General features: G+C 47.0%; 45 protein-coding genes and 2 tRNA genes (1 of these 47 running past the window's edge). 31 read left to right on the plus strand and 16 right to left on the minus strand.

Going from position 1 to position 57,671, the window contains the following annotated elements; all coding sequences use genetic code 11:
- Window positions 1-47: 47 nt before the first annotated feature.
- Together N836_RS53600 and N836_RS53605 are read right to left on the minus strand one after the other, a co-directional pair.
- A complete protein-coding gene (locus N836_RS53600) occupies window positions 48-1,697 on the minus strand; it encodes an IS1634 family transposase (protein WP_031292849.1) in 1,650 nt (549 codons plus the stop codon).
- 325 nt (window positions 1,698-2,022) lie between these two features.
- Window positions 2,023-2,484, minus strand: coding sequence for a DUF1643 domain-containing protein (locus tag N836_RS53605; RefSeq protein WP_031292850.1), 462 nt, complete (start codon window positions 2,482-2,484; stop codon window positions 2,023-2,025).
- Between the two features lie 215 nt (window positions 2,485-2,699).
- Between N836_RS53605 and N836_RS53610 the strand changes: the two genes are divergently transcribed.
- A complete protein-coding gene (locus N836_RS53610) occupies window positions 2,700-3,992 on the plus strand; it encodes an MFS transporter (protein ID WP_031292852.1) in 1,293 nt (430 codons plus the stop codon).
- Here N836_RS53610 and N836_RS53615 read toward each other — a convergent pair.
- A tRNA-Arg gene (locus tag N836_RS53615) sits at window positions 3,993-4,065 on the minus strand. It lies immediately after the preceding gene.
- Window positions 4,066-4,114: 49 nt separating this feature from the next.
- Between N836_RS53615 and moaC the strand changes: the two genes are divergently transcribed.
- From moaC to N836_RS53665, 11 genes are all read left to right on the plus strand, one after another.
- Window positions 4,115-4,642 (plus strand): cyclic pyranopterin monophosphate synthase MoaC, encoded by a 528-nt coding sequence (gene moaC, locus N836_RS53620; protein ID WP_023073091.1) that lies wholly within the window; start codon window positions 4,115-4,117, stop codon window positions 4,640-4,642.
- Between the two features lie 18 nt (window positions 4,643-4,660).
- Entirely contained in the window at window positions 4,661-4,930 is a 270-nt protein-coding gene (locus N836_RS53625) for a hypothetical protein (RefSeq protein ID WP_023073092.1), read from the plus strand.
- A 97-nt stretch (window positions 4,931-5,027) separates the two neighbouring features.
- Entirely contained in the window at window positions 5,028-5,336 is a 309-nt protein-coding gene (locus N836_RS53630) for a DUF3181 family protein (protein ID WP_023073093.1), read from the plus strand.
- Between the two features lie 468 nt (window positions 5,337-5,804).
- On the plus strand, window positions 5,805-7,238 hold the full coding sequence (locus tag N836_RS53635; protein WP_023073094.1) for a hypothetical protein: 1,434 nt from the start codon (window positions 5,805-5,807) through the stop codon (window positions 7,236-7,238).
- 229 nt (window positions 7,239-7,467) lie between these two features.
- Window positions 7,468-7,950 (plus strand): hypothetical protein, encoded by a 483-nt coding sequence (locus N836_RS73375; RefSeq protein ID WP_023073095.1) that lies wholly within the window; start codon window positions 7,468-7,470, stop codon window positions 7,948-7,950.
- 148 nt (window positions 7,951-8,098) lie between these two features.
- A complete protein-coding gene (locus N836_RS53645) occupies window positions 8,099-9,520 on the plus strand; it encodes an aminotransferase class I/II-fold pyridoxal phosphate-dependent enzyme (RefSeq protein ID WP_023073096.1) in 1,422 nt (473 codons plus the stop codon).
- A 91-nt stretch (window positions 9,521-9,611) separates the two neighbouring features.
- The gene (cbiT, locus tag N836_RS53650) at window positions 9,612-10,208 is read left to right on the plus strand and encodes a precorrin-6Y C5,15-methyltransferase subunit CbiT (protein WP_023073097.1); all 597 of its coding nucleotides are present in this window, start codon (window positions 9,612-9,614) and stop codon (window positions 10,206-10,208) included.
- Window positions 10,209-10,614: 406 nt separating this feature from the next.
- Window positions 10,615-12,432, plus strand: coding sequence for a hormogonium polysaccharide biosynthesis glycosyltransferase HpsE (hpsE, locus tag N836_RS76535; protein WP_161634972.1), 1,818 nt, complete (start codon window positions 10,615-10,617; stop codon window positions 12,430-12,432).
- Window positions 12,433-12,434: 2 nt separating this feature from the next.
- Complete coding sequence (gene hpsE, locus N836_RS53655; RefSeq protein ID WP_023073099.1) at window positions 12,435-13,406, plus strand: hormogonium polysaccharide biosynthesis glycosyltransferase HpsE; 972 nt, start codon at window positions 12,435-12,437, stop codon at window positions 13,404-13,406.
- 56 nt (window positions 13,407-13,462) lie between these two features.
- Window positions 13,463-14,410 carry a glycosyltransferase family 2 protein gene (locus tag N836_RS53660; protein WP_023073100.1) on the plus strand — a complete coding sequence of 316 codons (948 nt, stop codon included), beginning with the start codon at window positions 13,463-13,465 and terminating at the stop codon, window positions 14,408-14,410.
- A gap of 60 nt (window positions 14,411-14,470) precedes the next feature.
- Window positions 14,471-15,628 (plus strand): glycosyltransferase, encoded by a 1,158-nt coding sequence (locus tag N836_RS53665; protein ID WP_023073101.1) that lies wholly within the window; start codon window positions 14,471-14,473, stop codon window positions 15,626-15,628.
- A gap of 228 nt (window positions 15,629-15,856) precedes the next feature.
- Here N836_RS53665 and N836_RS53670 read toward each other — a convergent pair whose 3' ends face one another.
- Both N836_RS53670 and N836_RS53675 read right to left on the minus strand, forming a co-directional pair.
- Window positions 15,857-16,576, minus strand: coding sequence for an SDR family oxidoreductase (locus N836_RS53670; RefSeq protein ID WP_023073102.1), 720 nt, complete (start codon window positions 16,574-16,576; stop codon window positions 15,857-15,859).
- A 98-nt stretch (window positions 16,577-16,674) separates the two neighbouring features.
- Window positions 16,675-17,916 carry a class I SAM-dependent methyltransferase gene (locus tag N836_RS53675; RefSeq protein ID WP_023073103.1) on the minus strand — a complete coding sequence of 414 codons (1,242 nt, stop codon included), beginning with the start codon at window positions 17,914-17,916 and terminating at the stop codon, window positions 16,675-16,677.
- A 740-nt stretch (window positions 17,917-18,656) separates the two neighbouring features.
- On the opposite strand from N836_RS53675, the gene N836_RS53680 reads away from it, so the two are divergent.
- Together N836_RS53680 and N836_RS0138180 are read left to right on the plus strand one after the other, a co-directional pair.
- On the plus strand, window positions 18,657-19,238 hold the full coding sequence (locus N836_RS53680) for a hypothetical protein (RefSeq protein ID WP_023073104.1): 582 nt from the start codon (window positions 18,657-18,659) through the stop codon (window positions 19,236-19,238).
- A gap of 435 nt (window positions 19,239-19,673) precedes the next feature.
- The gene (locus N836_RS0138180) at window positions 19,674-24,887 is read left to right on the plus strand and encodes an AMP-binding protein (RefSeq protein ID WP_023073105.1); all 5,214 of its coding nucleotides are present in this window, start codon (window positions 19,674-19,676) and stop codon (window positions 24,885-24,887) included.
- Window positions 24,888-25,032: 145 nt separating this feature from the next.
- On the opposite strand, the gene N836_RS0138185 is transcribed toward N836_RS0138180, so the two are convergent.
- Both N836_RS0138185 and N836_RS53685 read right to left on the minus strand, forming a co-directional pair.
- Window positions 25,033-25,710, minus strand: a complete 678-nt coding sequence (locus N836_RS0138185) for a hypothetical protein (RefSeq protein WP_023073106.1) — start codon at window positions 25,708-25,710, stop codon at window positions 25,033-25,035.
- Between the two features lie 26 nt (window positions 25,711-25,736).
- Window positions 25,737-26,891, minus strand: coding sequence for a hypothetical protein (locus tag N836_RS53685; protein ID WP_023073107.1), 1,155 nt, complete (start codon window positions 26,889-26,891; stop codon window positions 25,737-25,739).
- 59 nt (window positions 26,892-26,950) lie between these two features.
- Here N836_RS53685 and N836_RS53690 point away from each other — a divergent pair, with 59 nt between their 5' ends.
- Entirely contained in the window at window positions 26,951-30,118 is a 3,168-nt protein-coding gene (locus N836_RS53690) for an alpha-mannosidase (protein WP_023073108.1), read from the plus strand.
- Between the two features lie 253 nt (window positions 30,119-30,371).
- Here the strand turns inward: N836_RS53690 and N836_RS53695 are convergent, their stop codons facing one another.
- Window positions 30,372-30,773: a single-stranded DNA-binding protein gene (locus tag N836_RS53695; protein WP_023073109.1), complete on the minus strand. Its 402-nt coding sequence runs from the start codon at window positions 30,771-30,773 to the stop codon at window positions 30,372-30,374.
- Between the two features lie 200 nt (window positions 30,774-30,973).
- Window positions 30,974-32,449 carry a glycogen synthase GlgA gene (gene glgA, locus N836_RS53700; protein WP_023073110.1) on the minus strand — a complete coding sequence of 492 codons (1,476 nt, stop codon included), beginning with the start codon at window positions 32,447-32,449 and terminating at the stop codon, window positions 30,974-30,976.
- A gap of 285 nt (window positions 32,450-32,734) precedes the next feature.
- On the opposite strand from glgA, the gene N836_RS53705 reads away from it, so the two are divergent.
- The 4 genes from N836_RS53705 (at window position 32,735) to N836_RS53715 (ending at window position 35,924) form a co-directional block, all read left to right on the plus strand.
- On the plus strand, window positions 32,735-32,932 hold the full coding sequence (locus N836_RS53705; RefSeq protein ID WP_023073111.1) for a ribbon-helix-helix domain-containing protein: 198 nt from the start codon (window positions 32,735-32,737) through the stop codon (window positions 32,930-32,932).
- A gap of 16 nt (window positions 32,933-32,948) precedes the next feature.
- On the plus strand, window positions 32,949-33,146 hold the full coding sequence (locus N836_RS0138195) for a hypothetical protein (RefSeq protein ID WP_031292863.1): 198 nt from the start codon (window positions 32,949-32,951) through the stop codon (window positions 33,144-33,146).
- Window positions 33,146-33,577: a hypothetical protein gene (locus N836_RS53710; protein ID WP_023073113.1), complete on the plus strand. Its 432-nt coding sequence runs from the start codon at window positions 33,146-33,148 to the stop codon at window positions 33,575-33,577. The genes N836_RS0138195 and N836_RS53710 overlap by 1 nt, the downstream gene beginning before the upstream one ends.
- A 79-nt stretch (window positions 33,578-33,656) precedes the next feature.
- Window positions 33,657-35,924 (plus strand): NACHT domain-containing protein, encoded by a 2,268-nt coding sequence (locus N836_RS53715; RefSeq protein WP_023073114.1) that lies wholly within the window; start codon window positions 33,657-33,659, stop codon window positions 35,922-35,924.
- Here the strand turns inward: N836_RS53715 and N836_RS53720 are convergent.
- Window positions 35,914-36,807, minus strand: a complete 894-nt coding sequence (locus N836_RS53720) for an alpha/beta fold hydrolase (protein WP_023073115.1) — start codon at window positions 36,805-36,807, stop codon at window positions 35,914-35,916. The genes N836_RS53715 and N836_RS53720 overlap by 11 nt on opposite strands.
- A 121-nt stretch (window positions 36,808-36,928) precedes the next feature.
- On the opposite strand from N836_RS53720, the gene N836_RS53725 reads away from it, so the two are divergent.
- From N836_RS53725 to N836_RS53735, 3 genes are all read left to right on the plus strand, one after another.
- On the plus strand, window positions 36,929-38,383 hold the full coding sequence (locus tag N836_RS53725) for a hypothetical protein (protein ID WP_023073116.1): 1,455 nt from the start codon (window positions 36,929-36,931) through the stop codon (window positions 38,381-38,383).
- A gap of 230 nt (window positions 38,384-38,613) precedes the next feature.
- Window positions 38,614-41,850, plus strand: coding sequence for a single-stranded-DNA-specific exonuclease RecJ (gene recJ / locus N836_RS53730; protein ID WP_023073117.1), 3,237 nt, complete (start codon window positions 38,614-38,616; stop codon window positions 41,848-41,850).
- Between the two features lie 652 nt (window positions 41,851-42,502).
- Complete coding sequence (locus tag N836_RS53735; protein WP_081716869.1) at window positions 42,503-43,657, plus strand: tetratricopeptide repeat protein; 1,155 nt, start codon at window positions 42,503-42,505, stop codon at window positions 43,655-43,657.
- Between the two features lie 60 nt (window positions 43,658-43,717).
- Here the strand turns inward: N836_RS53735 and N836_RS53740 are convergent.
- Window positions 43,718-43,790 (minus strand) — tRNA-Ala (locus N836_RS53740).
- Here N836_RS53740 and N836_RS75855 point away from each other — a divergent pair.
- Entirely contained in the window at window positions 43,758-44,045 is a 288-nt protein-coding gene (locus tag N836_RS75855; protein WP_152532142.1) for a hypothetical protein, read from the plus strand. The two genes, N836_RS53740 and N836_RS75855, sit on opposite strands and share 33 nt — an antisense overlap.
- 1,252 nt (window positions 44,046-45,297) lie before the next feature.
- On the opposite strand, the gene N836_RS53745 is transcribed toward N836_RS75855, so the two are convergent.
- Window positions 45,298-47,652, minus strand: coding sequence for an NACHT domain-containing protein (locus N836_RS53745; RefSeq protein WP_023073120.1), 2,355 nt, complete (start codon window positions 47,650-47,652; stop codon window positions 45,298-45,300).
- A gap of 437 nt (window positions 47,653-48,089) precedes the next feature.
- Here N836_RS53745 and N836_RS53750 point away from each other — a divergent pair, with 437 nt between their 5' ends.
- The 4 genes from N836_RS53750 to recR all read left to right on the plus strand — a co-directional run bounded on the left by N836_RS53750 (window position 48,090) and on the right by recR (window position 51,167).
- Window positions 48,090-48,425, plus strand: coding sequence for an NfeD family protein (locus N836_RS53750; RefSeq protein WP_023073121.1), 336 nt, complete (start codon window positions 48,090-48,092; stop codon window positions 48,423-48,425).
- A gap of 647 nt (window positions 48,426-49,072) precedes the next feature.
- Window positions 49,073-50,143 carry a RuBisCO accumulation factor 1 gene (locus N836_RS53755; RefSeq protein WP_023073122.1) on the plus strand — a complete coding sequence of 357 codons (1,071 nt, stop codon included), beginning with the start codon at window positions 49,073-49,075 and terminating at the stop codon, window positions 50,141-50,143.
- Between the two features lie 111 nt (window positions 50,144-50,254).
- A complete protein-coding gene (locus N836_RS0138200) occupies window positions 50,255-50,518 on the plus strand; it encodes a hypothetical protein (RefSeq protein WP_051394584.1) in 264 nt (87 codons plus the stop codon).
- Between the two features lie 55 nt (window positions 50,519-50,573).
- Complete coding sequence (recR, locus tag N836_RS53760) at window positions 50,574-51,167, plus strand: recombination mediator RecR (RefSeq protein ID WP_031292868.1); 594 nt, start codon at window positions 50,574-50,576, stop codon at window positions 51,165-51,167.
- Window positions 51,168-51,204: 37 nt separating this feature from the next.
- On the opposite strand, the gene N836_RS53765 is transcribed toward recR, so the two are convergent.
- Complete coding sequence (locus N836_RS53765; protein WP_023073125.1) at window positions 51,205-51,750, minus strand: response regulator; 546 nt, start codon at window positions 51,748-51,750, stop codon at window positions 51,205-51,207.
- 245 nt (window positions 51,751-51,995) lie between these two features.
- Between N836_RS53765 and lipA the strand changes: the two genes are divergently transcribed.
- On the plus strand, window positions 51,996-52,907 hold the full coding sequence (lipA, locus tag N836_RS53770; RefSeq protein ID WP_023073126.1) for a lipoyl synthase: 912 nt from the start codon (window positions 51,996-51,998) through the stop codon (window positions 52,905-52,907).
- 4 nt (window positions 52,908-52,911) lie between these two features.
- Here the strand turns inward: lipA and N836_RS53775 are convergent, their stop codons facing one another.
- Together N836_RS53775 and N836_RS0138205 are read right to left on the minus strand one after the other, a co-directional pair.
- A complete protein-coding gene (locus tag N836_RS53775) occupies window positions 52,912-53,412 on the minus strand; it encodes a DUF3122 domain-containing protein (protein WP_023073127.1) in 501 nt (166 codons plus the stop codon).
- A gap of 112 nt (window positions 53,413-53,524) precedes the next feature.
- Entirely contained in the window at window positions 53,525-55,069 is a 1,545-nt protein-coding gene (locus N836_RS0138205; RefSeq protein ID WP_051394585.1) for a tetratricopeptide repeat protein, read from the minus strand.
- Window positions 55,070-55,182: 113 nt separating this feature from the next.
- On the opposite strand from N836_RS0138205, the gene N836_RS53780 reads away from it, so the two are divergent.
- Window positions 55,183-56,490: an MATE family efflux transporter gene (locus N836_RS53780; protein WP_023073129.1), complete on the plus strand. Its 1,308-nt coding sequence runs from the start codon at window positions 55,183-55,185 to the stop codon at window positions 56,488-56,490.
- Between the two features lie 76 nt (window positions 56,491-56,566).
- Window positions 56,567-56,695, plus strand: a complete 129-nt coding sequence (locus N836_RS77890; protein WP_023073130.1) for a hypothetical protein — start codon at window positions 56,567-56,569, stop codon at window positions 56,693-56,695.
- A 4-nt stretch (window positions 56,696-56,699) separates the two neighbouring features.
- On the opposite strand, the gene N836_RS53785 is transcribed toward N836_RS77890, so the two are convergent.
- Window positions 56,700-57,161: a VOC family protein gene (locus N836_RS53785; RefSeq protein ID WP_023073131.1), complete on the minus strand. Its 462-nt coding sequence runs from the start codon at window positions 57,159-57,161 to the stop codon at window positions 56,700-56,702.
- Window positions 57,162-57,354: 193 nt separating this feature from the next.
- On the opposite strand from N836_RS53785, the gene metH reads away from it, so the two are divergent.
- On the plus strand, window positions 57,355-57,671 hold the 5' portion of the coding sequence (metH, locus tag N836_RS53790; RefSeq protein ID WP_023073132.1) for a methionine synthase. Its footprint extends 3,349 nt past the window's final position; 317 of the gene's 3,666 nt are visible here — the first part of the coding sequence; the start codon lies at window positions 57,355-57,357; its stop codon lies beyond the right edge, outside the window.

Here is a 57,671-nt window from a genome sequence, read left to right on the forward strand (position 1 = left end):
CCGACATTCCGCCCTCTTAAGTGGCACATTGACAATAATGCGTTTTCTCAACAGAGTAAGTAGTAGGCTTGTGAAGCAGAGCCAAGGAAACGCAGAATGTTTCGGTGATTTTCGGTCAGATTTACGATCTGCTGTTGGCCATTAATACTGACCATATGAATGGCCATGAAACATTGAAAGACCCATCGTAGCGTCGGCGTTTCAGTCAGTTTACCAAGTTGGTTAGGCAGGGTTTCATGGGCAACTTTCAAAGCATTTCGAAGTTGTCGCTGGCCTAGATTATAGACCAGTAAACACAGGCCCATAATCATCCCCAACGCCATGATGCGCTCAGGGGATTTAAGAAAGACACTGGAGGTGAAAAATAATGGGTCTTTTAGAAACCGAAACCCTCGCTCGGTGCCCTGTTGCGCCTTATATTCGGAGAGAATCTCATCGGTTGAAAGGTGGATTGAGTCAGTGTCTGCCTCCTCCAGAGGGATCTCAGGTGATGCCAAGACATTGGTGGCCAGGATAAATCGTCCTGCTCTGCGCCGTTGCAGGGCGTCGGCCTCAGGGTCGAGTGTCAAGGTGGCCTGAACGTGATAGCTCACGGAGGTCGGTGGGGCGGTTTTGGCCGGTCGTCCGGGGTGGCCATAGTGAGCCTGTTTAACGATGTTAGAGTCCGTGATGAGATGGTAGTTTAAGGTCTTCTCAAACCGCTCTACTGCCTTCTGGGCATCCGCTTCACACGCAAACGGTTGATGGCTAAGACGGTCTAACTCAGTTTGTTTGCGTTGGGTGGATTTGGCGCACCGCTTCTCCCATTGTTTCAAGTCCGAGGCTTGACGGTGGCTCGATTCAACCACAATCCACCGTTGCTGTACATCGCCATAGGTGCAACACACCTCAGCGATGCGATACCCGTCGCGCTGACTGGGACGAAAAGCACTGTCGTCGATGTCTTCAATCAGGGCATTGGCTTGGGCCAGGGTTAACGGTACCCGAGAGATCCACCGCAAGCTTCCCAATTGCTGCACATTATCGGCACTGTAGAGCGCCGAATCGGCAACATGGACCCCTTCAAACTCCCATTGTTGCTGGAACTCGCCGAGGAGTCCGGCAAAGCGAGCTTTATCCGATTGATTCCCATCGGCCAGTTCGAGGAAGGCTGGGATATCGCCATCTCCCCAGCACACCAGATTCATCACAAACTGTTTCAAGTCAGGGCGATGGTCACGCGAATAGCCATGGCAGACTTGAATCGGCACCGTTGCGGCTAGGGAACCCGTATCAGTCGATTGTACATAGTCCCCAGACACACTCATCGACGTGGCATCTAAGTGGGCTCGCTCACAGCTAACGTCAAAGCGCTTGACGGCTTCCAGGCAAATGGCCAAAAACACAGATGTGATGCCCGTTTGATAGAGACGATCTAACACACGCCCTAAGCGATCATCATTCAGATACTGAGGCAAGACATCGGAGCCTAGCAGATGCTCGGTGGCTTTGCTTTCGAAAAACTGCTCGAACAAATACAACGGGGCAGATACAAACCCCAACCCATTCAAGATCATCGCTTTTACTGCTATCCCGGCGCTGATCTGCTCATGCGGATCTTGGCCAAGACACTCATTGATGGTCTCAACCACACCCAGCTCATCGACAATACCCGCGACGATGCCTAGATGGTCTACGGTTTGGACGACGATATCGATAAGAGGCTACCCTTTGCGACGATGTTGACGTGTATCATCGCTCATTATTCCAAATGTGACAATCCAGAGGGTGGAATGTGGGCTGGATGATTATGTAGGAGAGAAAACCGTCTTCAAGCTTGCTTTTAGTCCCAATGACCAGTATCCGATGGAGTGACCTTGGCTTCTGCCAGTGAGGATGGCACGGTTAAGCTTTGGCAGCTAAGGCGGGATGTGGGCAAGGTGTGAATTCGGGGAATGTGTTGATGTTGTAGCCCGCTTTGTCGATTGTCATAGAAACTTCGAGACCAGTGGCGATTTCATCCTAGTCAGGCTGCTTCAAACATTAACGCCATGGTTTAGGTTGGGTCGTGCGTTTGATATAGAGGGGATGACGCGGGTGACCAGAGCGATTACGCACCAGGTAGTAGAGTTTGTGATGGTAAGGGGCTAACAAATCCACCACAGTCTGGGCTCGGTTGCTCAAGTTTCCCCAGTTCCCCCAAGCCAAAATAACTTGATCAGCGGTTTCAGTCGCTTTGAGCAAATAGCTGTCATTCCCTTGACCAATGGGGTTAGCTGCTTTGATCAGGTTGGATGGTTGGGATGTGCGATAGGCAAAAAGGTTGACAATAGTTAAGTGGTTATAGCCCCACCGTTTTGCAAACTGTGAGCAGGCCCGAATGGTGGGATCGTCTGTTGCGGCATCTGCTGTACTGGGGTTGAGCATGATAAACGTAACTTGCCGGATGGGCTGATCTAGGGTTTGCCAAGTGTGGGTGAGGCAATACCGATATTGGTATGACATGTCAAAAGTGGCCGATCCGTCTTGAGAGTTCGTTACAATTGTTAATAATGCCTTGTCAGGAGAATCAACACTCTCATCGTTCCTAGAGTCAAGGCCTTCAGTAGTCATTGAGCTCGGTGGGTTTATGGTTTTATGCAGGGTATTGACGCGTTTCCGCCTGTTTACTGTTGGGCCCGCGATAACTGATAGGTGCCTCATTCCTTAAGGAGCATATTTTGAACGTATTTGCCACAGTCGAGCTGTCCCTCAGACGAAACTTAGTTGCCATGTTCGTAGCTGGGCTATGTTTTTGGGCTGGGCTAGCCGGGTTGCTGCCTGTTTTACCTTTATATATTGAACAGTTTGGTGCGACGGGGCAGCAGATTGGTTTTGTCATGGCTAGTTTTGCCGTCGGTTTATTGACGATGCGTCCAGTGATGGCTCGAATCACCGATGAACGGGGTCGTAAGCCAGTGCTTGTCATCGGTCTGGTGGCGATTGCTGTGGCTCCCCTACTCTATTGGTCTGTGCCTTTCTTGCCTGCTGCTATCTGGCAGGTCTCATTTGGGAGTTATGTTGGGCGGATAGACTCAGCCATTGTGTTTTTGATGGTGTCTAGGGCGTTCCATGGCCTGAGCATTGCTGCATTTGTGACCGCCTACAGTGCGCTAGTGGCAGATTTCGCTCCCCCTGGTCAGCGCGGCGAACTGATTGGCTATATGAGCTTAGTGAATCCCATTGGGATGGCCATCGGCCCTGCCTTAGGGGGCTATTTGCAGGCTGGGTCAGGATTTTCGCAGGTATTTATCGTGATGACCATTCTGGGGGTGGTTGGATTGGGGTGTGCCATTACCATTGCAGAGCCCCAACGCGAGGTCATACCATGCCGACGTCGTACATCCTTTTGGGCCTCGTTGTGGATGCCAGCAGTACGGGTGCCAGCGATGATTTTATTGTTGGTTGGGCTAGCGTTTGGTGCTTTAGCAACTTTCGTGCCGCTATATGCCCGTGAGTCAAATTTGTCTCTCAATATTGGGTTGATCTATACGGCGTCTGCGTTTTCTAGTTTTGGTATTCGCCTGTTAGCTGGTAAAGCTTCGGATCGCTATGGTCGTGGTCCGTTTATTACCTTAGGACTACTGTTTTACTCAATATCTATGGTTGCCCTGTGGTTGGCCCAAAGTGAGGTGGCGGTGCTACTGGCGGCAGCTTTACAAGGTATGGGCGGTGGCATGTTGATTCCGATGATAGCGGCGCTGATGGCCGATCGTTCAACACCGGCTGAGCGGGGGGTAATGTTTGGACTATGTTTGACCGGTTTTGATGTGGGCATTGCGTTAGCCGGTCCGGTGATGGGGCAAATTGCAGATTTGACCAGTTATCGAGATATTTTTGGCATATCAAGTTTGATGACTATCCTAGGAATAGCCATTTTCATCACTACGTCTAGCAAAGACCTTAACCACTCAGTGCGGTTTGCTCTAAGAGGCGGTAAAGATCTATATGCTGTGCCACATTCGACACCTTAACGAGCCTGGAGGGATTCGAACCCCCGACACCCTGGTCCGTAGCCAGGTGCTCTGTCCACTGAGCTACAGGCTCTAACAGGATTAAACTGTAACACACTGTTGATACGCTATCCAAAATTTATATGGCAATTTTTCAGTGCAATGGGCAACCAGTGATTTTTCAAGCTCGACAGCCATCTCTTAGTCATCTGGATGGAGGGGGGGCGGCTCATATGGTGGATGTGGCTGACAAACCGATAACTCAGCGTGTGGCGGTGGCTGAGGGATATTTACGGATGACCCGTGAGACGATGGCAGCGATTCAGTCTGGTAATTTGCCTAAGGGAGATGTATTGGGTACTGCTCGGGTTGCGGGGATTATGGCAGCTAAACAGACGTCGAATTTAATTCCGTTGTGTCATCCCCTGCCACTAAAAAAAGTGCAAATTGATATTGCAGCAGATAATAGGCGGCCGGGATATCGAATTGAGGCCATGGTGAAAACGCTGGGTCAGACTGGTGTGGAAATGGAGGCCTTAACGGCGGTTTCTATAGCGGCGTTAACGCTGTATGACATGGCAAAGGCGTTGCAAAAGTCTATGCAGATTGAGGATATTCGTTTGCTTAGTAAAACTGGGGGTAAATCGGGAGATTATACTAGGGAGTTATGAGATATTTTTTGGTGTTTTATGCCTCCTAAATGGCCACGTAAACCTGATCGTGCTGACCCAGAGTATCGCAAGCTAGGGGATCGAATTAATTTTGCGGTGCATGTGGCGGCGTTTACAGCTGTCAATTCAACTCTGTGGTTTTTCCATGGATTTATGCCGGGTACTTTATTGTGGTTGCCTAAGTTGACGTTGCCTTGGTTAGGGATTTTGGGTGCCCACGGTGTGTGGCTGCTTGCGATCGCATCCTACTCTGCACCTGAGACAACCTCAGACAAGCCATCGTCATAAATTGAAAATTTTGTTAATGCATTTTACGAACGGTTCATTTCCGTAGCCAGACCTTTTACCCTAATGCAAGAGACTTTCCTCTAAAAAGAGAATTACCATGGCATACCCTGGTGCGGCAGCAGTCATTGAAGCCTTAGCGGCGGATATTGGCGACACGGTTTACATCGATGTTGCTAAGTGGCATTTGTATCTGCGAGATACCTCGTTGCATACTACCCTGGCTGAAAAATTTTATCCGATGGTGACCGACAGTGATTTGTCTGAAACTGGTGTGGTCGAAGTTTTGCAAGACATTACTGTCAAGTTAGGTGGTGGTCGTCGCTCTCTTCCTTTAAGTGATTTAGTGCCCATTCAATGTCAAGTAGATTTGCTTGACCTGTTAGAACGTCATCGTAGTGAGATATAGCTCTCAATTATTTGGGTTTTCGGCTGAAACTGCTATTCGGTTGAAGCAGTTCCGAGTGCTTGGTTCAAATAAAGGTCCCTTCACTCGAAATAGGTAGTTGATTGTTGCTGGTCTTTTGGAAGATTGAAGCTGAAAAATGCTGGTGCAGATCAATCTTGCTAATTCGATGTTTCTCTTCAATCAGCAATGGCAATAGCTGCTTAAGTATGGTGTTTTATGTCCATTTTCAATCTCTGTGCCCACACTTGGTAATTGATGAAAACTAGTTAGGATCTCGTATTAAACAATGGAATCCATAGGCTTCAATCTAGACCTGATATGCCATTAGATTAGGGTCGCTTAAATTGCTGTTGAATTTCGAGGTCTACCCTAGACTGTAAGGGGGGAAACGTTGAATGAAAAATCGCTTTAACGCGCCATATTTGGCGTGTGTCTATTTGAGTTGTTTACCAGGATAGGGAAGCATCTGTGGACGCTAACGTTTTATCACTTTTTAATCAGCCTTTAGCTATAGCTAACGATTCAAGCGCCGATCCTTTAGGCGCTTTTGTAGCATTACTACCAAATATCGATTTTGATAGCTTGATCGCAGATATTACAGATATTGTGAATGATGAGATCGCAGATGTTGATCAAGTCGTTGATTCAACTACTTCACTGGTGGTGGAGACTCTAACGAATCTTGGCGTTGATATTGAAACTGTCGATGTCAGCGATGTCGTTGAGGATATTGTGAACTTCATCGCAGAACTGCCCGAAGATGCGACGATTGCCGATGTTCTGAGTGATGTTGTGGACTTTTTTGAAGTGACACTGCCATCACTATCAGACGATGAACTGTTAGAGCTGTTGACTGATGTCAACGACCTCATTAGTGAGATCGCTCCCAATCTCAGTCAGCTATCCATTACGCCATTTCTAGAGCAAGGGGTGGATTTTGTAGAAGACCTGATCGATAGCACAGGCACCATCACAATTGATGGTCCTAATTTGTCAGGAGAATTAACCCAGGACGGGATAACGCGTTCGTTCACCATTGGGTTAGATGACGCCTTTGATGATCTGCTGGAAGATGCCAGCGATTTTCTAGCAGGGATTACGGGTAGCGCCAGTTTGAGTGACGGTCAATTCACAGGTGATGTCACCATTGATGGCAATGACTATGCTTTGAGTCTGGATATCACTGAGGCTTTGACGGACAACCTAACCAGTCTGTTTACCAGCGCAGATGTGACGTTACCCTTTGCCAACGGCATCCTCAATGTTGATATCGATACAGCCCTTGGCGACTTTGTCGGCACGATCGATTTCGCAGGAGGGGATCTTGACCTTGATTTAACAACGCCGTTTGGAGATCTAGATACCAGCATCGAATTTCCTGAGGATGCTCAGTTTGAGCTACCCGATGACATGCTTTCAGGGGTTGATGCTGAGCTAGATTTGAGTGCAGGTGTTGTGCGTGTACCCATTTCTAGTGTGCTTCTGGCTTTACCGCTTGAGGCCTTCTCAGGAGAACTGTCTCTATCGGAAGGCTTAGGGTCATTTACAGCCGGTTTTGATGGTCTGCCGATTGATGATTTCTCGACAACCTTTGAGGTGGGGCCTCTGGCTAGTCAACTAGCAAGTGCGTTGACTGAAGATCTAAGTGGTGAGCTGACAATTGATGCAGGTGAAATTGCTGGCAATATTGTTAGCGACTTTGGGGAATTTGAAGTGGCAGCCTCCTTTGATGACCTCATCCTACGGGCCAGCAGTGTAATCGATTCCACCACTGGAGCATTGACCCTACAGGATGGGATTGCATCTATCAATCTTGATACATCCCTTGGCCAGCTTTCAGGCGCAATTGCTTTGTCAACAGTGGAAGATGTTTTGACCAATGCATCTAATTTACTGGCCTAACAAAATAAATGTTGGCTCATAAACCAGTGGTTATTGGTTCTGGAAAATATTGTCCGGCTGTCTGCTTTGGTAGCCGGATTCCTTTTATCCATAGAACTTTCAGCATAATAAAGAGAAAAACTTAAGTGACATCTTTATGAAACTTAAAAAAATAAGTTTCTGAGAACGGCTAGTAAAAGTTAATATAAAAGAACCTAATGGCTACCATTCGTTACATTAAGAAGGAAATATGGCTGGATTTTTTGGACTTTTTGGCGGCAAAAAAAACCAAGGCCCTCAATCGAAGGAGGCTTTTTTCTTAAGTGAAGACGAGGCTAAAACCTTCGGTGATATTGACTTCATGCGCAAGGAAGTTGTGATTCGTCGCACCTTTGCCAAGAAGAAGGGTCAGGAAGAAGAGATGGAAAGTGTGAAGAGTATCTCTTCTGGCACAAGTAAAACGGTCGGTGAAGCTGTTAAGCCTGCTGCTGCCCCGAGCTTTGGTGTATCTAGCTTCAGCACGCCTGCACCTGCGGCTCAGCCTGCCTCCCCTGCTTATGAAAAACCGGCTCCTCAAGCTGACCCTGCGCCTGCAGCTCAGCCTGCTTCCCCTGCTTCTGAAAAACCGGCTCCTCAAGCTGACCCTGCACCTGCAGCTCAGCCTGTAGTTCGTCGAGATACTGACACTGGCATGGATATGTTCCGTGACATGGCTAAGAAGATGCGCCGATAGGTCACTGATTGTTCTGCGCACCCTTGTGGTGGGTAATTTACTGGTATTACATTAGTTTCTTGATTCTTGATCAGTTGTGAGCACTGGGGTTGAACTAACCTCGGTGCCTTTTTATGGTTGAGTTCTTCTGTCGTGTGTTCGATTGGTTATGTGGTCCCAAGCCTGTGCTCCACTGGTTGAGGCTTTGCGTGATTGTGCTCGATGTCAGCGGGCTGCGTTTTATACGCCTGGGCATAAAGGCGGACAAGGGATATCGCTGTTACATCAGACTGTCTTTGGCGACGATATCTTTGCATTGGATTTGCCCGAGCTGCCAGAACTGGATGATTTATTTGCGCCAGAGTCAGTCATTTTGGAGGCTCAGCAGCTAGCTGCTGAGGCTTTTGGGGCTGAGCGTACTTGGTTTTTGGTGAATGGTTCTACCTGCGGTGTTGAGGCGGCATTGCTGGCTACTTGTGGGCCAGGGGATAAAGTCATCGTGCCGCGCAATGCACATCAGTCGGTGGTATCTGGGCTGATTTTATCGGGGGCAATGCCGGTGTGGATAGCGCCTATGCATGACCCAGAATGGCAGCTTGCTCTGGGCTTGAATGTGAATATGATGGCGTCTACGCTCAGTCAAAACCCTGATGCTAAGGCGGTGGTGGTGGTGTCGCCAACCTATGAAGGTGTCTGTAGCGATATTGAGGCGCTAGCAGCTGTTGTTCATGAATATGGCATCCCACTGATTGTGGATGCTGCCCATGGTCCTCATTTTGGGTTTCATTCTGAGCTGCCGCCGTCGGCCCTGAGTAGTGGTGCCGATATTGTGATTCACTCGGCCCATAAAGTATTAGCCGCATTTACTCAGGCGGCGTTGCTCCATGTGCAGGGAGAACGATGCGATCGCAACCGCTTAAATCAGGCGCTGCGCATGACTCAATCCAGCAGTCCTAGCTATTTACTCCTGGGCTCCCTAGACGCTGCCCGGCATCAAATGGCAACCCAGGGCCTGGCACTGATGGAGCAGACCCTAAGCCTGGCGAATTCTGCTCGCTATCGGTTACAAGATAGTCCCCTACCTGTCTTGGATGTGTCTGCAGGGGGGATCTTTCAACAAGACCTGACTCGGCTGACGGTTGATGTATCGGCCATAGGAACAACCGGCTTTGCCGCCGATGCCTGGCTACATGAACGTGGTGTGACTGCTGAGCTACCGACGCTGCATCAGCTTACCTTTATCATCAGTCTGGGAAATTCAGAGCAAGACATCGACCAGTTGATCTATGGACTCAAACAACTGCCAACTAGGACAGCTGCCGTTAAATCTCAGTCATATTTTTCGATGCCAGTAGTTGGGATGTCCCCCCGTGAGGCCTTTTTTGCTCACACGAGTGACTGTGCGGCAGACGAGGCGGTTGGTCGCTTTAGTGCGGATACAGTGTGTATCTATCCACCGGGTATTCCTAATCTGATGCCGGGAGAGCTGATCACAGCAGACATATTAAATAACTTAAAGATGGCCCAAAGGGCTGGAGCCCATTTGAGCGGTTTGATGGACCCCACACTACAAACCCTCAGAGTTTTGTAGGCTCAAGTGCGCTTCTGCCATTAACCCCTAGCCAGCCTTCAAGAACAGCGTTATCCTCAGGCTATTCCAGCGTTTTAAGGCAGAGATCTCCATGGAGCCCCTTTGGCCCTATGCTACCCCCGGTATTCCTGACCGCCTGTTTGAACAATTACCCGGTATTCCCATGAGCCAACGGGAAGTGCGGTTGGTGCTGCTCAGTGCTCTCAAGCTGGGGCCTCAAGCGGTGCTTTGGGATATTGGTGCCGGTACTGGGACAATTGCGGTAGAGGCAGCGCTGCTGTGCCCTCAAGGTTCTATAGTTGCGGTGGAGCGAGATCAAGATGTGGCAGCACTGATCAAAAATAACTGTCAGCGGTTTGGAGTACCTAACGTTGATGTCGTCGTGGATAATGCACCTGAATGCTTTGACAGCTTACCCCACATCCCTAATGCAATTTTGGTAGAGGGGGGGCGAGACCTAAAACCTCTGCTATCCCACGCCTGGGACAAATTAGCACCCCATGGGCGGCTAGTGGCGACTGCAGGTAATTTTCAATCACTCTACGCGATCTCTGAAAGTTTTGCAGATCTCCAGGTGCGCAATATTGAAGTGGTACAAACTGGTGGCAGTCGCTTAGAAACTCGTGGCTCTAATCAAGTTTTGAAACCGATTGTGCCCATTTTTATCCTCAGTGGTGAAAAATTTTAGCTCTGTCAAACTGTGCCCTGTGAATGACTTGATTACATCGAGCAAGAGGTCTAATTAGATACTGGAGGTATACAGAGGTCAATTTTTGACCAAGCGTTTTGTGAAATGATGATGGCCTGTGCTTTCCTTGACAATATCTGGAGTGGTCGGTCAGTAACTTTCCTTACGCTGAGCTGTATGCTGTAATAAATTTGGGGATAATTGAATTGATATTTTTCGATTCATATATTTTAAGCCAATATTTATCTGAAGTATCTGTTTCCTTGTTAACGTTTTTCGATGCACGCTCCTGTAATGGTCTGGTTGCTTCATAGGAGTTTGTTAGGATGACTTGCTCTCTCCAAAGCGCCAGATAGATTCATGGGAGTTGTGTCTATGTCGCTACAAAAACCTTCGGTTTTTAGTCATGATGACTGTTGATTTTCAACCGAATAAGGTGGCTGGGTCTTCTATGGTGCCTCAGCGAGCCTGTTTGGATATTAGTGTTGTTATTCCTACCTACAATGGTGCTGAGCGTATTCCCCAGGTACTGGCTGTGCTCAAACAGCAAGAGAATCTAGATAGATTTACCTGGGAAGTGATTGTCTGTGATAACAATAGTTGCGATCGCACCGCTGACATTGTTGCAGACTACCAACGCCTATGGTCTCAAGAGGTGCCGCTGCGCTACTGTTTTGTGGCTGAGCAAGGAGCTGCGTTTGCCAGACAGCGAGGAGTTACAGAAGCCAGAGGGCACATGATTGCGTTTCTGGATGACGACAACATCCCGGCTCTTGATTGGTTAAGCAATGTTTATAGATTTGCTCAGGCCAACCCCAGCGCTGGCGCATTTGGTAGCCAAATCCATGGTGATTTTCAGGGAGTTTTGCCCCAAGGTTTTGAACAAATTGCCTGTTTTTTAGCCATTGTTGAGCGTGGTAGCCAGCCTCATCTCTATCAGCCAAAGTCTAAAATTCTACCACCTGCAGCAGGCTTAGCCGTGCGTCGGTCTGCTTGGCTGGATGCGGTACCAGAGCGTTTATTTTTAAATCACAAGGGCAAATCAGCGGGCTTAGCGAGTGAAGATCTAGAGGCGTTACTGCATATTCAAAAAGCAGGTTGGGAGATTTGGTACAACTCCGATATGGTGATTACTCATCAAATTCCTGAAAGTCGCCTGCAACGAGAGTATTTAGTCTCTCTCCTTCGCTGTGTGGGTCTCAGTCGGTCTTACATCCGGTTCTTAGGAGCGAAAAATTGGCAACGACTTTTTAAGATGCCAGCCTACGTGGTCAATGATTTACGAAAATTGGGACTCCATTGTATTAAACATGGGTTGCAACAGCATGATCTCAATCTTGTTGCAGCTTGTGAACGAGCCCTACTCCTCAGTACAGTGGCCAGTCCTGTTTTTCTGTTAAAAAAAGCGTCCCAGGACTGGTGGCAAAACTGGCGAGATAATATAGAGCTACCTGAGCGTCAGCTATGGTTGCGCCGGTTGACGGATACCTTTGAAAAGCGTCAGCTAGAGCTATATCAACAGTCTGTTATTATGCTTGACCCAGTGGCGTCATCAACTGTTAATGAGATAACAGGTTTGCCACACTTTGAGATCTTGTTGAGACTGCGGCAAGAATCTTCTGAACATCAACCTGTTTCTCCTAAGGTCTTCTTTCCTACGGCAGAACGTTATGGTTTGATACGTACCCTGGATCGACGAGTTGTTCAGCAGCTGTGTGAACTCTTAGGACCACGACCGCTAGAGGCGGTTTATTCTTTAAATCTCTCGGCAGTCAGTGTTGCTGATCCTAGCTTTCCTAACTTCTTAGAGGAGCAGTTGCAACGTAATCGAGTGATTCCCCAGAGTCTGTGCTTTGAATTGCCGGTATCTGCTGTAATCAATGCCTGGCCACAGTCTAAGAGTCTGATGGAGCGGATGAAACACCTGGGTCTACGGGTGGCTATTGATGATGTGAGTGATGGGGAAATCTTTAATCACTCAGGTGCGCCTCTGCTGATTGACTGTTTGAAGCTGAGTCAGACGGCGGTGGCTCCTGGCTCTCGACAGGATGATGATGTCTTGACTGATTTGATTCAGCTCAGTCGACAACATCATGTGCAGCTGGTGGCTAAAGGAGTGGAAACCCAGGCTGCCATAGATCGGTTACAAACGCTTGGTATTGCTTATTTTCAAGGTTACCAATTTTCAAAACCGGTTCCCTTTATTCAGGATGTTGCTGCCTAACTATGGTTGATTTTACAGTTGTTATTCCTACGTATAATGGTGCCCAGCGATTGCCAAGGGTATTGGATGCATTGCGATCGCAAATAATCACCGACCTGACGTGGGAAATCTTGGTGGTAGACAATAACAGCACTGATACAACAGCAGCCGTAGTGAAGCAGTACCAATCTAATTGGCTAGACGCTGTGCCGCTACGGTCTGTAACCGAGTCAAGACAAGGACTAGCCTATGCCCGTCAGTGTGGTGTCGAAACTGCTGACGGCCTGTGGGTTGGTTTTTTAGATGACGATACCGCTCCCGATCAAAATTGGGTGATGGCAGCCTATGGTTTTGGTGAGCAGCATCCCCGTGCGGGGGCCTATGGAGGTCAAATTCATGGTGAGTTTGAAGTGCCACCACCTGAGAATTTTGAGCGGATAAAGTCTTTTTTAGCCATTAAAGAACGTGGTCCTGAGCCTCACCTCTATCAGCCTGAGGTGTTGATATTACCCCCAGGAGCAGGGTTAGTCATTCGTAAGCAAGCCTGGCTCGAAGCAGTGCCAGCGCAGCTACAGCGTACTACCCGCGGTGGAAATGACTTTGAAATCTCAATTTGCATGCATCGTCAAGGATGGGAAATTTGGTATAACCCAGAGATGCATATTTATCACCACATTCCTAAAAAACGACTAGAGCGGGAAGCATTAATTTCTTTGTCTCGTACAGTGGGCAGCTGTATTTGTGAGCTGCGTTTGATCAACGTCAGCACGTTGCAAAAACCTGTGATTGTCAGTCGTATTTTAGTGGGCAATTTACGACGTGTAATTCAGCATGTGCTCACTTATCGCATGCAAATCAAGCACGATGTTGTATTAATGTGTGAACTAGTTTTCTTTATTGCAGGTTTTATGAGTCCATTCTATTTGTTGAAGAAAACCCTAGTAAACACTACTCTTTTCTCGACATTATCTCAGGCAACTGCTCAAGGACAGTGACTTAGAATTGCTCATAGAAAAAGCTCAGAACAACAACTATACGCCTGAACTGATGTATGATGCCTCTGATTTCCGTCGTTATTCCTGCTTATAATAGTGAAAATACTATTGGTGCAACTGTCAGATCTGTCCTGTCACAGACGATCGAGGACTTTGAAATCATTGTCATTAATGATGGTTCACAGGATGGTACTTTAGAGCAATTAAATGAGATTTCTGATGCTCGCTTAACTGTTTTATCCTATAAAAATTCTGGAGTGGCTGTTAGCCGTAATCGGGGGATTGCAGCTGCCAAGGGTGAGTATATTGCCTTTTTGGATGCTGATGATTTGTGGGTGCCGGAAAAATTGGCCTGTCAATATCAAGCTTTAGAAAATGTGTCTACAGCTGCAGTGGCCTATAGTTGGACAGACTATATTGATGATGAAGGCTCTTTTTTACGCTCTGGCATGCGCCCATCTTTTAGGGGAAACGTTTACCAAAAGTTGTTGACGTCTAATTTCTTAGAATGTGGCTCTAATCCACTAGTACGACGTTCGGCATTGCAGCATGTGGGAGGGTTTGATCAAGAGCTGCCACCATCGGAAGATTGGGATATGTGGTTGCGACTAGCAAAGTCCTATGAGTTTGTTCTAGTGCCGTTGCCTCAAGTTCTATATCGAATTTCAACCACTTCAGCCTCTTTTAATCTGGAAAAGCATGAGACCTCAAAAATAAAAGCCCTTGAGAAAGCTTTTAAGGAAGCACCTCCTGAAGCCTATCTTCTCAAACGTCAGTGTATGTCAAACTTCTACCGTTATCTCACATTTAAAGCTTTAGATACTTCAATTGATTCGATATCTAATCGGCATCGAGGATTTTTAGCAGCTCGTTACTTCTGGTTGTCCTTAAGTCATTATCCTAGGGTTATTCGTGAACCTAAAATTATGCTTTCAACCCTTTTAAAGATCTTTTCTTTAGTGATCATGCAGAAATCTCTGAATGCATCAAAGAGTCAAACTTAATTAGCTGGTTGATGCTAAGAACGTCCGTTTTTTATTCTTATGGGTTACTAAGAGGATTCAATGGCGATTTCTAAAAAACGATTAAAGCTGTGCTTATATGGCAATGTCTATGGTGCATATCGTTCTCAAAATCTTATTAAAATCCTTCTTGACGAAGGTTATCGAGTGGCCTGGGTACTGCCGGAATTCTATCAAGAACGTGGTTTAAAGAAAACCTTGGCAACCAAAATTGCCCATAAGATTTTCGGTTTTTATATCACTATAGATTTATTGATTAAGGCATTGCTATCAGATGTCTTATATGTTTTACCTGTCAATGCCCAACTGATTAAAACAGCTCTATGGATTTCACAACTCTGTAAGACTAAACTAGTTGTAGAAATGCATGTTTCACTGTACGACTCTCTGGTGAAAGATCAGCAGACAATTGCTCCTGGTAGTAAGGATGCAAAAGAGCTGATGGCTTTGGACATTCTTGCTTTAACAAAAGCTGATTACCTCATTTATCTAGCTCAATATGAAATGGATCATTGGGCTAACCTACTCAACGTTAAGGTTAATAATCCCAACAAGTTTATTTCGCCACTGTTTACTGAACCAACTGATGCCTGCAAACGAGACTATCAACGTCAAACACCATTACGTATTTGTTGGTGGGGGACTTTAATTGCTTTGCATGGTGTGGAAACCATGATTGAGGCGATGGCTTTGCTGAAGGCTCAATCGTTTCCATTTACTTTCCATATGTTTGCGATTCCACCAGCAGGACAAGGTTATCTGCTGGATCAGTATAAAAATCTGATTCAAGAGAAAGGACTCAGCGACCATGTTTTTATTCGTCCTGACCTAAGATTTGCAGATGAATCGCTACCTAATTATTTGGTTGAAAATTGTGACTTAGCCTTGGGAATCTTTGGCAAATCGGGTCGTGCTCTTGCTGGTATACCGACCAAACTAATTGATTCATTAACATTGGGTTTACCGACATTGACAATGGCTGCCCCAGCTTTAGACGAGTTCTTTGATGTTTCAAACGATCTATGGACTTGTGAGCCTAATGCCGAGTCGCTGACACAAAGCATATTGGCAATTGGCCATGATAAGGTTCAATCAGTCGATTGGCAGCAAACACGTAGTAAGGTGCTGAACACATTTAGCCTAGAAAGATACAAAAAAGTTGTTGACGAAGTTTTGCGTCAGATTGCAAGCCAGTTATAAAATGCCTCTTCTAATTTTCTGTTGGAAGACATTTATAGTGACGTCGAAATTAGAGATTTTGATTGTCGATGGCAGTGATAGTGAGTGGTAAGTCAAATATCCCTCAGCTTTAGGGTCTTGGTGTGTTGACATGTGGAGAGTATTACCTGCCAGGCCGAGTCGTTGAAAAAGTTGTCTAACCACTTGCTGAGCATGATGCTGATTGTGGATAAGGCTGATAGCGGTTGGTTATTTCTTTAGTGGGATTAACCTTAAATCGGTGACTGTGGCAGTTTTTGGCAGGCTCAGGGTGTGCAGAATGCTGGCGGCTACATCTTCTGGTTGCATCAGGTTTTCTGGGACGTAGGGTTTATCTTCTAAAGCATGTACCTGGGCTTGCATGGGGCTCGCTGTCCGTCCTGGATACACACTTAAGACGCGAATGCCCTGGGGATTGATCTCTTCTCGTAAGCTGTCAGCAATCGCTTTTAGTGCATGCTTAGAAGCGGCATACTGACCTACGCTACCTCTGGCTGTTAAGCCTACGGTCGAATTGATGAAGACAATCTGAGCTTCAAAGGTAGGCATTTTGGGCAGTAACGATTGGGTGATCCAGTAGGGGGCACGCACATTTACCTGATACTGATAGTCTAGCGATGTCAGGGAAGATGCTGCTAAAGTTCCCATGCTAAATGTGCCTGCACTGTGAATCAGCATATGGATTTGTTTGAGAGGTGCGATCGCATTCAGCATTGTCTGAACTGATGCATCATCTGCTAGATCTGCCACATAGCGAGATACCTGGGCACCATAACTGTTAGCCTGATCGGCAACAGCGTCAAGAGCAGTTTGATTTCTACCAATCAAACAGAGATTGGCACCCTGCTGTGCCAACGCCAGTGCTGTTGCTCGTCCAATGCCACTACTCGCACCTGTAATTACAGCAATCTGATTTTCAAAATACTTCATGAGTATGTCTCAGTTAGTTAGCATACCTGACATAAGCATGACCTTGTCATACCTGAGCAGGTCATGACAAGGTCTATGGCGCTAATTCTGTTGTGAGGTTAGGCATGCACCTCTACTTCGGGAATTGGTATGACAAACTTTCCTCCCCATTCACGAACTCCCTCCATCTGAGTCATAATCTCATCCTTTAAATTCCAAGGCAAAATCAAGACATAATCAGGTTTAGTCTCAAAAATGTGATCGGGTGCAAAAATGGGAATGTGGGTACCCGGCAAAAACAATGATTGTTTATGGGGATTACGATCTACGGTGTAGTCGATGAAGTCAGTGCCGATACCGCAGTAATTTAGTAGAGTATTCCCTTTGGCCGGAGCACCGTAGCCAGCGATTGTCTTTCCCTGCGCTTTGGCTTCAATCAAGAAATGTAATAGCTTGCGTTTAGTGGATTTGATATGGTCTTCAAAATTTAAATACGTCTGAATATCTGTTAACCCTGCCTCGATTTCAGTTTGTTTCAGGAGATCAACTCGCTCTGTGGTTATGTGAGTAGTATCTTCCATATGACAGCCATAAATGCGTAAGGAGCCACCATGGGTAGATAATTCTTCCACGTCAAATAGTCTTAAATCATGATGCGCAAAAATCTTCTCAACAGCCAAAAAAGAGAAATAGGAAAAGTGTTCGTGATAGATAGTATCAAACTGGTTGTTCTGGATCAGTTTGAGTAGATGAGGAAATTCGACAGTAATAATTCCCTGTGATGCCAGGGCGATCTTCATCCCTGCCACGAAGTCATTCAAATCAGGTACATGGGCTAGTACGTTGTTCCCTAATAATAAATCTGCTTTCTTGTATTCAGTTACTAAATCTTTCGCAGTTTCAACACCAAAGAACTTAACCAAACTAGGAATGCCTTTCTTCTGTGCTACTGCCGCCACGTTGGGTGCAGGCTCTATCCCGAGAACGGGAATGCCCTTTTCAACAAAGTACTGCAAGAGATATCCATCATTACTGGCGATTTCCACCGCCAAGCTGTTTTTATCAAGCTTAAATCGTTCGATCATTTGGTCAGTGTAAGTCTTGCAATGACGCAACCAGTTGTCAGAATAGGACGAAAAATAAGCATAATCACCATCTCCAAAAATATGGTCGGGAGACTCAAATTCTTCGAGCTGGACAAGCAAACATTTATGACAAACGTAAGCATGTAGAGGATAAAATTTCTCTGCCTGCTGCAGCTGATTTTGGGTCAGATAGTCATTTGAAATAGGGGAGCCACCAAGATTAGCAAAAGTATGCTGAAGGCTCGCGTTACAAAATCGACAAGATGAACGTTGCATCGAATACTCCCTTAATCTTTTACTTAATGCTCAAGCGCTTTTAATACTGAATATAAAGCCCATTAGTTGATTCTCTTGCCTTTACCGGGAGACTTTGACTGATAGTTGTCCTTGCCAAATCAGCAACTGCATGATTTGAGCATGCTACCTTAGCTAGTCTTGGATAGGTAAACCACGTCTGACCCGGTTTGTAGACTGTGAACCGCTCTGGTTCTGTTGGTTATTCAGCCCTCGAAACTAACAAACGCTTCATCTCAGAGATTTCTAAAACTGAGCTGAAGATATGAAACTTACCGGACTATGTTTCCCAAAAATCGGAATGGAGAGGATAGCGCTCTAAAGTAATGCTATCTGTAATTCGAGCCGTATAAAGCATAAATGGTTTTGTAGTAGATGTTAATTGCTTAGTGGAATCGTAGCCAATGCATACACCCTAATGGTGGATCTCAGCCTGTTTCAGCTATTCCTCTTGAGTGAGCCGCAAAATTACCCAATATTCCTCTAGCTGCATTCTTAATCTTCACCATAGCGACATGAAGCCAGTTTAAGCCCAGCGGTCAGCAATCAGAAAAATAAAGTTTCAGTAAACTATCCGGACAGAGCTTTATGTAATTTTTTTCAATTCCTCGAACTTTGGGCGATCTTTATCCGTGGATTTATTTATGATTTTAAAAATAAAAATAATCAATCTGTGCTTCCACTGAGGCGTTGATTACATTTTTAATAAGCGGGTGAGCATTATGACTATTTTCGGCAGAGCCATTCGTAAATTCAAACGTGTCTTTGGCCGTTTTCACCTTGATAAGAAGCTTTGGCTATTCGCTCTGGGCGTTCTGCCGCAGCGGGTTGCATTTGGTCTTTGGCATCGTTCTCTACCCAGAAAAATGTACTTTCACATGCGTAAGGCAGGTGCTCGTGTCATTCAGTTACAGGATGCTTACTTAATAGTCCATTGGTCAGATTTCCCGCCAGTAGGATCTGGGCCTTCGGCATCACTCTATGTGCTTGAGGAGGAAGTGATGCGAATTGACTGTTTTGGAGGCATAGATGGCCATATGCACTTTAACCCTGAGCAAGATTATCTAAATAATTGTTTGGATATTGCCAGAACGCCGAGAATCTATTTCCCAGAGGGCAGTCGACAAGAGCATGTCGATAGGGCTGTGTTTGAACTCAAGCGAAATGCACCTACGGCTTTGGCTATGAATGTGTTGCCTATGATTCAAAACTATTCATTGGCTACCGATGAACTCGACGCTGCCGCCGAGCAGATGCGTGGTTTGATGACTAAGATGTTAGTCAAGGATTTGGTGGCTGTATAAGCTGTTTAACACCTATAGATGTTTTACCCAAGGGAGCCTTGCTCGGGTGCCTATGGAGAAATATCTGCTCTGGGGGACGGAGGGCTATACCAGCTTGGCTTTCATGCTACTGCCTTGAGCCGCATATAGGTGGTAATAGTTGCTTCGTTCCAAGGCTGTTGCATCACTAGAGTGGCTCGACTGATGATAGATGATGTCTATTAGGATTAGAGCCTGGTGGGGTATTTTGAGTTCACTCATCCGAGCGAGGTTCGCTATAAATTGTATTTATTGTGTAATTTAGTAACTGAGACAACAGTTTTTACCCTTGGCTAATTGCGATCGCAGCTATGTTTGTGGTGGTTCTGGCTGAGGTAAAGCCAGTTTGATGCACTTGTGTAACTGAATTATTTTTCTTACTAGCCAATTTAATATCCAATATCTTGCTACCACGACATGTCTTCCCAATCATCTGTAATTGAGCATCAGTTAACGACTGTCTTACTGAAGCAGGATGCCATTCTCGACTGCGTAGTGCGATTGAGACAGCGTGAAGACTCATCACACCAATCTTTACTTATTTATGTCGTACTACTGGGAACGTTTAGTGAGAACCGGCTGAAATCGTATCTGGAATCTGAGTTTCAATATCCGCTGCCGGAGATTCAGATTATCCCTATTACCCATGTACCGCTATTAGATAATGGTGATGTGGATGATGTAGCCCTGGCTAATTTATCGTCATTGGATGCGGGGTTATCAGAACGTTGGCAACAGTACTGGCAATCCTGCTCTGATGTGCAGCAAGTTGTGGTTACTGTTGAACCCAAAGTAGAGCAACTCTCTCGCTTACATTTGACTGAGGTTTTACCAGATAACCACCTGACTAGAGAAGAGCCGACTACAGAGCTGTCGGTGACATTGACAACTTCATCTGGCTCGACATCTCTTGAGGCTGATGAAAAATCTCAGAGGCTATCTATTGCGATTGGAGAAGACTTAAGGCTAGATCGGCCACTACCTCTAAATTTGGCTCAAGCGCTGCAGCATACGGCTCAGAAGTTCCCAATGCGGGGGATTACCTATATTGGTACGGATGATACTGAGCAGGTGCAAACCTACCCTGAGTTGTTATTTCAGGCCAGACATATTCTGAGTGGGTTACAGCAATTAGGGATCAAATCCCAGGAAAAGATAATTTTTCAGTTTGATAATAATCAGGACTACATACCAGCCTTCTGGGCCTGCATGCTGGGGGGCTTTGTGCCCGTACCAATCTCGATTGCGCCAGTGTATGAGCCTGGTAATGCGGTGGTGCAAAAGCTGTGTAATGCCTGGCAACAGCTGGAAAAGCCTCTTATTTTTACCAATGAGCACGTAGGTCAACAGTTGGAAAAACTGAGTGCTGATTTAAGTCTGACGGCATTTCGGCTGCAGACGCTTGAGGCCTTAACTGTATCTGAAATGTTGCCGCAAGACAAAGGTCAGGTGCCTAGCTATGAGAGTCGGCCTGATGATTTAGCGGTTTTGTTATTTACATCGGGGAGCACAGGTAAGCCCAAAGGTGTGAGTTTGACCCATCAAAATATTTTGAGTAATGTTGCCGCCAGTGCTCAGGTGAATCAGTTTACGAGTCGAGATATTTCCCTAAACTGGTTACGTCTGGATCATGTCGGGAGTCTGGTACGGTGTTCTATCCGAGATATTTATGTGGGCTCTCATCAAGTGCATGCGCCAGCAGAGCTGGTGTTGGAGCAGCCCCTGAGGCTACTGGATTGGATTGAGCGATACCGAGTGACGTTTGCGTGGGCTCCGAATTTCGCTTTGGGTCTGATTAACGATCATGCTGATGAAATTCAGCGACGTAAGTGGGATCTGTCTTCTCTGCGTTCGATGCTGAGTGTTGCAGAGGCCATTGTTCCCAGGACAGCCCAGCGCTTTTCTGAACTGCTATCTGGTTTTGGTATAACTCCAGAGAAAATGCATTCTGCCTGGGGCATGTCTGAAACCTGTGCTGCTGTTACATTTTCTCACCGCTATCTGTTGTCATTGACACCGGAGGCAACTGCGGTGGAAGTAGGGGCTCCAACCGCAGGGTTTCAGATGCGTGTGGTAGATGTCCAAGATCAGCTCTTACCAGAGAATACGACGGGGCGGCTACAGATTAAAGGGCCGATGGTGCTATCTGGTTATTATGAAAATGATGCGCTCAATCAAACTGTATTTACTCAAGATGGATGGTTTAAAACCGGTGATTTGGGATATTTGCAAGCGGGACGTTTGACGGTTACTGGCCGTGAGAAAGATGTCATCATTATTAATGGCCTAAATCACTATAGCCATGAGATTGAGGCCGTTGTTGAGACAGTTGAAGGCGTTGAAGTTTCTTTCACTGTTGCCTGTGGTGTGCGTCGACCTGGTCAGGATACGGATCTGTTGCTGATTTTCTTTAATCCATCCAAGGCGCAGTCGGATTTAGCTTCGTTGCTACGTCAGATTCGTAGCCATGTGGTGCGATCGCTAGGCATTAGTCCAACATACTTAATTCCTGTCGCTCAAGATGAAGTACCTAAAACCTCCATTGGTAAGCTGCAACGCCTGAAGCTAAAACAGCAGTTTGAAACTGGCCACTTTGATCAGCGAGTTAAGCAAACTGATATCTTGCTGGCGAATGAAAATACGATTCCTGACTGGTTTTACGAGAAAGTTTGGGTCGCTAAATCTGCCCATGGCGAAAGTGCTCAGTCTGTTACAGGATTAACCCTGATTCTTGCTGATTCCTCAGGGTTGGGTCAGGCGCTGCAGGAGAAATTGGCGAGTTCTCAAGATGCTTGTTTGCTGGTGGAAGCAGGGGCTGAATTTAGTCAGCTGACGGCTGAGGGATATACCCTGAATCCCCATAATCCTCAACACTATGAACAGCTATGGGCAGCCCTATCAAAGCGAGATCAGCCTATTACGCAGATTGTTCACTGTTGGCAATATGGTGAGTTGTTGTCTGGTAACAGTCTAGAAGAGTTGGTGACTACTCAAGATCTAGGTCTATATAGTGTTTTATGGCTAGTTCAGACATTGGCGTCACAACCTGACCATGCTACTCAACCCATCCGTTTACAAATAGTCGCTAGCAACGCCCAGGCCACCCACGACCAAGAATCGGTAGCCTATGAAAAGAGCCCTCTACTAGGGCTGGTTAAGACCATCTCGAAAGAAATTCCCTGGTTAGACTGTCGTCACCTTGATCTAGCGATTGCGCCGATCCAAGAGAATGTTACCTATATTGTGGATGAGCTGCAGGTTCTGCAACAAGAACGAGAGGTGGCTGTTCGTGACGGTCTCAGACGAGTTCCTCGGCTGCAACCTGTGGGCTTTAATGATGAGCCAGCCCAGGATATTCCTATTCAGCCTGGTGGATTTTATATTATCAGCGGAGGATTAGGAGGCGTTGCGGTTGAAATTGCTCAATATCTGATGCGTCACTATCAGGCTCACTTATTGCTGTTGGGTCGCTCTCCGCTGCCGGAGCGTTCAGAATGGTCAACGCGATTAACTCAGGATGATAAAACGGCAGAACGGATTCGAAACTTGCTTTTGTTGGAGGCGATTGATTGCGATCGCATTCAATATAGCGCCATAGATATTTGTGAGTTTGATCAACTACTCAAAGTTGTTGAACAGCTTAAATCCCAGTGGCAAGTACCACTCAACGGCATCTTTCATTTAGCAGGTACTGCGCCAGAAAGACTGTTACTTCAAGAAAGCCAGGCCTCGCTAGCAGATACACTCAGACCAAAAATGCAGGGTACCTGGTCTTTACATCAACTGGCTATGGGGCAGGAGAGCTGTCTTTTTGTCAGCTTATCGTCTGTGATTAGCCTGTTTGGTGGCGCTACTGTGGGGGGCTATGCAGTTGCCAACAGTTTTCTAGAAAGCTTTAGTCAGTATCAGCGCTGTGAAGCGGGACTGCAGAGCTACTGTTTTGGGTCGAGTACCTGGTCACAGATTGGTGTGAATAAAGGATATCAAGGCACAGATGCCCGCCGCGCTCAAGGACAAATGGCCATGTCAGTACACCAGGGCCTTGATTCGCTTTTGATTGGCTTGACCCATCGCAAATACCAGCTGATTTTTGGTCTAGATGGTACTAAGCGACCTGTGCAATGTCTAAAAAATGTGCCCGTGGCGTTAACCCATCGTTTTCAAGCCTATGGCACCTTAGCGATTGGGCATCCAACTAACCATCTAGCTCCAACCACCATCGTTGACGAACGGTTTGATACACCGAGTCACTGCGAGTTTACAGTACTGCCTGAGTTACCCCTCACAGTGACGGGTGAGCTTGACCGTGAACAGCTATCGACCATAGTGGCGGCTAAAAATCCGGGTCAAACTGCACCCCGTAATCCAGTTGAGCAGGAATTAGTCCAGATTTGGCAGACTGTACTGGATGTGGATTCTATTGGCATCGATGACAACTTTTTTGAGCTAGGAGGGACATCGGTCCTGGCCGCTCGACTCTTCTTACAGATTGAGCAATCTTTTGGTCGAGTGCTACCGCTGGCGACGTTGTTCCAATCCCCTACGATTGAGCAGCTTGCCCAGGTACTAGCTCAGTCAGAAGCCTCAGATGATTGGGCTTCGCTGGTTGCGATTCGCACACAAGGTACCCGAGCACCGTTATTTTTTGTCCATGCTGGCTTTGGTGACATTGTTTGCTTTGAAAAGCTAGTGCGATATTTGGATATTGATCGGCCCTTCTATGCCTTGCGTCCCAGAGATTTAGATGGTGTGACTGAGCCATTAGAAACAATTGAGGCCATGGCAGCCCATTATGTGACTGAAGTGTTGAAACAGCAACCTCAGGGGCCTTATCTATTGGGAGGTCAATGTACAGGTGGCGTTGTTGCTTATGAAATGGCACGACAGCTGAAACAACAGGGGCATGAAGTGGGTCTTTTGGTGATGCTAGATACCACATTTCCAGCCTATAAAAATTATTGGCTGCCTCGCCGTCGATATTATTTCCACAAGCCTACTTTCAAACCCGGTGTATTAGATGTCTGGTACAACGTTTCCCTGCTGTTATACCTGTGGCGCAAGATTGGTTACGCTATTGAATTCCGTGTCCGTTCAATGCGTCGATCTGTTTGGTTAAAGCCGTTTTCCAGGCTGAAGCCCTATGCTGAAAAACTGTTAGACTTACTAAGATTTAGCTCCCATGCAACAACATCTGATCAAAATGAACTGGGTGATTCAGAAACAATAATAACTAGCTCATCGTTGACAGTGCTGAGTTCAGCAACGCTGGATTCCGAGCGCTCGCTGGAGGATGTTTCTCAGCGTAATGCCTATATTAAAGATCGGTTTTTTGAGACTTTTCTGCGAGCCCAGGCGACCTATAATCCTCCGCCCTATGATGGCGATATTGATTTCTTGGTATCCACTATGGATACTTATGTGCCAGTTTCCAAACCCTATTCACCGGCTTCCTTTAGAAAGGTGAATCCAGTCACTGATATGGACGAGCTGTTATGGGGCTGGGATAGGGTAGTTGAACGTGAATTTAGAATCCATCCATTTGAGAGTACTCATGAGATGATGCTGGATGAGCCCTATGTGAATCGTTTGGTGGAAAAGTTGCAGGCTGTGATTGATAGCTGCCAGGTTTAGGAGAGTGCTTACTAAACAGTAGGGGATTGTAAAAATAAAGTCTCAGGTTGGGCTGTAGATAGGTGGATGAGTGATGGGTGGATGGGGGAATCATTTAAGTGTGGGTGGCTGAAGGGTTTGGTAAAGATAGATTTTTGGCAACGCTTTATGGTGTAGAGGTATCAGGTAAGGATTGGACCACAGCGCTTTTGGCTGATTGCCAGCAATAGATGGTGAGGTTTACCAGACCCAGGAGTTTGGTGCCGTCTTCTAGCATGATGGGGGTGCCGATACCGCTGATGGGTAAGAAATCGGCGGCGGCTGAAAGAGTTAAGAGACTACCGGCAATGGCTAGGAGGCCATAGGGTGTGGTGAGGATTGTTCGCCAGAAATAGGTTGCGATCGCAACTCCAGCCGCACTATAGAGGCCATACATCAGCACCTTAGGAATATCCAGTAAAAAGTGGAGAATAAGTGTTATCCGAAATGCATCATCTATCAGTAACAGGGCTAAAAACGTACCGAAATACATCAAATAGCGCCGCAGCTGTCGGTGATGCAACAGACTAGCAGAAAAAAAACAAAGAGCGATAGGAAAGCACCAAACAATTTCAGAAATCTCTGTCAGAATACCTTCATAAGGAATTGAATAGGGCTCACTAAATAAGGTAATCAATAGGTCAATACCCGTTGAACGTCTGAGGGTGCGACCTCCGGAGTAGCCATTTAATACGGTTGAAAGCTTGATATAGGCGGTCAGTAAGGCGAAGGGCAAGATAACCGTAAGATTTAATAATAAGACTGTGTAATGATGACGACACAGACGATAGCAAGATTTAAGCATAACAAGTTGCAAGACAACAGTTCGGGCTATCCCATGTTAGCTCTATGCTCAAGCCACTGTTGCCATCGGTGCTCACACCAGGTGAGAACACGATCAATCCAGCGCAGAATCTTTTCTAGGGGATGCTCCAGGTAGCTAACATCGTTGACGTTGGCCTCAAAGGCATCCGGGGAATTACTGGATAGTCGCTGCTGTACCTGGTCCATGCCATTGACTGTATCCCCTTGCAGGTGTCGTGCCCGCATCTTGACTGTGCTGGGTGTCGATGACTGGGGGTAAAAAATCCGTGATTGTGGCTGTGGTGAAGAGGTTGGGGCAGGCAGGTCGGGTAGTTCTGGTCCTGGTGCTACTTGTAACCATGCTTTTTTTAGCTCCATCGGTAACGCGGCTATAAAGACTCCACCAATGGCAAGAATAGTTTTAACAGACAGTTGTTTAGGCTGACGCGGGACGATTGTTCTCGATTGCTGGTAAGCATGCATCACCCGAATAATGTAATGCTGCAAATCTTGCTGTTGCTCAGGGGTCAAAATATCAAAGACTTCATTTTTAAGATTCACCACTACCAGGTTGCGAGTTTTAAGTGATGATGCCAACGTTGTGCCATTTTGAGCAAGACCCCATTGCGCACCCTGATGAATGTCAGCCGAACCACTGGTGGTTAAATGTCCTCGTTTTTGTTGTGGTCTTTTGTTAGGGGTTAATTGTCCAGAGCTATAGCGAGATTTGGCAAGGGCAGCCGTCTCCCGAGCGGGTTGAAATCTTTTGGGAAATTGTTGTCGAATCCGATCAACTACGGTGACCAGCAGATGTTTAGCGGTGCGAGTAATACTACTTTTTGGAGCGATGGCTAGCTGACCTCTTTGTTCTGATGAGAGCAGCTGCTGTGTGTGGGTCAAAATCGCCGTTAGTGAGTGCTCAAGATCGGTGACGTTGCCCTGGGCTGGTGTCATGGGTTCAGTGGGCTGATCGGATTTGGTTGGGCTTTGACCCAAGACAAATCTGGCCCGTTCTAGCGATCGCATGATGGCATAGATCGGGAAGACGGCCACCTGGGCTCCCCAAACGGTAGTTGACTGCAGCTGTCGCCAGGCTCGATCTTGTCGCTCTAATCCCTGTTGCCACTGTTGCAGGACAAATCTGAGTAATTTGCTTTTGTAGGGGCGAGACGACGATGGCATAGTTGTATGGCAAGTATCCTCAGATGCTTGAGCAAGCTTAGTTCGATCTTAGCGGAAGTATGAACGCCCCCACCTCAATTGTGACCAACCTGATTCACGAGTTACGCTCCTATACTCAGCAGGATGTGCAGATGCGATGGCATGGTCTTTCTGAAGAGCTGGGGAGCAGCCTGTCAGCGGCCATGGAGTGTGGGGCGCAATGGGATGTGATGTCGTTAAATGAGCGTCAGCACATTGCTTGGCCTCAAGGGCAAGTCGTGTTCTTATATCAGCGATTTACGATCCCTCACACCCTGAATGGTTATCCCCTAGAGGGGTTAACCCTACGGTTGGACACTGCCTGGTGGGCTGAAGATGCACAGCTTTATCTTAATGGTGAGTTGGCCCAGGCTGGAGATTTGTTCGACTTTTTTACACGTCTTTGTTTAAGTGAGGCGGTCACGCCAGGGCAGTCATTTGATGTGGTGCTGCGCTTAGAAAGCCCGAAACATGATGCAGGGGCTTTGGTGCGATCCCAGCTAATTTACGAAGCCCCTAATCACCCCATTAGCCCTGAACCCGGTTTTGTGGCCGACGAATTACAGGTTCTACAGTACTATTTGCAAACCCTTGCCCCCGAAAAACTGGCTGCCGTTGAAACCCTAATGCTTGATGAGTGGCAAACTAGCCACGGTAATTTACATCAGCGGCTAGCTCACTTACGTCAACGTCTGCTGCCCTATGGCGACTGGGTCAAACAGCGACAGATCCACTGTGTGGGGCATGCCCATTTAGATTTAGCCTGGCTCTGGCCCGTAGCCGATACCTGGCAAGCCGCAGAGCGCACCTTTGAATCGGTACTAGCGCTACAGCAGGATTTTCCTGAACTGACCTACACCCACTCCAGCCCAGCATTATTTGCCTGGTTAGAAGCCCATCGCCCGCTGCTATTTCGTAAAATTCAGCAGCAGGTGAAAGCCGGAAACTGGTCGATCGATGCGGGGTTATGGGTGGAGCCTGAACTAAATATCGTGAGTGGAGAAGCGATCGCACGACAAATTCTCTATGGGCAGCGCTACTGCCAGGAAAAATTTGGTACCCGTAGTTCAATTGCCTGGTTGCCCGACACCTTTGGGTTTTGTGCGCAGCTGCCTCAGTTGCTGAAGCTAGGCGGTGTAGAAGTCTTTGCCACCCAGAAACTGCGCTGGAACGACACTACCCAGTTTCCCCATGAGCTGTTTCGATGGCAGGCCCCCGATGGCAGTGAGATTTTAGGCTGGACGCTGCCGCCGATTGGCACAGATTTTGATCCGGTGCAGATGGCGGCGTATGCCGCCAGATGGGAAAAGAAAACAGAGAGTCCCCACGCCTGCTGGCTACCCGGTGTCGGAGATCACGGCGGTGGCCCCACCCGCGATATGTTAATCAAAGCCCGCCGCTGGCGAGAATCTCCATTTTTCCCCCAGGTGCAATTTTCAACCCCGCAACAATTTCTAGAGACTGTCTCCAGTGCCTTATCTAGGTCTAATCCACCCGGTACCGAGACTGTCTCCCAGCAATTTCTAGGCCAATTACCCCTGTGGGATGACGAACTATACCTGGAGCTGCATCGAGGCTGCTATACCGCCCATGGCGATCAAAAACAACAGAATCGACGTGGAGAAGATTTACTATATCAAGCAGAAGTATGGGCAACCGTGGCGCAGTTAATCACTGGGCAGCCATACCCTAAAAACAGGTTAGAAACAGCTTGGAAAGGGCTGTTGTTTAATCAATTTCACGATATTTTGCCAGGCTCATCGATTCCTGAAGTCTTCCAAGATGCCAATCAAGAGTGGGCCCAGGTAGAGCGTTTGACACAAGACGTATTGACCAGTGCCTTAGAGACCCTAACTAACCAAGCTGGATCAGCACAGGGGCAGCCACTATTCGTCTTTAATGCCCATGGCTGGCCACGCACTGAGGTGGTAGATGTAGAGGTGCCCCTAGGGCGGTGGCAGATCATTAACTGTGAAACCGATCAGCCTGTTGATTATGCAGTCAGTCGAGTTAGTAATCCCCTGGTGGAAGAGGCTGAGAGTGAGAGGCAAGTCCTGAGTTTTGTCGCGAATGATGTGCCCGCTGTGGGATATCGTTTATATGCCCTGGTGGCTGATGCTACAGAGAATACAAAAGCATCCAGCACAGAAAAAAACAATACAGAAGAATATGTCTTAGACAATGGCTGTTTACGAGTTGTTGTATCTGCAGACACAGGAGAGATTATTTCCTGTGTCCATCTGGCAACAGAGCGAGAGATGTTTGCAACAGCCGCCAATCAGCTTCAGTGTTTTGAGGATAGCGGTCAATACTGGGATGCGTGGAATATTGCTCCTGATTATGCAAATAACCCTTGTGCCCCTGCAAAGCTGCTGGGACTCGAATGGCTGGCTAGAACCGCTATGCGTCAGCGTTTACGAGTTACTCGCCAGCTAAACCAGTCGATTATTGTTCAAGATTACTGTTTAGATGCCGAATCCCCCTGGTTAAAAGTAGAGACCTGGGTAGACTGGCAGGAAACTCAGGTGGTGCTTAAGGTTAATTTTCCCGTCACCATCAAGGCGGACCATGGCACCTATGAGGTACCTTTTGGTGCCATTGAGCGGTCGACTATCCCGACTACGGAACATGAAAAAGCCAAGTGGGAAGTGCCTGCTCTACGCTGGGCAGATTTAAGCGATGCCACCTTTGGTCTGAGTATTTTGACAGACTGTAAACATGGGTTTGATGCTCAGCCGAACCAGCTGCGGTTGACCTTGCTGAAGGCCCCGTTATGGCCAGATCCCGGTTGCGATCGCGGTCATCACCACTTTACCTACGCCATTTATCCCCATCCAGGTAACTGGCAAACAGCCCGCACCCCCCACCAGGCCCGTGCTCTCAACATTCCCCTGCAGTCCTACCTCCCTGCCGCTGTTCAACCCTCTGACGCATCGGCTGATTTCCCCGCCAGCCGCAGCTTCCTCAGCCTGGACTCGAACCACCTCATCCTCGCTGCCCTCAAACCAAGTGAAGCCGATCCCAGTCAGTTCATCGCTCGATACTACGATGCCTATGGAGTCGCCTCTGAGCAAGACCCCCTGTCTATGACCAACAGTCTAGGGTTGACTCTAGGAGAGCCACTGAATCTGCTAGAAGACCCACTAATCTGCTCCTCTGTGCGACCCTACCAAATTCAAACCCGCTGTCTTTATACCCAAAAGTCATAAGAAGTATAGAGGCCGAGTTGTCAGTGACGACAACTCGGCCCGTTTCTGTATATTGGTGTAGTAATAGGGGGTGGGTTAAATATAATTCGTTTGTCTACACACTCATTCAACCCAGATAATACCTATCCGCTAACACTTGAAAGAAAATTGCTTGAACTTTCTTTAAAGACATCAGGTCAGTTTGTTGAAGAGCATCAAAAGCTACCCCTTAATATCCAAAAAAGCTACGTAATTTTCCCACATGACTCCGTAGTTATACGGCCATAGGCACTTGGCCATCACTTCTCTTCTGATCATGGCTAACCTCTCCGTTGGCGTCCTTAACCACATCCAAGTCAATATCAAGGACAGCCATTGTCAATCCCGCTTTGGGGGCACCATCAACCTTTGATACATAGGGGGTCGGTTCTACACTGCCCGTACAAATAATGAGGGAACCTTTTTTGAGGAAACGTAGTTTACGCCAGGCAGCAGAGCCTTCCCAAATACTCAACCGCACAGTAAAAGACTCATTGCGATCCTTCACCCCACGGACATAGATAGTGGCGTCTGCTACCTTGGACTGACGACCGTTGCGTAACGCTACCGTCTTAACAGTGGCATCAGCAGCTAAATTACCACTGACGGTCCATTTATTCAGGCCAACACTAGACATGGCAAATAACCCCTTTTGAAGATCGCTAAATGTGCTTCCTCAAAGTGCCCACTCGGACGATTGGGGTTTGTATGGCGAAGGATGGAAAGATGAGGTCGAAGGAATGAAGACGAGCCCTGAACTTGTAAAAGCTGCAAGACTCTCAATTGTCCCAACCAAACTTTCGCCAGCTATTTGACCTGTGATCTGGATGTTATGGCTTACCGATGGCGAATTGAATCGTAGATCTTAATGTACTGTTCGCCGGGAATATTCCAGGAGTAATCGCATGCCATCCCCTGACGTTGCAGTTGTTGGAAACCTTGGCGATCGGTGTACCAAAGGTCTAACGCTCGGTCCATGGCTGACTCCAGAGCATAGTTATCAGACTGGTAGAACACAAAGCCATTACGCTTTTCAGGCGGCTTATTCTCGTCATAGTCAACATCAAAGACGGTATCCACCAGGCCACCAACGCCGCGTACGACGGGAACGGTACCGTATTTAAAGCTGATCAGCTGGGTCAGGCCGCAAGGCTCAAAGTTACTGGGCACCACAATAATATCCGCACCCGCATAGATCAGATGAGATAGCTCCTCATTAAAGCCCAACTCCAGGTGACAGTTAGGATTGTCATTTTGATGGGCTTTCTCGTATTGGAAGTGATCGTTAATGCTGGCGTTAGTCGCTGAGCCCAGCAAAACAAACTGCGCCCCCCGGTCAAGGGCGCGATACATAGCGTGGTGAACAAGATGTACCCCTTTCTGCTCATCCAGACGACCAATAAACGCCACCAGAGGCTTGTCATCGTGTCCTAACATCAGGCGTTCACGCAGCGCTTTCTTGTTATAAAGCTTATTTTCTAATGCTTCTGGCGAATAGGGCTCTGCGATGTAGGTATCCGTCATGGGATTCCACAAGTTGTAATCGATGCCGTTGAGGATGCCCTTAAACTTATGCTGGTTGATGTGGAGCGTATGGCCTAGACCATAGCCAAAATCGCCGTGGTGCGCTTCCCAGGCATGGTGGGGGGAAACAGTTGTGACCGCATTGGAGTAAACGATGCCACCCTTCATATAGTTCAGGGCGAAGGGATTGAAATTATCCTGCAGGCGCTCGTGGTCAAAGTAATAAGGTGCGCGATTGAGACCCGTAGCCCACAGCACATCTGTTCCGGCATTGCCCTGATGCTTAAAGTTATGGATGGTGTAGCACACCCGCTGGTGCTCCATCCCGTGGTACTTGTAAATTTCGAACAGCATCACTGGTATCAGACCCGTTTGCCAGTCGTGGCAGTGAATCACATCCGGATGCTTATTACTCTGTTGTAAAAACTCCAGGGCAGCCTTACTAAAGAAGGCAAAACGCATGGGATCATCATCGCAGCCATAGTATTTGCCACGACGGAACCAGTTGTCCTGATCGTGGGGCTCAATAAAAAAGCAGAGGCGTCCGTGAACCCAGCCACAGTGGACATCACATTTCACCTCGCCACCATACCAGGGCACCTTGAGGTCTTTGTACGCATCATGCAGACCCCAAATATGGTCGTAACGCATGCAGTCGTATTTGGGCAGAATCAGCTCTACCGTATGGCCACGCAGTTCTAGCTCACGACTGAGACCATAGACGACATCCCCTAAACCCCCGGCTTTGATTACCGGTGCGCATTCGGAGGCGATTTGTACGATATACATGCTGACCCCTCGCTGCTTATAAAACTGAATTATTTAACGTACAGACACCATCCAGTACGAACAAACGCACTAGATGATTAAGTATTAATTCCTATTAGAAAAATATTGTATAGAAACATGAAGGGATCTGCAGCTTCTATTCAACACAGATTGATACAGAAATCTAATCAAGTTTTAAGTCAAAGAATAGCCATCTTGACTCTGTTTACATTTTTTAGTGGCTTTAAAACACAAATTGATGTCTAATTGATGTAATAAGTGTGTCTGTAGATTGGAGGCGGTATCATGACCGCTATGACCAAACGTGTGCAAGTGACCCTTCCAGACCGCCTAGCGGAAGCTCTAGAGCAGTGGGCTGCTTATGATGGCCGACCGCTGAGTAATCTGTGTGCTTTTTTGCTAGAAAAGGCCGTGCTTGATGCTAAGCAAGCCGGTGTTGAATGGTCTGAGTCTGATCATGCCTCTGATAAGTCACGCAAGTGATTGTGAGGGGTGAACTATGTCTGAGTTGAACAAGTCTAAGCAGACTAGCCATGCGGCTACTGATCCACAAAAATGTAGGGAGATGGAAGCCCGCTATGGTTGGAAGCTTAAGGCAATTCAATCGACAGGAAATCCCATTCTGAAAGTGAATTGTATCTTTGATGGCGAGGCAGAATTTCCGAAGTCTCGATTAGATTATGGAGCTGATGATTAATGAGTCGATACATCATCTATCAAGCTGAAACTATGGATGCCCACGGTTGGGAGGCTCGTAAGCTTGTTAATGGTTCTAATGAGACGTTTACGGCTATTTTGGCAGAGCACTTTGACTCTGCAGACGGTCTGTTACCAGAAGTTGGGCATCGACTGACAGAGTATGTGACGGTATCTGAATCCGTTGATCCTCAGTTTCCAGGTGCGAGTACTCATTGCCGTGAGGGGGATTGGGAGATTACTCGGGTTGAGAGCTACACTCCTGAGCTGCCGATGGGACACTTTGAGTTGATTGTTGTTTGTGTATGTCGTTATGTGCCTGTGGAGAGTGAATTAGTGCCTCTAGGGAAAGTGACTGTATCTGCCGATTCGTTCGGTGGTGATCAAGCAGCCTATGAAGAATGGAAAGCTTCTGAGCTAGTTTCTCAGTAAATAAGAGTCCTTTTAGATCTCAAAGCGACATCTCTAGCAAAAGTAAGTACACTGTGGCTGATGCGGCTGAGGGATGCCAATGCTAGGTGATGCTCTTAATGGGGTGATTGGCCCTATTTTTGAGACGACTTGGAATGTGCTGAAGAATCAGTATGATGCTGGGTTGCAGCACGTTGATGATGAACAAAAGCGACTTTATGTGCAGCAGGCGACTGAACGTGCAGCGCAAGCATATCATCAGAAGTATTTGGAGCGGCATTGTAATGTGAAAGTGCTGCCGGGGCTTATGAAAGAAGCTATGCCCCTAGATACGATTTATACAGCGGTAAAGTTTTTAGGTGACTCGGACCTGAAATACTTCTCAACGCTGGATGACTTGGAGGAGATGTATCGTCAGTCTGGCAAGCGGAGGTTTCGAGTTGGTAGTGATGAGCGGAAAGATGGTTTAGATGCTGCCAACCAAGAACAGTATTTGATGGTGCTGGGTGGTCCTGGCGTGGGTAAAAGTACCTTTCTACGCAAGTTAGGACTGGAAGCGCTGAAGGGAAATCTGGCCCACGATCTGATGCCTGTTTTTATTGAGTTAAAGTCATTTAAGAGTGATGAACAAACGATTGCTCAGGCGATTACTAAAGAGTTAGAAATTGCCGGTTTTCCTGGGCCGGAGACTTTGGTGGAGTCACTCTTAGCAGAAGGCAAAATACTAGTTTTGCTGGATGGATTGGATGAGGTGCCTGCTAAGCAAGAGAATGATGTAATTGATCAGGTTCGTGATTTTTGCGATCGCTACAGTCAAAATCGCTTTGTCAGCTCCTGTCGTATTGCTGCCTACAAGGGAGGCTTTAATCGATTTATCGATGTAACAATGGCAGAGTTTGATGATGAACAGATTGAGCAGTTTATTAAACGTTGGTTTAGCTCAGATCTAGATATTCAAGCAGGAACAGCCCTGAGATTTTGGAATCTATTATGTCAACCTGAAAATGAAGCAGCAAAAGAACTAGCGCAAACACCACTATTGCTTACGTTTCTTTGTTTGACATACGATCGTTCCCAAAATTTACCCACAGTGCGCAGTACTCTATATGGAGATGCGTTGAACATTTTGCTTAAGGAATGGGCTGCTGAAAAAAGGCTAGAGCAAGATCCAATTTATCAAGGATTTCATGCTGATTTGGAAAAAGAATTGCTGGCTGAGATTGCATATGAAAGTTTTTCTGAGAATCAACTCTTTTTCTCAAAAGCTGAACTTGTTGAACGAGTTTCAAGTTTTTTAGAGGATACTTTGAATGCTCCAAAATATTTGGATGGAGTAGCGGTGCTTAAGGCGATTGAGAAACAGCAAGGAATATTAGTTGAGCGCGCACCAGATGCTTATTCCTTTTCGCATCTCACATTGCAAGAATATCTAGTGGCCCAATATATCAGCAATCAGTGGATAACAGGCAAGTTGGTGAGCCATCATTTAACTGATAGACGTTGGCGAGAGGTATTTTTGTTGGTTTCTGGCTTATTAGGTAAACGTAGTTATGAGATGTGGCTACTTATGCAGCGTCAGGCGAGTCACTGGATTGATTCTCCGCATCTTCAATCCTTATTGAATTGGGTTATTAAACCTTTTGGCAAAGACAATACTTTTGTAAGTGATGCCATATTAGTTAGGGCACGTTTTCTCCATTCATTCTTGAAGCTTATCAACGCACAACTTACCGTCAGTTTAGAATTCATTGATATTTCTTCCGAAAATGCTATCACTATGGTTAGCAAGGGAAGGATGATAAATCTTGCGAACACTTATCTTGACTATATTTCTAGGGTTTCCACTATTGTCAATGCAACGCTGAGTGCGAGTGCTACTACCATGGATATTATTGTTGCCACTCGTCAAGAAAATACGCTTGGAGTTGGTGATCTTGCTGATTTTCTGGCAACAGTTGTCTTGGGCTCTAGTTCCTATGTGCCGGTTCTTAAAACTAATAAAGATTTTAATAAGAGTGAATATATGGAGACTCTTGCTACAAGTCTTGCGATCGTTAATGCAATCGCTGATACGATAGAGAATAAGACTCTAGTCAAGAGATTTGGTGATTTGAGTGATCAATTACCTGGAATCGATTCAGAAGTATCGAAATGGATTGCCTTTGCTTTTGACTGTACAAAAGTGTATTTCGATATGTTTGATTTGGCTGATAAATCGTTTATGTTGACTCCAGAGGATGCGCATTCACTAGACAATTATCTCTACTCAGTTAAGCTCATCCTCGATTGTAAAAATGCTGCTGTGCGAGTTTCTCGTCAGCAATGGGAATCTATTGAATCCAGATTGCTTAGAGTATCTACAAATTGATTACTTTGTGAAGTGTCCAAGTCCGAATTAGCGGATTTACTAACTCAGGTCGATCATCATGAGGGCAATGCCCAGCATCTAGAAAATGTTCCTCAATATCATCGTAATACTTTCTAAAGAGCTGACTGCGCTGTTCGCAGTTCATCCAAGGGTCTTTGGTGCCCCACAACAACAGTAGAGGGCGCTCTAACTGCGACAACAATACATCTACTCGCTCACCTCTTGGAGCCTTGAACAAGGCGGCAAATGCAGCTGGCGCATCCCTTTCTGTTGCTGGACGATAGATGTTCTCGATCAGTTCTTCGGTGACTGCATCTTGATTCACGTAGACCTGTTTGAGGGTTTTGCGAATATAGGACTTGTTGCGGACAAATTGAAAGACAAACCAGCTGGGGATGGGGCTGAGGATAATGTTTTTAATCAGCTCACCAATGGTTTTCTTGAGAGGACTAGGCTCTTCGGTGGGCATCTGATCTTTAAATGAGCCCACACCGTTGAGCAGTACAGCACCTTTGACCCATTGGGGGCAAGTGGCGGCGGTAAACAAACAGCTGTAGCCGCCGATGGAATTTCCTGCAATCACGGCTGGTCGACCGATAATCTGCTCGATAAAGTTGCTGAGCTGGTCACGCCATAGATCAGAGCTATAGCCACCTGACGGCTTAGACGACCGGCCAAAGCCGATCAGATCGATAGCCCATACATCAAAGTCTTGCTGGAGTTCGTCGATGTTTTTGAGCCAGTGGTCGGTGGATGCGCCAAAGCCGTGGACCAGTAGCAGCGGTGGCCGATCGGTGCGGGGCTCACCAGCGCGTACGTAGTAGACGGTGAAGTTACGCCAGGTCCAGGTATTTCCGATGGCGGGGGCGGCTGCGATGGTCATGGGTAGATTGAAGGCGTTTATTAAGTAATATTTCGTTACTTGTTTAAGTCTATCGTGGGTTACACATCCTGGCAGCAGCGGGCGGCTAGGCTAGGACTATGTGTGCTGTGCTGCCCCCGCTATGACATCAATTCGTTCTCGATCTTCTCGTGTTCGTACGTTTCAGCTGTGGTTTGAGCGGTTGATGGTTGCGATCGCAACCGCAAACCTACTGCTGGTCTTTTTTGACCTCAGCTATATCCGGTTTCGTGATCAATACCTCAGGGTATTACCAGAGCTAACCACCTTGTATGGAGGGACCTTTAAGGGGATTGAACCCCATCGGGTGACGGAGGCTTACTTAGATGATGTTGATGAACTGAAGCAGATTTTAGAGGCTGAAGAGCTGGGGCTAGAATCGCCTGAGGCGCGTCGGCAGCTAGCAGTACTGCGGCAGAGCAGTGTCACCCTGGTGGATGAAGACCCGTTTGCAGTGGCGAATAAGTCGGGCACGCTGGAGCGGATTAAAAAGGAAATGCGCGATCACACAGGCCAGGAAAATTCCTCTAAAGATGCCTTTCGCATGTTCTGGAGTGAGGCATACCTGGAGCAAGGTTGGCGCGAGCAACTGGACTTTTTTGATACGGAGGTTCGACCGCGGATCAAGACCAATTACTGGCGGGGGATTGGGTTCAATGGCTTGCCCACCGACCGCTTCTGGATTATCGATCTTCCCTTTATTGCCCTATTTGCAGTTGAATTTCTGGGGCGCACCCTATATCTCAGCCGTCGCCATGCCAACACGACTTGGCTAGATGCCATGCTGTGGCGAATATACGATGCTCCATTATTTCTGCCATTCTGGCGCTGGCTGCGGGTGATTCCGGTGGTGGTGCGTTCCAATCAAGCCCAGTTGTCCCATCTTGATCCAATTCAGAGTCGCCTGAATCGTATTTTGATTAGTCAGTTTGCGGTCGAACTGACTGAGGTCGTTTTTCTACGCATGATTGACCAGGTGCAAAACCTGATTAAAGAGGGTCAGATCAGCCGCTGGCTGTTTGAGCTGACCAGCCAGCAAGGCTATATTGACCTAAATGATGTCAACGAAGTCCAAACGATTGCCCAGAAAATCAGCGACATCATCGTTAATAAAGTTTTACCGGAGATCAAACCGGAAATCGATGCAGTGCTAAGCCATAGCGTTACTGGAGCGCTTGCCCAGGCTCCAGCCTATCAAGGGTTGAAGTTGTTGCCAGGGTTTACCACCCTGTCTACTCAGATCACCCAGCAGATTTCCGCAGAAGTCTCCAAAAATCTCTACGGTGCTTTGCAGCAGGCATTGGCAGATGAGCAAGGGGCGGCCCTGTTTACCAAACTAGTCGAGAGCTTTGGTAAAAATCTGCGGGATGAAATGCGCCAGGGGAACACTCTAGAGGAGCTGCAGGAGTTGCTGGATGCTTTACTGGAAGAAGTGAAAGTGAACTACGTTGCCCGGATTGCTGAAAATGACATGGAGACCAGACGGGCAGATACCTATCGTCTCTATGGCACGACTCAAAAAGCGCGGCCTACACCGACAAAATTACTGGGCCGATAATCAGGATCTTTATTAGTTCGCATGAACTATATTGAAAGTGGGGTTTGAAGTTTGAGGGGCTGGTTCTGCAGACGTGCTTAAGCGTTAGCGACCCTCGACAAAATATAGCTTGTATTAATTGCCCATTATCGATACTCTGTAGCAGCTAAACCAGAGTCTGCTAACTCCAAACTACACTCCAGCCTCAACATTTCAACCGCCCATACCCAGCTCATCGCCCATCGATTGTCTTGACCGAACCCACTGCCACCTCCATCGCTACGCAAGCATCGGTCGCTGCTAAGATTCCCCAGCAGCGATGGCAGATTTTTCCACCCCAAGTACAGCAGGCGCAGCGGATGGCAACGGTGACTCAGCTCTCGCCGTTACTGGCCCAGGTGCTAATTAACCGGGGGATTCAAACCCCGGAGCAGGCCTGGCTGTATCTTGATCCGGAAACGCAGCAGCTACCATCCCCCCTGGATGAGTTTCCAGATTTACTGCGTAGCGTAGATCTGCTGGCGACGGCCATTGAGCAGGGGCACAAAATTGCCATCTGTGGTGACTATGATGCCGATGGCATGACCAGTACGGCCTTGCTGCTGAGGGCTTTGTGGCACCTAGGAGCCGATGCTCACTATGCCATTCCTAGCCGCATGCAAGAAGGCTACGGTATCAACCGGCGTATTGTGGAAGAGTTTTATCAGGAAGGGGTGAGATTAATTCTCACCGTAGATAATGGCATTGCGGCCTATGAACCGATTGCTCGGGCGGTGGAGCTGGGGCTAACGGTGATTATTACCGACCACCACGATCTGCCAGAACAACTGCCTCCGGCCCAGGCTATCCTCAATCCAAAACTGTTGCCGACGATTTCTCCTTACTATGGTGTGGCAGGTGTCGGTGTGGCGTATATTCTGGCGGTATGTCTGGCCCAGGCGCTCAATCGCACCCAGGATCTCACGGCGTCATCATTGGAGTTGTTTACCCTGGGAACCATTGCTGATTTAGCTCCCCTGGTAGGGGTTAACCGTCGTTGGGTGCGGCGAGGGCTACAGTTGTTGCCAAAGTCTCGGATTCCAGGGATTCAGGCGCTGATTGAGGTGGCTGGGCTAGATCAGGGTAAAAAGGCCCTCAAGCCTGAAGCGATTGGCTTTCGCCTGGGACCTCGCATCAATGCGGTGGGGCGAATCGCTGATCCGCAGATTGTTATTGATATGCTCACAACTGAAGATGTGGGAATTGCTCTGCAGCGGGCCATGCAGTGTGAAGAGACTAACACCCTGCGACAGCGCATGTGTGAGCTGATTGAAACCCAGGCAGTAGCTTGGTGTGAGCAACAACAGACCCAGGGTAAACTCGACCTGCAACAACAGCGGGTGCTGGTAGTGGTTCAACCCGACTGGCACCACGGCGTGATTGGAATTGTTGCCTCGCGTTTAGTTGAACGCTACGGCGTGCCTGTGTTTATTGGCACCTATGAAGATAAAGAACAAAAAGAAATTCGCGGCTCAGCCCGTGGCATTCCTGAATTTAATGTGTTTGAAGCGCTACAGGCCTGTGATGATTTGTTGGGTAAATACGGTGGGCACCGGGCTGCAGGAGGATTTACCTTTGCAGCGAAAAACCTGCGCCAGGTGACTGCGCGGCTAAGTCATTTTGCTTGTCAACATCTGCAGCCAGAATATCTCAAGCCTCTGGTCACCGTCGATGTTAAAGCGAATCTGGCGGATATTACGCTCAGTCTTTACGAACAAATCGATTGTCTGCATCCCTGTGGTATCCAAAATTCTGAGCCTATGTTTTGGACGCCTTTGGTAAATGTGATTGAGCAGCAGATTGTGGGCAAAGATCGCAGACATCTCAAGCTGACTCTGGCGCACACCCATCCAGAGACACGTCAAGTAACGTCCATTAAAGCCATTGCCTGGCGTTGGGCCGAGTATCATCCACTGCCCCATCAGATCGATATTGCTTACAAAATTCGTCTGAATGAGTGGCAAGGTAAACAATCTGTAGAGCTGGAACTGGTTGGCTTAAAGCTGGCTCAGCCAGACTTGACTGCTGGTTCAATTCCACCTTGGTCAGAAGCCGTGAGTAATGTAGTGGAGACTCCGGTGGCTGGCGATAGTGCACCTGTTAGTGGGAACCCGGTTGCGCAGCCGCTGCCACAGCCGACAGATTCGCTGACGGTTAGCCCTAAACACTCAACGGATCGATCCTTGGAACTCCCTCCGGTGAATGGCCAGAGTCCTAAAGTGGCTGAGCCTGCGCCGATCATCGAGTCCTTCGTATCGTCATCCCAGGCGAGTGCTGTGGATAGTTTGCCAGTGGCGGCTACCCATGCTGAATTTGTTTATAGCAAACGCCGCTACATCAGTACTATTGAACACGACAATTCCCAAGAATTGCAGATTCGTAATTGGGAGGGGCATTTGTTGGTGGTGCAGCTGGTCCAGCGCCGTGGTGTCCTGTATATGCCGAATGAGACGCCTGAAGTGGTGGATTTGTCCGACACTTACTATTTCAATTTGTTGCGGGCTGGGTTAAATGCGCTGGAGCTGAAACAAAAAACGAGCTTGTTAATCCACAAAGATGAGCTACTGGCAGAGCAAAATGCGCTTCTCCAAGAAAAGGATAGTCAAATCGCGACGCTCAACCAGCAAATTCAAATGCTAGAGGATAAGATTACTCAGCTGTCTGAGGAAAAGCAGACGGCATTTCAGCAGTTGCAAACGGAACTGCAACAGCAGCAGGCCGCGATCGCAAACCAGGAAGCCCATATTGTCCAATTACAAACCGATCAACCCCGGCGGACAGTGCCGCCCCCCGATCCCACCGTCATCAAGCAGGAGGTACGTAAGGCCCTGGGTGATAGCGTTTGGTTTTGCATGCAGCCAGATTCCCAAAAGGAGCTTTGCTCCGCCTATCGCACGTATCACATGCTGGAGTCCGAGGGGGCAGATCCTGATATTGCCGATTATTCAGAAGCCGGAATGCGTCTGAGCGCTGCTGTGGAACGTGAAGTAATGCAGCCGTTTTTTACAGACCTCTATGATTTTGTGCGATTGGAAGGTACTACGACTATTGGTGAAGTTAGCCTGGGTCCTAACCAGCAATACACCCTAGCCATGATGCCATCCTTGCTAGCAGAGCAGTGGCGCACGCTCAAACGCGATGCCCTAACGCAGCCACAAGCAATGCCAGAAAAGCAGCTCTATCAAACGTTTAAGCATTCAAATAGCTTAAATCGTCGTGATCGCGACCTGCTCACAGAATTTTTTGAGCAGTGGGAACATCCGATGGCGGTTTGCTTTGGTCAAAAAGGTAAACAATCGGCGGCCAGCTTAGACCAAATCAGCCGATTACAAACGATTGCGGCCCAGGGTGAAAGTTTTTTCTACGATTGGCATTACAAGTTACTGCGGCAGCTGGTCGTCGGTGGGGCTGATCGACGCGGTTTATTTCGGCAGATTTACGGAGGATAAACCACAATTTCAAGTACACATCTGTCAAGACCTGTGGATAACTTACTTGCGTCTTTGGGTGCAAGATATATGGATTTTTTTTGAAATATAAAGATAGCTAAAATTTTTGCATGCCAATGCCTTGAGGACTTCTAGCTGCTTAAATTCTTTAGTTTATGTCGGATTAAAGGTCAACGATAATAGCTGACTTCGTAGAATTTCCACAAGTTTTCCACAGAGTTTCCACAGGTTTTCCACAGAGTTTTCCACAGGGGTAATAATGTGCGGAAATTGTCCGTAATTTAGTCGACGCAAAATATATCTGTATGACCAACCATAATTAATTCATGGGGAGTGGTCATAAGCAGTGCAGGTCAACCTAACCGTTTCGAGAATGATCGATACCATGGTTGAAGATTTCAGCTAACTAAATATTGAGTAATGTAGTTATGTTTGATCAAAGTGGGGACCCTGGACCTGTGTGTCGATGTACACATATTTATGTGTTGTCATATACAGAGAGGCTATTCTCTGCCGGTCAATATAAGTCTGAATTTCTATTGGATGTGACGGCTATCAGTGCCAATCCGATGTCCGGTCTCTATCCTTAAAATTTGTATAACTAAGTGATACGACCCCTGCGTGCTTTTGCCGTATAAATACATAGATACTGATGATGAGTGGTCAAGTTATTGATGTTGCTGATACCAGCTACCTATCCCATGAGCAGGATAACCGCTACCGGCTGGAGATCAAGATTTGCGATCGCATCATTCAACGCTATCCCTACCACTACCAGGCTTGGAACTATCGTAGTTACTTATTAGCCAGTGTCGGTCGATATGAAGCAGCCGTCGAGAGCTATCGGCACACCTTATCGCTGAAGTCTACGGAACATCGCGTATGGTGTAACTACGGTGCTGTTCTTGAAAAGCTAGAGGCATTGGACGAAGCGGCAAAGTGCTACAACCACGCCCTCAAGCAGGCTCCGTTCTATTTCAAGGCCCAGTATCGCAAAAGCAAAAATCTGCATCGAAGGGCCTTGTATGGCGAAGCTATTGTGAGTTACGACCAAGCCATTCAGTTACGACCTGATTTTTATAAAGTTTGGTACTATCGCGGCAAAGCGATGCTGCAGCTCGATCGGACCGAGCAAGCCATTGCCAGCTTTAATAAAGCCGTTGAACTTTATGATGGCGATGGCAAAGTCTGGTTGGTCTTAGGGCGTACCCTGCTACAGGTGCACAAGTATCAAGATGCGCTCAGAGCTTTTAATTATGCGATTCAGCTTGAGCCCGACAATGCTGGCCTTTGGAGCTATCATGCGGCGACGATGAAGGCACAAGGTAATTTGGAAGATGCTTTAGCCAGCCTTGAGCATGCGGTGGCATTAGACCCCGATGAATCTCGATTTTGGCACCTGCGCGGATTGGTGCTGTTAGAACTCGATCAGCTGGAGGTGGCAGAATCCAGCTTTACTACTTCATTAAAGTTGCAAGCCTATAACTACCAGGGCTGGTTGGCTATGGGCTGGACGTTGCAAAAGATGGGGGATTTTAGTCGGGCCATCGAAGCATACGATAAATCCCTGGCAATTGAACCCGATCAGCCGTTTGCGTTTTACAACCAGGCTCGCTGTCATGCTCGGTTGGGGCAGGATACATGGGCCGTGGAGCATTTACGCCGGGCCATGTCATTAGATCCTAATATTTATACAGAGCGAGCCCATGCAGACCCATTACTGCAGGCTATTTTGCATGACATGGAGAATGACGATAGTAGCGAAGATTTAGAGGAAATCGAGCTGATTACGTTGGATTCCCATTGATTTGATTTGAAGAAAAGTTGTGTGGACGCTCCGTAAAACGCCTTCACAAACTTAGATATATGGAGCTAAGCGGGCTCGAACCGCTGACCCCCTGCATGCCATGCAGGTGCTCTACCAGCTGAGCTATAGCCCCTTGGGTCTAATTAATAATCTCTTGCTAAGAGCTTACCGTCAAGGGATTTTTCTGAGGCGTTTGCGATCGCTACGGCAAGCAAGGGTTAAACATGCTGCGATCGCGGATCAATCTGAGTTCTCAGCCGGTTCTAGAAATGCCTTGAGTTTCTATAAGCATTCAGATAGTGTAAAGCGGATTTATTCCCTGTGTCTTAGACTTTCTCCGCAACCTTGGCAAGTCCTCGCTCCAATTGGCATAGCTAATGAAAGGTGATTAGCACCATTGAGAACCCTGAAACGTTGCTACTTCAAACATTGTCCTTATTGCCCCGTCCTTATTCCTCCATCCTTTGCTATCGAATCTTGTTTGCGTGATCAAAAACACTCCTAAAACTAATAAAGATCACAAAAATTGCATCGGAATTAATAGGTAAAGTCCCGTTTCTATAAATAGAACATCCAATGCTCCCTCGCCAAAGCCCTCATGTTTGCCCTACTCGCTGTTAATCCATCAGGATTTTATTTATGTAACTCACTGCTCTCGGTACACATCAATCTTCTGTTGCACAAACTATCAGAATTAGGAGCAAGCTGGTCCTACGTACGCATGAGAGTTGTGGCTGCGTGGATCAGCCAGTGAATTTACAAGAGATTTTTGCATCATCAGTCCAGCCTTGCCGTCACAGTATCGGGTACCCAGTATGACGGGCTGTTTTTCAGTGTTGAATCCAGTAGAGTAGACGTCATGTAGCCTCTGACAAAACTGTCAGAGGCTTTTTCTTTTGTTGTCAAACTGTTGGGCATTGCGGCTCCACACTATGATGTCATCTGCAAGATACTGATATGTAGCGTTGCTAATAGAGCGGTTCCTTTTTTCAACAGCAATGGCAACCTTTGCAGTCATCGTGCCTACCCCAGCCGCATCCTGCTACCAATCGTTAGCGATTGCTTGTGCGTTGGACAAGCCACGGAATCGTACGCTGATTGCTTAAATCCGACCACTGTAAAATAATGGCTATAACTGTCAGAACCGTTTAATCTAGAGGCTTACAGAGATCAACTACAATCGCAACAGCCTCGAAATTGATGGAAAATGTCAAGAAAAATACATGTGTTTACATTTATTCATATACTATTGTATTTAACAAGAATTGCTGATATCTATTGCATTCTAGGCTCCTTTCAGCGAGTCCAGTCTAGATGGATCTGGGGCGCTTATCGAATCATCATTTTTTTAGTAAGACAGTCAGTTGGTCTTGTTACTGTGCCTTTGTTAAATCTCTTTGTTATGCAGAATTGTACCCAAGATCATGTAGCCGTCTGTTGTGCAGAGCTTCCTGTGGCATCACCTCTACAAAATGTTGTGCCAGCTGCATGTATGACCATTGGGGTAGTGCTATGTGTGTGGCTGGGGTTTCCCTGCAGCGGGTTTCGTCAGTCCGGAACTTGCTATCCCCTGTTAAATAATAACTCTCACTCAAGAGTGCATTAGTAGTTGTAACATCACTGTCTGTGTGCAATTGCTGTCATACCTTGTCGATAGGTAGGAGTATACTGAGATTGATCTCCTCACGCACTTTACGGCTGACATAGCAGTCTTCCTTGAGGCATTGTGCTAGTAGCTTATTGACATCATAGTACTCTTTTAGCGTTCGTATTTCAGAGTCTGTAAAATTCCAACAGTGGCCTATATTTCTATGCTCTAGAATAATGGTTCTGAAGTTATCAATCCATTGATTAAAGTCCTTAAGCCACCACTGTTCAGATACTTCTATTTGATTGGGAAAAGACTTTCTCAAATCTACTAGTTTTTCTTGTAGCTCAATTTCAAATGCTTTTGAAGCGCACCGATCCATACATGAGATAACACTCTTATGGCTTTTTCTGAGGTTAGAGCTTGTTATCCTTTTCCTTGTATTTGAATTGAGAACATTATACTTAATGATGCTTGCCTGAATTTCAAGACATCGATTCAATACTTTTATAAGCTCTGAATCTAGTGAGAGATCTTGGCTTACACTTCGCTTTTTAGGCATAACGCTATTTTTGACTATTAAATTAAAATAAAAAACTTTGCCAATAGCCTGCAGACTTGATATATCTTTTTTACTTTTGATTGATACCGACTTATCATTGAGCCAGGCAAGAAATGAGCTGATTTTTTCATTTTCTTCAACGATTTTGTCGATCTCATTTTTTATTAGTTTAATTAGATAGTCTGCTTGAGGCAGCATACATGCAACTAGTAGAAAAACTTCCTGCCATCGGTAGTCATTGATATGAACAGCTAATGAATTTAGCAGTTTGTTTTGTTCTTGAGGATCTAGAGTTTTGACAATTTTTAGGCTGACAAAATACTCATGGAAAGTGCGATGAGAGAAGGAATAAATTCCTTTTGCTACCTCAACGATTAATCCATGTTGAGCGATCATTGATTGTAATACTGAGTTACAGTCAAGCTCAACTTCTTCTGGTGAGTCGATAGATCTTGGCAGGTTGGAAATATAATCCCTGATTTCGTTTTCAATAGTTTCCTTTTTAAATAAGCCTTCATTTTTTTCAAAAGTTGCATAAGCTATTTTTCCAAGTAAATCTTCTTTTTTATGTTTAGAGAGCTTTCTATAGGTTTCAGGTCTTTCTACAGCTCTACTGACATCCCACTTACGTAGTAAAACATCTAGACCTTCTTGATATAACTCAGCTTGATTTTTAGGGAATTCCTCTGACTCTTCAAAAACTATGCATAGTAATGTCAGCAATAAGGGATTGGTGGCGAGTTCGCTAATTTCTTGATCATCTTTAAGTCTATTAATAAATTTTTTGGTTTTTTGAGGTGATTTTTTGGTCGCAAACCAGTTACTGACAAATATAGAAATTTGCTCCTCAGTAAAATCACAGACTTCGACCTCTAAAAAATTCTCAAATTTATACTCACTAGCCGCTAATCGGCATGTGAGTATAAATCTATTTTGACTAAATAGCTGTGATAATTCTTTTATTTGTCTGATGACACGATTGAAATTTTCTTTTCTAACCTCATCCAATCCATCAAAAAGAAATATGACTCTTGATTCTTGTAGAAGTTTGCTAAAAATCCCTTTGTTGATATTGTGGTGATTTAACTCATTTTCGATGTGTGTTTTAAGATCGGTATCATTATCTTGGTCTTGAAAATCCTTGAGAGAAACAAAAATAGGCACATGTCCAGATAAAATTTCCGATCTATTTGTAAAGGTGGCAATATATTTTAGGAACGTTGTTTTTCCGGCTCCCGGCCTACCAAGAATCATGAGCTTTGAACAATTTTGAAGGAGTTCAATTCCTGATATTTTTTCTTCTTCAAATAACCTCGATATATTAAATTTAGGATTGTTTTTCTGAGCGCGTTTTTTGATTTTTTCCACCAAGTCTGATAGTTCTATTCGCCTTTGAGATGGGATCTGATTTGTGATCTTAACTTCTGTAAAAATATCTTTGACCTCAATAGGTCTACTCATATCAAGAATTTGTATTTGCCCACATCTAGCATTGATCAGATTTTGAGTGTTCTGTTGTGCTTCTTGTACTAGGTCATCTATTGCTGCGTTGAGAAGTTGAGATGCATTTTTGATTTTTGGATGTGCTTTTTGGTACATTTCCAGCACTTCAACAAAGAGGAGTTTGGCCTTCCCAGGAAAATTTCCAGAAGGAACATTGAACTTTCTATAGACCTGTGTCATTCGAGAACTATATCTGTCTCTTGAAATATTTAGTTCTTTAGCAACGACTAAATCTGTTAGCTGAATATTGGTAAGACGTGCTACGAATGCCTCCTTTTCAAATGAGTTTAAGCCTTTTTTATCGGCTACTGTCTCAAGGTAGGCGCGAGGGATAGAAAGCATGTTCAGGAACTTGGACAACTCACATCTGTTATAACACCGTATTTAGTTGATGTAACATTGTCTCATTGTCTAGAACTAGGTTTCTTTGCCCTCTCAGTAAAGAGAGCAGAAGATATGAGAATGAGGATTAATTCTTACAACTGAAAAATTCTGATATGCATTTTGGTCTGATAATCATCATTCAATTTAGATGTGTGTAAAAGATATTTAAGGTGTATGTAAGCCGAGATAGTCGTAAGTCAACAGGTATGTCAGCGATAAATATGCGAGTCTTGGTATTAATGAGTTCCTGATAAATCGTTGCAATATTTTGGAGTGATGAAAAAGCATGTATCTGTGTAAAGTGCTTTTTGAAATTGCTCAGATCCTGTAGAGATTTTTTTGCTAGCTAGAAGAGTTATTCCGCTACGTTTATTAACCTGCACTGGCTCAGATATATGACTCATTTAATAGAACAGTATTGGTGTGATCGGTCTATCTGCCCACATCGAGAGTTTATAGCACTAACCATTCGTGGCAATTTCAATGTGAAGGGCAACTTTGATGAGGAGCAAAGGCCTTGTTTATCCACTGCTGATGTTTGTTTGAGAGACATTGGTGTGGTTTACACAGAAATTACTGCCTTTAAAAAAGGTGTGGTGAGGCTAGATGACCATTGGTGGTGGTTTGCATGGTCTAACAGTGATATGACCATCGCACCAGGGCAACAAGTTCGTGTTACCGGCCTTGTTGGTTATACGCTGCTGGTTGAAGAGATTCCGTGCACGCAATAAGTCTCGTCGTGATTGAACCTTATTTCACATCAGGTGCCAGATAATGAAAGAAAATACCTCGAACGATTCTTATACTTTATATACCTGCCCAAAATGTTTGAATCCATCTTTGCTCAATGTGAGTTCGAACCTTTATCAGTGTCTTGTGTGTAGTAATTCGAAGAGTTCTTCTGAATAGCAACAGAATAGCGATGGATTTCCTGTTTTATTGCTTTTATTTATTACGTTATTCTTTTCGTTGCACTTGTTGTGATGATGAGATGTCTGTTTGATTCCACAATGCTGCTTGGAGAGAATCAAGGTGATTGCATGGTCTAATCTGCTGGCCGCTTAAATGGATCGATAGCCTCGACCTTAGTTACCTGTTTTGTAATTAGGTTTGGGGCCTACGATTGACCAAACTGGAATCTCTGTTGCCTTAGGTGTCAGGAAATCGATACTGTTTCGATGCGTGATTTCATGATCTGAACCTCAGACAATAAGCCTTGTTATCTGGGGATTGATTGGTGGCTAGAGCTAGGATGTGTGCGATCGCATCTCTACCTATCCATCCCCTGCCCTCTGGCGTAAAAAAAAGTAGTGACTCTTGTGTCGTCGTTAGCTATCCGCGATAAAGTCGAAACACACTTTTCGTCTGACGATATACGATGACCACCCCTGCTCACAATTCATCCCCAGCAGATACGGAGGCTTTACTCCTGCAATTGCGGCGTAAGCAAGGCACCTGGGTTGACTGGGCAACGGCCTGTCAAGCCTTACAAAAGGCTGGCATGTCCCCTCAACAAATTTTTGAAGGAACCGGGTTTGAGCCGATTCAGCAGAATCAGATAGTTGTAGCGGGGCAGGTGTATCAATCTATTACTGGTGGCGCTGTATCAGATTCCGTATTAAAGCACTTTACAACTCGGGGGAGTGATTCGCTCTACGAGCTGCGAATTTTGTCCAAGGACGATCGGGCTAAGGCTGTTCAGTTTATCTATGATCAAGGACTTGATTCTGAGCAGGTGCGTGATGTAGCTAAAGCGCTGAAGGAATATGGGTATCGTAGCGATCTGCCGCCTGGGTTTACGAATCATCCAGGGGATGCGGTTGCTTTCTCCTACTGGAGTTTGGCACGGCAAACATCTGACTTACAGGCCCGGTCGCGGCTGATTGCCCAAGGTTTGCGCTTTGCCCATAGTATTGGAGCTCGTGAAGCGATTGAAAAACTGCTGACCGATTTTGCGGTTGTCAAGGCTAAGCCCATACCTCGGTTACCCCTATTTCGGATAGAAACGGATACTGATGTACCCTGTGTGGTGCCGATGATCGGGCAGTGGCCAATATCGGCTGCGGATTTTCAGTCAGTGCCTAAAATGGAGCCAGAGGGCGCGTTTGGTGTGGTGCAATCCTCTGGTGAACAGGCCTGGGTGCCTGTACCGGGATGGCAAGTAGTGCTGACGGCGCAGGATGCGATCGCATTTCTTATGCCGTTCAATGCATTGCCAAATCAATCCGGCAGCACAGTTTCTGAGGCAGTTTTGGTAATTGTCGATCGACAGCAGCAAACCTGGGATGACAGTAGCTATTTTGTCGTTGATGAGGGTAGCCAGCTGACGATGTCTTGGTTTGACACTGAGCCCAGTGTGTCCCTGTTAGGTCGCCTGATCGTAATTGTTCGACCTAAAAAAGTGCTGGATGAATCCTATACCCAAGAACTTTGGCAAATTGACGAGTAGCTACGGCTGATTTGCAAATTCAACAGTCAATTAGCGGTTGCCAAAACCAGTATGGTTCAGGGAAAAAGTCATGCCAACGATCGCAGTGCCAACCTATAAGGAGTAAGAACGATGGCTTTAGAACGTCGACTATCGCGGGCAATGTTTGAGGCAACTGAGCTGGTAGAACTACGACAGATCTGTTTTACCCCAGGCCGTGTGTTTGAACCCGGTAAGTACATTACTGGAGATTTACCAGATGTGGCATTTACGATGGGGCTGGTGGAAAAACTGCCCCCAGTGCGCGGTAAGAGTGAAGAAGTCGCTGATTTAGAGGACGTTACTGACACAACTCACGATATCAGTGAAAACGTTGCTGATACAACTCACGAATAGCGCTTGTATGGCACCAAAAACATGACAGAGGATAGAAGAAAGAGGAGTTAGTTTTATCTATACACGTCCGTTAGCAAAATTAATTGAGGAACTTCAGCGCCTGCCGGGTGTGGGTCCGAAAACGGCTCAGCGGCTGGCATTGCACATTCTCAAACGTCCTGAAACTGAAGTGAGAGCTCTGGCTCAGGCGCTTGTAGATGCTAAGCAGCAGGTGGGGCAGTGTTCCATCTGCTTTCATCTATCGGCAGATCCGGTGTGTGATATCTGTCGCTCTATGCGTCGGGATAATCAAACTATCTGTGTGGTGGCTGATTCCCGTGATGTGATTGCCATTGAGCGTACTCGAGAGTTTAAGGGCAAGTATCATGTGCTGGGGGGCCTGATTTCACCGATGGATGGCATTGGGCCAGAGCAACTAAATATTGGTCAGCTGGTCCATCGAGTCAACAAAGATGACATCGCAGAAGTGATTTTGGCCATTAGCCCCAGTATTGAGGGAGATACGACGACACTCTATGTGGGGCAGCTGATTAAACCATTTACCAAAGTGACTCGTATTGCCTTTGGTCTGCCCATGGGAGGTGATTTGGAATATGCAGATGAAGTAACCCTGGCCCGAGCGTTGGAAGGACGTCAGGCTTTGGGTTAGGGGGTGTCTATTGCCCACACTGCAAACAAGACTCTATCTACCGCAGCTTTTGTTTGATAAAGGCTAGAATCTTGGCGGTCTGGTTTTTGAGCATGGCTACTTCTTTTTGGAGGGTGGCCACTTGCTGCTTTAAGGCTGCGATCTCAGCGGCACTGTCGCCTCCTGCTGCAGGAGCAGCCGTGGCAGTAGTGGTGGGGCGTACTTTACGTGCCTTCACCATAGATGTCTTAATGGCTTCAATTAGTTCTTTTTGCTCAAAGGGTTTTTGAATGAACTCAAAATATTCAAACGGACCTTGAATTTTTTCAGTTACCTCCTCTCGCCGACCAGACATGAGCACAAGGGGGATTTTCTGCAGCTCTGGAGAGGCTTGAATTTCTTGAAAGACTTCCCACCCACTCATGCGCGGCAGCAAAAAATCAAGCATGATCAGGTTGGGCTTCTGGCTGCGAATAGCATCTAATCCTTCAACCCCATCGGTGGCTTCAATCACCTCGAAGTTACCCTGGGGCAACATATCCCGGACGCGCATGCGGATGACCCGACTATCGTCGATAACTAAAATCTTATGACTTGCTGCCACGACTAACTCCTAATAATAGATAGCTACAGTGTAGGTAAAAGGGGCGTTACGAATAGTTCTCTAATCTAGTAACCATATAAAGCCATGTTGCCCAGGTCGGCAACGATGATAAGTCTGACCCTGACTAGTTTCTAAGAATCATATAGGATCAAAAAGGCGATGGGAGGCTTCTATGGGTTCACCATTGTTTCTATGCTCGTGTAATGCCGAGGATACCCAGCCTAGTTTAGAAAGCTGATTGCGTCATGGAAAGTTTATCTCAAATGCGTTCCGGCAGTGCTGCTAGACCTGAGATTGTTCAGCTGCCTGATTGGCTGAGGCGACCGATTGGTCGAGCCAGTGAGCTGTCGACGGTACAAAAAATCATTAAACAACGGCAGATCCATACGATTTGTGAGGAGGGCCGATGTCCCAATCGAAGTGAGTGCTACGCCAATAAGACGGCTTCATTCTTATTGATGGGACCTACCTGCACCCGTGCCTGTGCTTTTTGCCAGGTGGATAAGGGCCATGCGCCCATGCCTGTAGACCCGGAAGAACCGCAAAAAGTGGCCGAGTCGGTTAAATTGCTGGGGTTGAAGTATGTGGTGCTGACATCGGTGGCGCGGGACGATTTGCCGGATCATGGCGCTGGCTGGTTTGTGGCGACGATGACGGCTCTTCGTTCTGTCAGTCCAGATACTCAAATCGAGCTGCTCACCCCCGATTTTTGGGGGGGGCCTAATCCTGTAGAAAAGCAGCGTCAGCGGCTCAGGGTGATCGTGGTGGCAAAGCCTACTTGCTTTAATCACAATGTGGAAACGGTTGAGCGTTTACAGGACCCGGTGCGGCGTGGGGCTAAGTATCGCCGTTCCCTAGAAGTATTGCGCTATGTGAAAGAGCTGGATGCGACGATTCCTACTAAGTCGGGTCTGATGCTAGGCCATGGTGAGACTGAGGATGAACTGGTGCAGGCGATGAAAGATTTACGGGCTGTGGGGTGCGATCGCATTACCCTGGGCCAATACATGCGGCCATCCCTGGCCCATCTGCCAGTGCAGCGCTATTGGACTCCTGAAGAATTTGACCAGCTGGGGGAAATTGCCCGTGGTTTGGGATTTTCTCAAGTTCGTTCAGGGCCGTTAGTGCGTAGTTCCTACCACGCGGGTGAGGAATAAACGCCTATTCAATTGTTTGCGCTACCAGTTCTCGCCATTCTTTCACTGCGTAGGGCGGCACAATAATTTCGCTAGCGGCTTTACCCTGCAACGGAACTGCCAAGGTCAATGGGATCGCTTTCTGCAAATCGGTCATGACATCCGTAACGTCATACTGATTGGTGTTGCTGGGTAAAGCGGGGGTAGGAGGATCAAGTTTGGGATTGGCCTGCCACCTGAAGGCTGTGCCGGTGTCGATGGTTAATGGCTTTTGGGGGGCGATATCCACAACACCGGGGAAGCCCACCAAGCGTAGATACATGCCTTCTAGTCCGTCGGGACGGTAGCGTTTGAATAAAATGGCCTGCCAGGAAAGGTCATTACGATCGCGCAGGCTTTGTTGAGATCGCACCGTTGTTTGCCCTGGACGCTCATGATACACATGTACCGAGGCTAATGCCGGAGGTGTGGCCAGAAACAAGTGCACACACAGACAAACAACAACGCCAACCAGCCGCAAAACCATGGAATCTACTCAGTTCATAAGGTCTCTTTTAGGATAAATCCAGAGTCCGGTGGATGCAGCCTGATCCAACGTGAAGACATTCCCCCATAAAACCTCGCCACGTTGCATGGACCTAGAGTTTGCTCAACGCATCCAATACGAGACGATAGCGAGTAGCCTCATTATTGGTCAGGTAGAGACTGCCTGCTTGTTCCAGGTCAGTGATGGCAGCCCCTCGATTGCCCATACGTGCATTGGTAATGCCACGATAGTAAAACACATCTGGATCTAAGACATTGGCGGTAATGACAGTAGAAAAGTCTGTGTAAGCGCTCTGGTAATTGCCTGTTTCATAGTGGAGGCGACCACGGTTGGCATATGCTTCCCACTGGGTATTGTCCAGATCGATGGCGGTGCTGTAGTCGCCCAGGGCGCTAAACCGATCGCCAAGTTCGGCAAAAGCATCTCCCCGCGCTGTGTATAAGGGGGCGTATGCGGGGTTTAGGGCGAGGGCGGCGGTAAAGTCTGCGATCGCAGCTCGCTGTTCGCCTATTTGCAAACGGACCTCGCCTCTCTGGTAATAGGCCCCAGCCGAATCTGGCGATAGGGCTAGCACCTGACTAAAGTCGCGAATGGCGGCAGTCGTATTGCCCAATGATGCATAGACCTGTCCACGAAATAAATAGGCATTGGCATTACTGGGTGCTAACGCCAGCACCTGATTCAGATCGGCTATAGCGGCCTGGGGCCGATCTTGGGAAATCAGTACAAAACTGCGGTTATAGTAGGCTTCTGCATTGGTGTCATCCAACTCAATTGCCCGGTTAAAATCCCTGAGCGCTGCACTGGTTTCGCCCATAGTGTAATAAGCTGCTCCCCGGTTGAGAAAGGCTTCTGGGTAGTTTTCTTGCAGAGTGATAGCTTGAGTAAAATCGGTAATGGCTCTGTCAGAATTGTTGAGTGCTTTGAAAACCAGTCCGCGATGAAAGTAAGCGGAGGCACTATCGGGATCACGTTGGAGCGCATCATCCAGATATTCCAACGCGATTTGTTGATTACCCTGTTCAGAGGCGATCAGCCCGCGATAAATGTAAGCGGTCGCTATGTCCGGGTCTGTCGCGATCGTGCGGTCAAAGTCTTCGATGGCACGGTCAGTGTTGCCAAGGTCATAGTAAAGAATGCCTCGATTGAGATAGGCGGCACTATAGTTAGAATCAATCTCGATAGCCCGGTTGTAGCTATTTAGGGCGGCGGATGTGTTTTCTAGCCGTGCCAAGGCGGCCCCACGAAATAGATAGCTAGGGGCATAATCCGCGTTTAGGCCAATGGCGGCATTAAATTCTGCGATCGCGGCTTCATCGTTGCCATTGCGATATTCCTCCAGACCGGCATTAAAGCGATCAAGATAATTGTCTGCTGTTTCGTCTTCTTCGGGCACGTCAGCCTCATCTGCAGGGATGTCCTCAGCAGGAGTTTCATCTAGCTCCTCGGGTAAAACAGGTTCTATAAACGCTGGCTGGGCTGCTGGCGGCGCTTCCGCTTCAGGTTCTTGAAAAATGACGCCTTCTTCATCCAATGCTTCGACTTCAGTCGTGCTAATGATTTGAGCCATGCTAGAGGCCGGAATATTGCCCAAGAAAGCTAATGTGCTCAGACATATGAGAGCAAATCGGTTCATAATCATTCCTCTTAACCCCGTATCTGCGTGCGTTTACTAAAACTTACCCAGAGTCAGGACGAGAGTTTCTAGTTGACCAATTAATGTTGATGTAAACAGGGATCTACGTTTTTATGAAGCCGTCTTGGTTAGCGGATTTTGGACGACTGGCGATCGCAAATATCGCTTCAAATTTAATGGTCCCCTTGGCAGGGTTGATCGATACTGCATTTCTCGGGCACCTGGCCGATATTCGTCATCTTGCCGGAGTGGCTTTGGCGACGGTGCTCTTTAACTTTATCTACTGGAGCTTTGGCTTTTTACGCATGGGCACCACCGGGCTGATCGCCCAAGCTGTGGGTAGAGGTGATGGGGCTGAGCAATGGCGTGTAGGATTACGGGCATTGATGGTGGCCCTAACGTTGGGACTGCTGATTTTAATCGTGCAAACGCCGCTGCGGCTGATCGGCTTTGCCATTCTTCAGGCTGATGTGGATGTACTGGATGCCGGTCTGGCTTTTTATCAGGGGCGAATTTGGGGGGCACCAGCGGTGCTGATGAACTATGTCCTGCTGGGCTGGTTTTTGGGGCAGGGGCAGGGACGGCGGGTGCTCGTACTCGCAGTAGTCGGTAATGGGGCGAATGTTTTGCTCGACTATTGGATGATAGTGCGCTTGGGGTGGGATAGCTACGGGGCTGGGTTAGCCACAGCTTTGAGCCAGTACGCCATGCTACTGGTGGGTGGCTTGCTGCTTTCGCGGGCGCTGCCCTGGGCTCAGATTTGGCAGCAGCGGCTGAGCTTGTGGAGCCGTCGCGCAGTTGCCAGGTTATTTCGCCTCAATCGCGACATCATGGTACGAACCTGGGCCTTGCTGGTGAGTTTTGGGCTGTTTACTAATCTCAGCGGGGGGATGGGCACCGAGACTCTGGCTGTGAACACACTGCTGCTTCAGGCACTGATGTTGGTTACCTATTTTCTAGATGGGATTGCCTTTGCCACTGAGGCCTATGCCGGACAGTTTCACGGTCAAGGGAAAGAGTCTGAGCTACGAGCCCTGGCCAGGGTTGGCAGTGGGCTTAGTGTCGGGTTGGGGATGGGAGTTGCGATCGCATTAATCACCTTTCCCCAAGCGGTGTTTGGTTTGCTTACCGATCACCAAACAGTTTTGACTCAGCTTAACCAATACGTCTTTTGGCTGTTACCCGTATTTAGCTTTGGAGCCATTGCCTTTATGTTAGACGGTTACTTTCTGGGGCTGACTTCTAGCATTGTTCTACGCAACTCCACTATCTTGGCCACAGGTCTAGGATTCATGCCTTTAGCTTTGATGGCCTATGTTCGAGAAAGTCCTAGTTTGCTTTGGTTAGCCATGACCTGCTTTATGGCAGTCCGAGCCTTCACTCTAGTCTGGGCTGTCCCCGCCAGTCTGAAATCCAGCTAGACACTAGTGCAATCGCTACAATTAATCTGTTGTAACGTGGTTCCTTACTATAGCTGAGCGTTTTGAACAAGAGCGATTGGCTCAGGAGCAGGCTCAGATTCAAATCATCACTGCTGCACAAAATCCGTTAGACACAGGAATGCCCAAAGCGCAGATTATCAGTATTCTCAACTTGACTGCCGAACAGGCACAGCAGCTAGGCTAAACCCTCACTGAGGATCGCAGCGAATTTCCAATAAGAAGCCATCGGGGTCATAGAAATAAATACCGCGTCCGGTGGGTCTACTGACAGGTCCGTGGTCGATCAATATCTGATGCTGCTTAAGCATCTCAACAGCGTGATCAAAGAGCTCAGGTGCAATATCAAAAGCCATATGGTTGGCCCGAGTAAATTGCTGGGTTGGATCAGGACTAGGGGGGCCTAAATCGGGTTCACCAAAAAGATCCAGGATGGTGCCATCGGGTAGACGAAAGTTAGACACTTTACCCTGGGTAACGAGCTTAACCAGCGTTTCAGGCACTTCATTGCCCGTAAGCTCATGCAGCCCCAAAATCGAGCCATAAAAGTGTCGGGATGTCGCCATATCGTTAACGTTGAGGGCAATGTGATGGACTCCACGGAGCGTATTAGGGCTGAGTCCTGTGCTCTTTCTGTCAATTGATAACGTCATGCCACTGCACCAGATTGCATTGGTCTTACTTTAGCGAATCATTGATTGGTCGGGTTCTACGTTAGCTGCGGCTGTGTTCAGACCCAAAAACTATCGATAGCTTTCATATCCCCAAAGTATCCTGCCAATCTATGTATCAATAAGGTCGATAATAATAGATATAGTCTCCGCTTCGTTAACTGCTTTGATAGCTATGAACAGTACTTTCCTCGAACGTCTGCATAGTCCTGAACGGCCCGTAATTGTCTTTGATGGGGCAATGGGTACCAATTTGCAGGTCCAGGAACTGACTGCCGATGACTTTGGTGGGTTGGAGTATGAGGGCTGTAATGAATATTTGGTGGTCACTAAACCTGAGGCTGTGGCGAAGGTCCATCGCGATTTTTTGGCAGCTGGTGCAGACGTAATTGAAACGGATACCTTTGGCGGCAGCACCTTTGTCTTAGCAGAGTACGGACTGCAGGATCAGGCCTATGAGATGAATAAGATAGCTGCAGAATTGGCCAAGCG

It is taken from the genome of Leptolyngbya sp. Heron Island J, assembly GCF_000482245.1.
Classification (GTDB): domain Bacteria; phylum Cyanobacteriota; class Cyanobacteriia; order Phormidesmidales; family Phormidesmidaceae; genus Leptothoe.

Bases quoted from the DNA above. Each gene is read 5' to 3' on its own strand.
- N836_RS53605 (WP_031292850.1), bottom strand. From the start codon at position 2,484: ATGTCATACCAATATCGGTATTGCCTCACCCACACTTGGCAAACCCTA.
- moaC (WP_023073091.1), top strand. From the start codon at position 4,115: ATGGCAATTTTTCAGTGCAATGGGCAACCAGTGATTTTTCAAGCTCGA.
- N836_RS53625 (WP_023073092.1), top strand. From the start codon at position 4,661: ATGCCTCCTAAATGGCCACGTAAACCTGATCGTGCTGACCCAGAGTAT.
- N836_RS53630 (WP_023073093.1), top strand. From the start codon at position 5,028: ATGGCATACCCTGGTGCGGCAGCAGTCATTGAAGCCTTAGCGGCGGAT.
- N836_RS73375 (WP_023073095.1), top strand. From the start codon at position 7,468: ATGGCTGGATTTTTTGGACTTTTTGGCGGCAAAAAAAACCAAGGCCCT.
- N836_RS53645 (WP_023073096.1), top strand. From the start codon at position 8,099: ATGTGGTCCCAAGCCTGTGCTCCACTGGTTGAGGCTTTGCGTGATTGT.
- cbiT (WP_023073097.1), top strand. From the start codon at position 9,612: ATGGAGCCCCTTTGGCCCTATGCTACCCCCGGTATTCCTGACCGCCTG.
- hpsE (WP_161634972.1), top strand. From the start codon at position 10,615: ATGATGACTGTTGATTTTCAACCGAATAAGGTGGCTGGGTCTTCTATG.
- hpsE (WP_023073099.1), top strand. From the start codon at position 12,435: ATGGTTGATTTTACAGTTGTTATTCCTACGTATAATGGTGCCCAGCGA.
- N836_RS53660 (WP_023073100.1), top strand. From the start codon at position 13,463: ATGATGCCTCTGATTTCCGTCGTTATTCCTGCTTATAATAGTGAAAAT.
- N836_RS53665 (WP_023073101.1), top strand. From the start codon at position 14,471: ATGGCGATTTCTAAAAAACGATTAAAGCTGTGCTTATATGGCAATGTC.
- N836_RS53670 (WP_023073102.1), bottom strand. From the start codon at position 16,576: ATGAAGTATTTTGAAAATCAGATTGCTGTAATTACAGGTGCGAGTAGT.
- N836_RS53675 (WP_023073103.1), bottom strand. From the start codon at position 17,916: ATGCAACGTTCATCTTGTCGATTTTGTAACGCGAGCCTTCAGCATACT.
- N836_RS53680 (WP_023073104.1), top strand. From the start codon at position 18,657: ATGACTATTTTCGGCAGAGCCATTCGTAAATTCAAACGTGTCTTTGGC.
- N836_RS0138180 (WP_023073105.1), top strand. From the start codon at position 19,674: ATGTCTTCCCAATCATCTGTAATTGAGCATCAGTTAACGACTGTCTTA.
- N836_RS0138185 (WP_023073106.1), bottom strand. From the start codon at position 25,710: ATGCTTAAATCTTGCTATCGTCTGTGTCGTCATCATTACACAGTCTTA.
- N836_RS53685 (WP_023073107.1), bottom strand. From the start codon at position 26,891: ATGCCATCGTCGTCTCGCCCCTACAAAAGCAAATTACTCAGATTTGTC.
- N836_RS53690 (WP_023073108.1), top strand. From the start codon at position 26,951: ATGAACGCCCCCACCTCAATTGTGACCAACCTGATTCACGAGTTACGC.
- N836_RS53695 (WP_023073109.1), bottom strand. From the start codon at position 30,773: ATGTCTAGTGTTGGCCTGAATAAATGGACCGTCAGTGGTAATTTAGCT.
- glgA (WP_023073110.1), bottom strand. From the start codon at position 32,449: ATGTATATCGTACAAATCGCCTCCGAATGCGCACCGGTAATCAAAGCC.
- N836_RS53705 (WP_023073111.1), top strand. From the start codon at position 32,735: ATGACCGCTATGACCAAACGTGTGCAAGTGACCCTTCCAGACCGCCTA.
- N836_RS0138195 (WP_031292863.1), top strand. From the start codon at position 32,949: ATGTCTGAGTTGAACAAGTCTAAGCAGACTAGCCATGCGGCTACTGAT.
- N836_RS53710 (WP_023073113.1), top strand. From the start codon at position 33,146: ATGAGTCGATACATCATCTATCAAGCTGAAACTATGGATGCCCACGGT.
- N836_RS53715 (WP_023073114.1), top strand. From the start codon at position 33,657: ATGCTAGGTGATGCTCTTAATGGGGTGATTGGCCCTATTTTTGAGACG.
- N836_RS53720 (WP_023073115.1), bottom strand. From the start codon at position 36,807: ATGACCATCGCAGCCGCCCCCGCCATCGGAAATACCTGGACCTGGCGT.
- N836_RS53725 (WP_023073116.1), top strand. From the start codon at position 36,929: ATGACATCAATTCGTTCTCGATCTTCTCGTGTTCGTACGTTTCAGCTG.
- N836_RS53735 (WP_081716869.1), top strand. From the start codon at position 42,503: ATGATGAGTGGTCAAGTTATTGATGTTGCTGATACCAGCTACCTATCC.
- N836_RS75855 (WP_152532142.1), top strand. From the start codon at position 43,758: ATGCAGGTGCTCTACCAGCTGAGCTATAGCCCCTTGGGTCTAATTAAT.
- N836_RS53745 (WP_023073120.1), bottom strand. From the start codon at position 47,652: ATGCTTTCTATCCCTCGCGCCTACCTTGAGACAGTAGCCGATAAAAAA.
- N836_RS53750 (WP_023073121.1), top strand. From the start codon at position 48,090: ATGACTCATTTAATAGAACAGTATTGGTGTGATCGGTCTATCTGCCCA.
- N836_RS53755 (WP_023073122.1), top strand. From the start codon at position 49,073: ATGACCACCCCTGCTCACAATTCATCCCCAGCAGATACGGAGGCTTTA.
- N836_RS0138200 (WP_051394584.1), top strand. From the start codon at position 50,255: ATGGCTTTAGAACGTCGACTATCGCGGGCAATGTTTGAGGCAACTGAG.
- lipA (WP_023073126.1), top strand. From the start codon at position 51,996: ATGGAAAGTTTATCTCAAATGCGTTCCGGCAGTGCTGCTAGACCTGAG.
- N836_RS53775 (WP_023073127.1), bottom strand. From the start codon at position 53,412: ATGGTTTTGCGGCTGGTTGGCGTTGTTGTTTGTCTGTGTGTGCACTTG.
- N836_RS0138205 (WP_051394585.1), bottom strand. From the start codon at position 55,069: ATGAACCGATTTGCTCTCATATGTCTGAGCACATTAGCTTTCTTGGGC.
- N836_RS53780 (WP_023073129.1), top strand. From the start codon at position 55,183: ATGAAGCCGTCTTGGTTAGCGGATTTTGGACGACTGGCGATCGCAAAT.
- N836_RS53785 (WP_023073131.1), bottom strand. From the start codon at position 57,161: ATGACGTTATCAATTGACAGAAAGAGCACAGGACTCAGCCCTAATACG.